This is a genomic window from Stagnimonas aquatica (assembly GCF_003730135.1).
Taxonomy (GTDB): Bacteria; Pseudomonadota; Gammaproteobacteria; order Nevskiales; family Nevskiaceae; genus Stagnimonas; species Stagnimonas aquatica.
Genome location: NZ_RJVO01000004.1, coordinates 341382 through 395621, shown reverse-complemented (window position 1 = coordinate 395621; position 54240 = coordinate 341382). Strand labels below are relative to the sequence as shown.

The following is a 54240-nucleotide window of genomic DNA, read 5'->3' as shown; positions in this document are numbered from 1 at the left end:
CAGGAGCGAACCGATGAACTGATCTGACGACCTACAATCCCAACACGCCGAGGGCTACCGCCCTCGGCGTCCACCCCTGGTCAATTTTCAATGAGCAGAGATGGTCAGTTTTCAACGCGCGCCAACATACATTGGCCTTCTCCCGGAATAGCTGCCGTCCGGGCCGCCCACGGCGGCAGAGTCCAGCTGAAGGGACTTCAGATGAGCGTCGACGACGCTCTTCAGCCAAAGCAGGCGACGGTTCGTCGGGATCGGCTGGGGAAAACGGAATGCGGCGCCGCAGCGCCGATGCCGATAGAGCGCAGTTCGAATCGTTCCCGGCGTCGACCGGTACAACCGGGCAATGTCTTCGACGTCCAGAAGGACGTCGGCCATTGGGCTACCGGCCTCGTCGGCGTGACAACGATTGATGTTGATTGACATGCCGCAGCAGGATGCGGGACCGAAAAGTGGTGCGCCGCAAGGTCGCGCCATTTCCAAAGTCCGATCCAAGCTCTTGTTGCAGCGACACTTGTTTGAGCGCGTGCGTGTACAAAAAGCCCAATCGACAACACGAAGAAGAACTGCAAGCGCGATTGATCGAAGAGGTTGGTCCGCTTCCCGCGCGCCGACGGGCGCATGCGCTTTGGCAGGCCGCCCGGCGAGCGGTTCAAGATCCGCTTCGGTCGCTGTTCGAGGAAATCGAACGCGAATTCCCATCCAAGGTCAGGACGGTCGAGGACTGGTGGATTTTTGCGGAGAGGTTGGCGGGGCCGGCGGAGGCGTTCGCGGACTCGCTGTCGTGGGGATATGGAGACTCCGCGGAAGCCACGGTACCGCCACGCCTTCAGCGAATCGCGGAGATCAATGGGTGGGACCCACACATCGCCGCCGAGGTCTGGGGAGTTGAGGGGAGCGCTATCCGCGAAGCGCTTTTCGAACTGGATATTCGGCTCAAGAGGCCGGCTTCACCCGAACCATCTCCGGAGCTGATCGAGGTCTGCCGGTTGTGCTGGCGAACGGCGACCCCGACACCCAGCGGCATCTTCTTGTGCTCGACACATGCGAAGTTTGGCAATGACTACAAAAACGCGATGGCCAGGCGTTTCTGGAGGGACAGTTCACAGCCTGAAAAACCGGGAATTTCGTTCGTCTTCTTCTGGGCTCGCGAGCTGAAGACCAAGCTGCCTCCGGACCTTCGGGTCACGTTCGAGACCCTTCATCCAATCGGGAAGGTGTGCCGAGGTGAGGACGTGCCGGACAGCGCCGTTGAGTTACGCCAGGTTCCATTGGAATCATGCTGGAAGCTGTTTAAGCGAACACGGCTGTTTCTAACGCGGGGCAAAAAGCGGGTCAATTTTGAAGATCCGCGATCGGTACTCGGAGCGCTCGACCCGGCAATCAGATCCCAGCGGCATTTGCAGGTACGCATCCATGAACTGCTCGTGCTGGATCATCAACTGCTTTTCGACAGGCTGATTTGCGCCGAGGCCCATCTGGAGGCGGACCATCGACGTCGGAATGGCGATGAGGGCGCGGCGAAAGGGAACGAGCGCTATGTCGTGCAGTACACTTACGGCTACGCGGGCTCTGATTATCTAATTAAACATAGTTAGATCAATCACTTATTAGCGATCTTGGCACATTTTACGCTTATCTTGTCTGCCCCCCTTTACCCCCTCAGTGGTGTCTGCTGCCACCGTGTCCGGGCCGCGAATGGCCGATGCCGCCGCCGTGCCGGATGCCGCTCGTGTGGCGCGGGCTGCCGGAGTGCAGGCGGACGTCATCATGCAGTCCGCCGAAACCGCCGTAATGACCGGCTCCCGGACCATACGACCCAGAGTGGATCGGAAAGAAATCGCGGTAAGGCGCGCTGACAAAACCCGGCTGCCCGTGGCCGTAGGCGCTGGCCAGGTGATAGCCGTCGTCGAAGTGGTAGTCGCCGAAACCGCCGTAGCTCCGACTCAAGCCATAACTGCCGTAACGCGCAGAGGCCGGGCCATAAGCCTGCGGATAACCGTATCCGCCGTAGTAGCCGCCATAGCCCAGGTAATCCAAGCGACTGATGCCGTTGTAGCAGCGGCCGTAGGCACCGCTGCTGAGCGCGTAGGGATCACAGTATCGGTAAGCCCCTGGCGCATTCGCTGTGGCGGTGCGGGGGGCGGTGACGCAAGCCGAAACTGGCAATAGCAGACCCACGACGACGAATGGCAGCACACGCGGTGATCTGTCCATGTCTCTCTCCTCAGTGACGCACGTTGGTGTGACCTATTCCGGCGGTGATGGTTCGGGCGGTGCCGCAGCTTTCGCAATCTCAGGCCAGGGCTTGGTGGCACCGTTGCCATCGACCAGCAGCAATTGACTGCCGACGATCTGCGGCTTGCCCTCGGCATCGGGCTGGACGGTGTCCACCTGCTGTATGCCCACCGCATCGGGATGCTCGCGCGCCAGGCGATGCAGCGTGGCTGCCGTCAGGTGCCCATCGAGAAAGTAGCCGAGGTAGGAGGCCGGATGGCATCCGGTGATCGTGTTCGGCACATGCCATTGCTGGCGGTAGGACCGGATGTCGTCGAGCTCGAAATCCTGAACGACGAAGCCTTCGGCACGCAGTCCCGCCATCCAGCCATTGGCGCATTTGCACTGGTGTCTCCACACCACTTCGACCAGCTGCTCCGGTGCGACCGGAAACAGGCTCGACCAACTCAGGATGAGCGCAGTCGCAATGCCGAACGGAATCGCCACGAGGAGTGCGAGCTTTGCCTCTCTCGGCACGCCCACGCGCGCCGTCGTGTTCTCTTGCACGATCTTTTTCGGGCGTCCATGCGGCCTGCGCGGTGGTTTGGCCATGTCTGGGCTTTAGCTGAAGCGCCCGCAGACCGTGGGCGCGGCTGCATTGGGAGCGGTATCGAACTGGCTGAACGCCTGGTCGAGGATGCGGCCATCAAAACCAGCGCCTTCAGGGAAATCGCCAGGCTGGATGTTGAGTCCCAGGAGCCAGGCCACGGTCGGCGTGATGTCGATGTTCTCCGCCTGTTCCGGCAGCCGGTCGAAATCGCTGGGCGTGGCGGTGGAGGCCGCGATCACTTGCCCCTTCTTCACCCAGGGCGAGCCGCCGCTGACCAGCATGACGTTGCGGAACGTCACCGGATGGCCGTGATTACCAGGGATGGGATTGCCGCTTGCGTCCGGCTCCGAGAACTTGAACCCGCGCGCGGCCACGAGCACGAGATCGCCCAGATTCGGATGCCTGGAAACGAGGCTGGCCGGCATGCTGCCTTCGGGGTCGGCAGCATCGTCCTGGGTGTACCAAGCCCCGGCAATCTGGGCGGCATTGGCTGGGCGCGTCGCGCCGGGGCAGAGGGTCGCGCAATCGGTGGTGCCGATGAGGCAGGCACGCGCCGCGCGCAGCGCCGCCTGGCGCTGGGCGAGCGGCAGGCTGCGATCCATCACGTAGAGGCTGTCGCTGCCGCCGTTCTGCACCGCGGTCATCGGCGTGAAGCAGCCGGCGAGTGCGTCGAGCGTGCCTTGGGTGGAGATGCCATTGGTGAAGGGATTGGTGGCGATGTCGGTGCCGTGGTCGCTGGTGACGATCATCACCGTGTTTTCCCAGCGCCCGGCGTCTTCGAGCGCAGTGCGCAGGCGACCAATCTGGGCGTCTGCGGTCAGCAGTGCCGCGCTGCGTGCGGCGGTGCCGAGCGCATGCGCGAAGCGATCCACATCACCGAGACTGACGAAGAAGAAATCCGCCTCCGGCAACTGCGTGAGCGCCTGCTGCATGGTGGGCGCGTCGGGCGTGTATTCAAAGCCGGGGCCGATGTAGGCGGGGCTACTGGTCGGATCCCAGTGGCTGTCGGGTGGGACGTTGAAGACCTTGGCATTGCGGTTGGCGCGCTGGGCGTCGAAAGCATCCCCCTGGAACACCTCGAACAGGTATTTTTTCGAGAGCGTCGCCCCGGTCTTGATGTCGGGATTGAGGCCATTGACGCGGCACTTCCGATCCACCCAGGTGAACAGCGTGTTGGCCGCAAGTTCTTCAGGCAGCGAGAGATCGCGCTCGACCGGATTGAGCGGGTCGAGAAAGTCGATGAAGTTGTTGGTGGCGATGCCGCTGCGCGCCGGGTTGACGCCCGTCATCATCGCCACATGGTTGGGAATGGTCTCGGCGGAAAAGATCGCGCGGCTCTCGGTGTAGAAGGTGCCCTCGGATTTCAGGGCATCGAGATTCGGCGTGGTGGCGGTGATCTCCTGGGGCATGAGGCTATCGACCACAGCGACGACCACGGTGAGCTTCTTCGTGCCCAGGACCGGCGGCGTGCCGGGTGCCGGTGCGGGTGCGGGTGCGGGTGGAACGCTGGCGACATCCGGGACAGCGCTGTTGCCGCAGCCGACGACGCACAGCAGGGCTGCGAAACCGGCGAGTGGCGTGAACAAGGGGCGCAGTAGCATGATGATTTCTCCGAATATGGTTGCGGGATCAACGCCGCAAGTCTCCGCCAGCGGGATCGTTGCGATGCCCGGTTCCAGCCTGATCGCCAGCCGGTATTGGCAGGGGCAGCAAACCGAAATCATCGGGAGAATCGCAGGGCGTCAACTCGCATTGCAGGGTGCTGTGACGGATGCCGAACTGCTCGCGCAGCTTCGCGCCAACGGCGAGGCGCACCGCTTCGGCATCAGCGCCGACGTTCAGCAGCAGATGCGCGCTCAGGCTAGTCTTGCCGCTGGTGATGGCCCAGACGTGCAGGTCGTGTGCTTCCTGCACGCCGGGCGTGCTGCGCAGGGCAGAACGGATGTCGTCGAGGTTCACCCCGTCCGGCACGCCTTCGAGCAACACGTTCACGCTGGCCTTGAGCAGCGTCCAGGTGCGAGGCAACACCCAGAGCGCGATGGCGACCGCGATCACCGTATCCACCCACAGCCAGCCGGTGAAACGAATCACCAGCGCCCCGACGATCACACCCAGCGAGCCGAGCAGATCGCTCCATACCTCCAGATACGCGCCCTTCACGTTGAGGCTCTCGTCCTTGCCACCCGTCAGCAGGCGCATGGAGATGAAATTGACAATCATCCCGACGACGGCAACCACCAGCATGGCGCTGGACTGGATCTGCTGCGGCTCGCTGAGCCGCGCGTAGGCCTCGTAGAGGATGTAGAAGGCCACCACGAACAGCATGGCGGCGTTGAACGCGGCGGCCAGAATCTCGAAGCGCGCATAGCCATAGGTGCGGCGCGCGTCGGCGGCACGCCGCCCGATGCGGATGGCGAACAGCGCGATGACGAGCGCGGTGGTGTCCGTGAGCATGTGGGCTGCGTCGGAGAGCAAGGCGAGGCTGCCGGTCAGCACGCCGCCAATCACCTCGACCACCATGAACCCGCCCGTCAGGGCCAGGGCCAGCCACATCGCCCGTTCGTTGCTGCCCTTGCCGTGATCGTGTGCTTCGCTCATGCCAATGCTCCTGTCGCGGCGGGGTTTCGTTGCGGCCCCGGATAGAAAAGACGGTTGTGCAGCGTTCAGTCGAACAGCTCCTGCAACCAGGATTTGCGCCGGTGCCCACCGTCATGTCCTGCGCGGCCGCGATGCCCCTCATCGACCGGATAGGAGTTTTTCATCGGGCCGGAAGCCAGCACCAGCGGCGGCTCCGATGGCGTGCCCTGGCTGCGCTCGATGATCTTGTCCAGCTCGCCGCGATCCAGCCAGACGCCACGGCAGGCGGGGCAGTAGTCGATTTCGATGTTCTGGCGCTCGCTCATCACCAGCGCCACCTGGCACGCCGGACAGATCAAGCCCGTGCCGCGCAGGGCTGGGATGTTCAAGGTTTCGCTCATGGCTTTCAGGTCTCCTGCAAAGCGGGTTTCGGTTACACCACAGGTTTTGCGGGCTTGCCCTGGTAGGCCAGAAGCCGCAGGGCATTGACGACCACCACCAGGGTCGAGCCTTCGTGAAACAGCACGGCGGTGCCGATGCTCAAGCCGAGGATGGTGGAAGGGATGAGCACGGCCACCACACCCAGGCTGACCCAGAGGTTCTGCTTGATGATCCGGCTGGTGGCGCGGGACAGACCCACTGCGAAAGGCAGATGCGCCAGATCGTCCGACATCAGGGCCACGTCGGCGGTTTCCAGCGCCACATCCGAGCCCGCAGCACCCATCGCGATGCCGACGGTGGCATTGGCCATCGCCGGTGCATCGTTGACGCCATCGCCCACCATCGCCACCTTGCCCTCGCTGGCGATGAGTGACTGGATGGTCTCGACCTTGTGCTCGGGCATCAGGTCGCCGCGCGCTTCCGTCAGGCCCACCGTCTTCGCCACGGCATTGGCAACCTGCTGGTTGTCGCCGGACAGCATGATCATTTTCTTGATGCCCAGTGCCTGCAATTCGCGCATCACCTGTGCCGCGACGGGTCGCGGCGTATCCATCACGCCGATCACGCCGAGGTAGCGGCTGCCGCGCCGCACGATCATGGTGGTGCGGCCGGTTTCGACCAGCGCCTTGTTGGCGGCGCTCACGTCGGCAGGCACCGGCGCATCGGCCATCTCGGTGAACAGCACCGGCTTGCCGATGAACACCAGATCGCCCGCCACCTGTGCCTTCACCCCACGGCCGGTAATGCTCTCGACCTCGGCAATCGCCAAGGTCTCGGCCTTGTCGCCGAGCCGCTCGCCAGCGCCGTTGACCACGGCCAGGGCCAGGGGATGGTCGCTCTGCTTCTCGACGGCGAGCGCGACATTGAGAAGCTCCTCCGGCGTGCTGCCTTCGGCGGCGATCACATCGGTGAGCTTGGGTTTGCCCTCCGTGAGCGTGCCGGTCTTGTCGAAGGCAATGGCCGTGAGTGTGCCGAGGTTTTCCAGAGGCCCGCCGCCCTTCACCAGCACGCCGCCGCGCGCCGCGCGCGCCACGCCGCTGAGCACAGCACTCGGCACCGAGATCGCCAGTGCGCAGGGGCTCGCCGCGACCAGCACGGCCATCGCGCGGTAGAAGCTCACCGCAAAGGGTTCGTCGATCACCAGCCAGGCCAGCATCAACAGGCCCACCAGCACCAGAATAAAGGGCACAAAAATGCGCTCGAAACGCTCGGTGAGCTGCTGGGTCGGGGAGCGTTGCGCCTCGGCCTCTGTCACCATCTTCACGACCCGCGCCATCGCCGACTGATCGGCGCGACGGGCGACACTCACCTCGATGGCACCCGCGCCGTTGATGGTGCCTGCGAACACGCGGTGCTGCGGCGCGAGCTTGTCGAACGCCGCGAGTGCGGCGGCCACGTCCTTCACGGGCTCCTTGTCCACCGGCACGCTCTCGCCCGTGACCGGTGCCTGGTTGACGGCGCTGTTGCCGAGCACGACGACGCCGTCGGCAGGCAGGCGTTCGTTCGGGCGCACGATGAGCACATCGCCCACCTGCAGCTGCGCGACGGCGACTTCTTCCGTCTGGTCGCCGCGACGCACGGTAGCGACTTCCGGTGCCAGCTTGGCGAGGGCTTCGATGGCGCGGCGGGCGCGGCCCATCGCAAAGTGTTCGAGCGAATGGCCCAGACTGAACAGGAACAGCAGCAGCGCGCCTTCGGCCCATTCGCCCAGGGCCGCTGCGCCTGCGGCAGCCACCAGCATCAGGGTGTCGATCTCGAATCGCTTGGCGCGCAGGTTCTCGATGGCCTCCTGCGCGGTGTAGTAGCTGCCAAAGATGTAGGCGACCACAAACGAGGCCGTCGGCAGCCAGCCAGGACCCACACCCTGCCGCGCCAGCAGCCAACCAGCGAGTGCGAAGGCACCCGCGAGCAGGGCGAAGATCAGCTCCGATTTCTCGCCGAAGAGGCCCGCATTCTCATGGCTGTGACCACCCTGCTCACCCTGATGTTCGGCATGGGCGTCGCCCCCTTCACCTTCGTGATGTGTGTGGTCGTCATGCGCCTTCCCGCTCACGACTGCGATCCACCAATGGCGATCACCTGCTCGACCGGACTGACATAGATGTAACCGGAGACGTTCGGCCCGACGCGCGCCACGGTGCTGATGATGGCGGTGACGGCATCGACCTCCTGATCCTCGACCACCAGAGACAGGCGGGCTTCGGAGATCACCAGTCCGCTGACGTCGGTTGAATAGGTCACTTCGTGTGCGGACAGTGGTTTCAGCATCCCCCGCACATCGTGCAGGGTGAGGTTGCGAAAGCCCGCATCGGCCAGTGCCTCGACGACACTGGCGGAGCGGACGTGATGGATGAATGCCTTGACGAGTTTCATGTGAAGAACTCCTTGCTGCGTGGTGATTGCAACGGATGTTGGGTTTAACGAGCGGTTTCCAAAAAGCGGCGGGGCATCTGGGATGGCTACCCCGCCGAGTCGGGATTTACCTCAGTGGTCGTCGCGCACGATCAGCCCCTTGGAGAACTGCCGATATAGCGCCGGCAGCACGATCAGGGTCAGCAAGGTGGACGACACCAAGCCACCCACCACCACCGTCGCCAGTGGCCGCTGAATCTCGGATCCGATGCCGTGCGAGAGCAGCATCGGGATCAGCCCCAGCGCGGCTATGAAGGCTGTCATCAGCACGGGCCTGAGCCTTGAGAAGGCACCTTCCTGCACCGCCTTCGCGGCATCACCCGTTTCATCGAGCCGCTGGTTGATGGCCGTCACCATCACCACACCGTTGAGCACGGCCACACCAAACAGGGCGATGAAGCCAATCGAGCCGGGTACCGACAGATACTGGCCAGTGAGGAAGAGCGCCACGATGCCGCCGATCAGCGACAGCGGCACATTCACCATGATGAGCAGCGCCTGGCCCACCGAGCTGAAGGCGAAGAACAGCAGCAGGAAGATCATCGCCAGCGACAGCGGCACTACGATCATCAGCTTCTGCTGCGCGCGCTTCTGGTTCTCGAACTGCCCGCCGAACACCACGGTATAGCCGGGCGGCAGCTTCACTTCGCTGGCGATGCGCTGATCCAGCTCCGCCACCACGCTGCCCATGTCGCGGCCTTCGACGTTGGCCTGGATCACCACACGCCGCTGCACGTCGTCGCGGCGAATCTGCGGCGGGCCGGACTCGATGCCCACCGTCGCTACATCTCCCAGCCGCACCTGCGTGCCATTCGCCCCTTGCAGCACCAGCGCCTTGATGGTCTCGGCACTGTTGCGGAAGGCTTCATCAAGCCGCACGTAGATGTCGTAACGCTCATTGCCGCGAATTACCTGGCCGGCGGTCTTGCCGCCGATGGCATCGGAGACCAGGTCCATCACGGCGGAGACCGGAATGCCGTAGCGCGCGAGCACCTCGCGGTTGGGCCGCACCACCAGCTGGGCCTGGCCCTCGATCTGCTCGATGGCCACATCCTTGGTGCCTTGCACCCGCTTGGCGAGCGCCTCGATCAGCGCGCCCTTTTCCGATAGCACGGTGAGGTCAGGCCCGAACAGCTTGATGGCGAGCTGCGCGCGCACGCCGGAGAGCAGCTCGTCCACGCGCGTGGCAATCGGTTGGCCGAAGCCCACCACGATGCCCGGAAACTCGGCCAGCTTCTCGCCGATGAGGGCTTCCATCTCGACACGGTTCTTGGCGGACTTCCATTCCTCCGCCGGGGTGACGCCGATATACCACTCCAGGTTCGAGACATCCTCCGGGTCGCCGCCCAGCTCGGGGCGGCCGATGCGGTCGAGCACGTAGGTGATTTCGGGAATCTCCATCAGCTTTCGTTCGATCTTGCCGGAGACCTCCAGCGCCGTCTGCATGTTCACGGAAGGGCTGAGCGTGACGCGCATGCCCAACGTGCCTTCTTCCAGAATCGGCACGAACTCCGAACCGAGGAAGGGCACCAGCGCGCAAGCCCCGATGAACAGGGCGGCAGCCGAGATCGACACGGACCGCACATGCTTCACCGCCCAGTCCAGCACGCGGCGATAGACCTTCTCCAGCGGCGGCATCACTGGGCTCTCGCGGTGCTTCACGCCCTTCTTGAACAGATAGGTCGAAAGCGCCGGGATCACCGTCAACGCCACCACCAGCGAGGCGATCATCGCCAGCACGATGGAGATGGCCATCGGCTGGAACATCTTGCCTTCCACGCCTTCGAGCGCGAACAGCGGCGTGAACACCACGATGATGATGAGCACCGCGAAGAACACCGGGCGGCCCACTTCGCGCGCGGCCTTCATGATGCGCACCGCCATGCCCTGCCGATCTGGCTCGGCGTGAGCCATGCCGTCTGCGTTCGCCAGCTTCGGATGGTCTTCGTGATCCGACAGGTGTTTGAAGATGTTCTCCATCATCACCACCGAGCCGTCCACCATCATGCCGATGGCAATGGCGAGGCCACCCAGCGACATCAGGTTGGCGGAGACATTCCAATACGACATTGCCGCCAGTGCGAGGCCAATCGAGATCGGGATCGACAGCAGCACCAACAGCGTCGCCCGCGCATTCATCAGGAACAGCGCGAGGATGATGATGATGAGGACGAAGGCTTCCATCAGCGCCTTCGTCACCGTGCCCACGGCCTTGCTGACGAGATCGGACTGGTCGTAGAACGGCACCAGCTTCACGCCCGGCGGCAGGGCCTTCTGAATCGCAGGCAGGCGCTCCTTGATGCCGTCGATGGTCGCCTTGGTGTTTGCACCGAAACGCTTCAGCACGACGCCCGTCACCACTTCGCCGAGGATTTTGGGTTTGCCGTCGGCATCGCGCACCGACATGCTGGTGGCACCTTGGCGAATCTCCGGCCCCAGGGCCACGTGCGCCACGTCGCTGACGCGCACCGACACGCCATCGGCGTTCTTCACGGGGATATTGGCGATGTCGCGCAGGCCTTCCTCGCCACTGCGCACGAAGCCGACACCGCGCAGCACCAGCTGCTCGGCGGCGCGGTCCACATACCAGCCGCCGGCGTTACGGTTGTTGTGCTCGATGGCCGTGGTGAGGTCTTCGATGTTGAGCTTCTGTGCCAGCAGTCGCTGCGGATCGACCTGCACCTGGTATTGGCGCACGTCGCCGCCGAAGGACAGCACCTGCGTCACGCCGGAGACGGGTGCGAGCAAGAGTTTCACCACCCAGTCGTTGAGACTGCGTAGCGTCATCGCATCGACCTTGCTTGGGTCATCGGCCTGCAAGGCGTATTGGAACACCTGGCCGAGGCCCGACGTATTCGGCCCCATTTCCGGCACGCCCACGCCGTCGGGAATCTGCTCCCGCGCCGCCTGCAAACGCTCGAACACCAGCTGGCGCGCGAAGTACAGATCGGTGCCGTCCTTGAAGACAACAGTGACGACGGAGAGGCCGGTCTTGGAGACGCTACGCACCTCGGCGATGTCGGGCAACGCATACATGACCGACTCCACTGGGAAGGTGATGAGCTGCTCCACTTCTTCGGCGGCGAGACCTGGCGCTTGGGTATTGATGATGACCTGGATGTTGGTGACATCCGGGAAGGCGTCGAGCTTGAGCTTGGGGATGAGCATGGCGCAGGCGGCCATCACTCCCAGCAGGCCCAGCACGACCAGCAGTCGGCTTCGCACCGACCAATTGACAATGGCATCAAACATGGCGGGCGCTCCTATTCTTCACCGAAGCTGGCCTTCGCCAGTTCGGAGTTGAGGTAGAACGCGCCCTGCGACACCACCTTGGCACCGGCTTGCAGACCCTCGACGATGGTTTGTTCACCGAGGTCGTCCTTGGGCGTCACCGGAACGCGCTGGTACTCCGTCGGGCTTTTCTGCACGAACACCGCCCAGCTGGAATCGCTGCCTTGATAGAGCGCGCTGTTCGGCACGGCCATCACGTTGTCGAGGCTGCCGACTTCAACCCGGCATTCCACGAACTCGCCGTTGTGGATGTGATCGCCTGCGGCGACGACCTCGATGCGGACCGGGATGGTGCGCGTGGTCTCGTTGATGAGGTGGTGCTTCTGGATGACCTTGCCATCAAGCCACTGGCCATCAACCTTCACGCGGGCCTTGCCGCCTTCGACGACCTTGCCGGCATCGCTGGCGGAGAGATTGGCCTCGATCCACACGGCGGACTCGTCGGCGATCTGGAAGAGCGCGCGGCCCGGCTCGATGCGCTCGCCTTCGACGAAGTCATCCTTCAGCACCGTGCCTGCACGCGGCGAGACCAGCGTGAACTGGCCCAGCGTGTCGCCCTTGCCTGCTTCGGCAGCAGAGAGGCCGTAGGCGATGAGCTTGGCACGCGCCTGTTCGGCGGCGACGCGGGCTTCCAAGAAGCGGCGACCACCGACGATGGCTTCGCCGAGTTCGCGCACGCGCGCCCACTCGCGGGCTTTCACCTGCGCCTCGCCCTGCGCTTCGGCGACTTCAACGCTGCTGAGTGTTACCAGCCCCTGCCCAGCCTTGACGGTATCGCCGAGCTTGGCGAGGCGACGCACCACCTGCGCAGCGACGCGCGGCGTGATCTGTGCAGAGCGGTAGTCGTTGGACTTCACCTCACCCGGCGCCGAAACAGTGCGGGCGAGCGTTTGCGGCGTGATGGTTTCGATCTTGATGCCTGCGGTCGCATCGGCACCCGGTTTGAGAGTGACGGTATCGCTGGCGGCAGGCGCTTCAGCGGCTTCGGCAGCGGGTGCAGCTTCTTCCTTCTTGCCACAGGCGGAAAGACTGACAGCCATCGCGGTAACGGCAGCGGCGAGGAGGGATTTGCGGAGAATGGGATTCATGGGGTGTTACCGGAATTGGGGGTGGTGGCAGGCGATGCGGAAGCGGTGGCGTCGAGTTCGCTCAAGCCCTCGCGCCATTGGCCGGAGGCTTCAAGCCATTCGGCCCAGGCTTGCCAGGTTTGGTAGCGCAGCTCTTCGCCTGCGGCGCGGCCATCGAGCAGCTGCTTGAGCTGCACGAGGTATTCGGCGGTGCTGAACTCGCGCGCTTTCCAGACGCGATCCAGCAGCTCGATGCCGTTGTCGAGCGCGGTGCCGGAGGCCTTGCTCAGGCGCTCCCAAGCTGCGTAAGAGGCGCGGAACTGGCTGGCGGTCGCCTTCATGCGGGCGATGGACTGCTGCGTGAGCGCAGCGGTTTCGAGACGCGCGGCGTCGGCACTGGCGCTGGCCGCTACTTGCTCGGCGCGGAAGTTGTTGCGGACGAACAGCGGGATGGAGAGCTGCAAGCCGACCAGCGTCTTGCCCGGTTCGCTGTCGCTGGTTTCGCGCCCGCCCCGGATGCCGACCGTGGGATCGGCGCGGCTGTTGCTGCGGGCGATGTCCACTTCGGCCAAGGCCGCTTCCTGTCGTGCTTGCGCCGCTTGCACCGAGGGCAGCGCCTTGCTCAACGCATCAAAGTCCGTCGGCAGATGTGCGACAGAGGGCAGCGCCGTGGGCAGGCTCGGCGGCTGCAAGCCAGAGTTGCCGGTGGCGGTGTCGAGCTTGCGTCGTGCCTCCAGCAGCTCCAGCTCGGCACGACCGGCGATGGCGATGCCTTCCGCCAGCGCGAGTTGCCCCAGGTTGCGGTCGAGAATGCCGTTGTCACCTGCCGCGTATTGCTGCTCGGCGATGGTGGAGAAGCGTTGCAGCAACTCCAGCCGCTGCTGCACGAGTGCGAGCAGGGCTTGCTTGGCCTGATAGTCGGCCAGCGCCGACAGCAGGCCGGTGGCGAGCTGCTGGCGCAGGGCGGCGCGTTCGGCGACTGCCTGCTGCAACTGCTTCTGGCCGCTTGCGGTGCGGGCACTGCGCTTGCCCGAGAAATCGAGCGACTGGCTCAGGCCGATGGAATACGCATCGCTTTGCGAGCGTTGGGCATCGGCATTGAGTTCGGGGTTGTAGATGGCCTGTGCCAAGCCGTCGGCTTTCGCCTGAGCCGCCGCGACACTGGCATCGGCAACCTTTAGCTCTGGGTGGGTGCGTAGCACCGCATCGACATAACTGGCGAGTGTCGGGCTGGATGGAATGGGGGTGGCGTTATCGGCGAATGCCGTTGCCGATACCAGGAGAAACGGCGCGGCCAAAAGGGCGCGCAGCCGCTTGAACGATTGAGACATGAAGAAACTCCGTCAGACTGCCCTCCACTTCGCCAATGGCGACAGCGGATGGGCGCAATGCCCAGCTTTCGCCGGGCGCGTCAGTTCACGCGACGGAGTGGAGTGGCGGGCCGCAGGGCGGCGGGCGCAGGTGCGGCGGTGACAGCAACGAGGTGCGTGGCGAAGCCGCGCGCATGAAGTCGGGCTGGCGGCGAAGAGACAGAAATCCCAGCGCAGCCAAAAACAGGAGAGCGAGGAAAGTGTTGTCGAGCTTCGGCAGCTTGCCGACCGAATTGGTGCCCAGGTCGATGTCGTAGTCCTGGTGCGCAGGACCAGCCTGGAGGCCGAGCGCATCTATGCGGTCATCGCCAAACAGGATGCTGGTCTGAGGGCTTTGTCCGTCCAGGCACATGTGCAAATGCGCACTGCCCACGCGCACCACCAGCATGGCGATGCACAGGCAGAGGGTCAGAAAGGCGCGGGACGAAAACATGAGATCAGCTTATCAGACGTGATTGGCCGATGCGGAAATCGACAGGGAATCCGAAGAGCTTCATTGGCTGCGCTCCACGACCGGTCTGGATTCGACCTTTTGATTCGCGGTGTGCCGGTTCCACAAGAAGCCCAGAATCAGGACTGCCGCACACAGCGCCTGCGCCATGACGCCCTGTGCCGTCGGGTAGAAACCCAGCAGGTCAACACGCGGCAGGTTGATGAGCTGCGAGGAGATCAGGTTGGCTTCCTGCAATCCGGCAACGCCCTTGCCGGTGAGCACCACGGCGAGCAGCGCCATCAGCAGCGCGCTCCAGGAGAAGAACTGCGCCAGCGGCAGCCGCTTGGAGTAGCGCAGCAGCAGCCAGGCAATCACGGCCAGCGATGCGGAAGCAGCAAGCGCACCGGCAATCACGGCATGGCCGTTGCCCTGACTCCACAGAGCGACATAGAACAGGATGGTCTCGAACACCTCGCGATACACCACGACGAAGCTCAGCACGAACAATCCCCACAGCGATTGCTTCGAGAGCGCTGCGCCGATCTTCTGCCGCACATACTGCTGCCAGGCACCGGCCTGACTCTTGCCGTGCATCCAGATGCCGATGAAGACCAGCACCGCTGCGGCGAACAATCCTGACGCGCCTTCGATGACCTCACGGCTAGCACCGCTGATGGTGACGAGATAGGTCGCCGCGCCCCAGGTCGCCACGCCGCCCAGCAGCGCCACCAGCGTGCCGCCATGTACATAGCGGATGGCTTCGGCACGGCCCGCCTTGCGCAGGAAGGCGAGGATGGCGACGACCACCAGCAGAGCCTCGACACCCTCGCGCAGCAGGATGGCGAAGGCCCCGGCAAACGCCGAACCGGCGCTGGAGGAGTTGGTATCGAGTGCAGTTTCGGCGAGCGCGAGATTGCTTTCGATCCCGGCCACCGCTTGCTCGATCTGCTTCGGCTCCACGCCGCTGGCGATCTGCCCGCGCAGGCCGGTCATGGCGGTTTCGATGGTGCGCATGAGGTCGGGTGCCTTGATCGCCAGCACCGGCTCCAGCGGCTCGAAGCCATCGAGATAGGCAGCGACCGCAAGACGGCCCGCAGATTCCCGATTGCCCTGCTGATAGGCCGCGACAGCCTCTGCCAAGTGGGCGCGCACGATCTGCAAGGACTGTGTGCGTGTCGGCAGCACCGCTTCTGGATGGCGGCGCAGATAGGCGGTCAGAGCGGATGCGGTGGCTTCATCGCTACTCGTGGCGAGCGAAGCAGGACGCTGCGACACCAGAGCTTCCAGATTCGGCAAGGCTTCACGGAACTGTGGCTTGCCTTCCCAGAGGGCTTTGCCTGCATCGACTTCACTGGCAGGGAATGCGAACTGCCCCACCGTGAAGGCCAGCGCCCAGCGATCCGCATCCGGCAAGGCCGCGAAGCTGGGCATCGAGGTGCCGTCCAGGCCCTGCGTCACGACCTGATACAGCCCGAAGATGCTGCGCTCGCGGGCGCGTGTCGCATCGGTGAAGTTGACGGGCTTCGGGGTCAGGTTTGCGGCCAGCGGGCCGTCGCCACGACCCATCGTGCCGTGGCAACCAGAGCACTGCGTGGCATACAGGGCGGTGCCCTTCGCAAGGTCAGGAGCTGCGCTTGGAGCCAGTGGCACCGGGTAGGCGCTCAGAAGCTCGGTGGCGAGCTGGCGTGCCAGCGTGGCCACGACTGCACCGTCGGCCTTGCTGGTGATTGCCGCCGTCAGCGCGCTGGCACCCTTCACCAAATCCGACTGCTGGGCCTTGGGCGGCAACGCGGCGATCTCGCGCTGCACGGTGCCGGCGAAATCCTGCATCTCAGCGTATTCGCCAGTGGCAACCACCGCACCCGCTTGCACGGCATTGGGGTAGTCCACGGCTACATAGTCGAGCAGCCGCCAGATGGTTTGTGCATCCGCAGGCCCCACGGCACGGAGTAACAACGGGAATAGCAGCAGCGTGATTGTCAGGGTGCGGGTAATCAGGGTCATGGGTGAATCGCAGCAGCGGATGTCCGAGGGTTATCTGAACGAAGTTCCATACGCGCCTGGCGAATGACCTGGGTGGCACCGAATAGACCCAACACGGCCATCAATGTCGCTACGCCGAGATCGGGCCAGGCGCTACCAGTACCGAACACACCGAGCGCTGCCAAAAGGATGGCGAGATTGCCGATGGCGTCATTTCGCGAGCACAGCCAGACCGAGCGCATGTTGGCGTCGCCGTCGCGGTAGGCATACAACAGCACGGCGACGCCAACGTTCGCTACCAGCGCCACGGTGCCGACGATGCCCATCGCCAGGGCTTCCGGCACCACGCCATGCACACCGTTCCATGTAGCCTGTGCCAAGACATAGAGGCCGTAGGCACCCATCGAAACCCCCTTGAGCATGGCGGTGCGGGCGCGGGCGGCAAGGCTCATCGACAGCACGAAGAGCGACAGGCCGTAATTGGCCGCATCGCCGAAGAAATCCACAGCATCTGCCAGCAGGGAGGCTGAGCCCGCACCCCAGCCCGCAACCATTTCGACCCCGAACATGGCCAGGTTCACCACGAGCGCGATCCACAGCGCCCGCCGATAGCTCGGCGGGATCGGCTTGGAGGCGGTGCAGTTCGCGTTGCAGCAGGTGGCGGACATCGACGTTTCCCGGATGGATGGCAGCAGTAGACACCCTGTAGTAGCTTCAGGGTCAAGCTCGTGGAGATTGAAATGCTCAAGACCTACCGAATCGGGGATCTCGCCACCTTGCTGGCGGTGCCGGTGGAGACCATCCGCTACTACGAGCGGGAAACGCTGCTGCCTAAGCCAGCCCGCAGCGATGGCAACTACCGGCTTTACACCAGCGTGGAGCGCGAGCGTCTGGAGTTCATCCTGAATTGCCGGGCGCTGGATATGACGCTTCAGGAGATTCGGAACCTGCTGCGCCTGCGGGACGCGCCTGAATTGGGCTGCGGCGGCGTCAACGATGTGCTGGATGAGCACATTGAGCATGTCGCGGAGCGAATCAAGGTGCTGAGGGGCCTACAGAGTCAGTTGAAGGCCTTGCGCCTGCGCTGCGAGACGCCGCAGGCGTCGAAGGACTGCGGCATTTTGCAGGGTCTTTCCGAGGGATCGAAAGGCCGTCCCAAGCCGGGACGCTCGACCGATACACATGGCCAACTGAAGGCAGGGGTTTGATCGGATTTCTGGTTGCCGGCTTCTCTATGCTTTCGCTTTCGTCGGTCGTCGTTTTGCCGTGAGGCTGTTGATTCGTTTGGCCAGCTTTTCTGTCCTGGGCAGTCCGACGTAGATGCGGTCACCCGTCAACAAAAGTCGAACCGTGCGACGTGGTCCTGGACCGTTCGTTGATAGCTCGAAAATCTGGCCCGACACATTTTTCCGTGAAACGATCCAGCCAAAGGCGAATGCGCTGCCATCGCCTGGCTCGTGGTGTTTCAGGATTGTCTGAAGCTTTCCAACAGCGACACCGACTGCACTGGCCTGACGATACAGCTCACGAACTGGATCTGGCTTTCTAGGCGTGCTGCTCGGCATTCGGGCGGTATTCACTGCTTGTCCCGGTCAAGCAATGTAAACGGGCCCATCTCGGCTAGCACATTGCCACCAAAATCATCGAGTCCGTCCATGCCGAGATGATCAAAATCCAGCATCGCCTGCCAGTTTGAAATTGCGTAGCGGGTCACCAACAGGCTGAGACGCTTCGCAAACGCAGTGTGCTCCGTGTCCTCGCCAGCATTTTTGTCGTTGTCATCAAGTTCTGGCTGATGGTGGGTCATGCAGACACTCACGACTGATTGAGATGGAACCTACTGGAGTAATGGAAGTTGCCAATCACCTGCGTCGGGTCCGCGATTACCGCACGGATCGCATCCGGGATCAGGGATCGAACATCGGAAGCCAAGTGGAGGCGCGGCCAGAGTTCCGCACCGCTGGCGTAGTAGCTGCCAAACTCTTCGGTGACCACGCTTCTCAACTGCTCCGCGCTGTGTGTGTAGCCCATTACCACGCCGATGGACTGTCCCTCACCAGTGGCGAAGTAGTTAAATGTGCAGGTAAAGAAGGTGGGGTAATCGAACCCCTCAGCCTCCGCGAGCGAAACGCAGCCTGCATCCTCCCGTCGGCGTCGCGCCGTGGCATCAATGATGTCGCAGAGTGGGTGGGCTTCCTCGATCTCGGCTTTGTCAGACGTGTTCGTCATTGCTTACGCCCTTCCTTTCCTTTGGCGATAGGTTTGTGCATGGGCGCCCAAAAACTCAGTCATCGCATGCCGGTGCCGAAGAACCTCTGGAGGGATTGCGAGTGAGAGTTCCATTGCAATTGCAACGGCATATTTGAGCTGCTTTTCGGTCGGCGGAACGATCTGGCAGTCCAGCAGCGTGCTGATCGCATCGGTGATGCGCCTGGCCAGATCGGCCCGTTCAGCACCTGGCTCTACCGCGATCGACATCAAATCGACCAGGCGCTCTTCGGCCACGGCATCCAAGGCCAGCGGTAGCACTAGATCGTGGTCGCCGTATACAAGTTGAAACACGCTTACCTCGCGTTCATGGGCTCAATCGATGAACGTCCGCATCCCTGGTAGCTCCTCAGCGCCTCGGACTGTCCGCTAGCGCGTGAAAAGCCATTGCATTCCAGATAGCGCCGGCCAGCGAATTATATGGATCACATGCCAACTTAGGAACTCTAAGTATCTGGGGCGACACCGAAAATCGAAGCTGTGGCGGTATCCAGCACGGCGGCAAGGTGTGGCAACCCACGAAAAAACTCAGAATCCGATCGCAAAACGCCTGAATGAGGCGATGGCGCGGATCGGTATTTCCCAGAAAGCGCTTGGGATTCGCTGTGGCATTGACGCTTCGGTGGCTAGCTCACGGGTAAACCATTACTGCACAGGGCGGCATGTGCCCAATTTTCTGCTGCTGGAGAAAATGGCTTCAGTCCTGAAAGTGCCGGTCGCGTTTTTCTACACACCAGATAACGAGTTGGCCCGATTGCTTGCCAGCTACCAACTGCTCCCTGTTCGCGCTCGAAAGGAGCTGGTGAGGGTATCCGAGCAGCTCGTCAGCAGCCTCAGCGACTAGCGATCAGTTAGACCGAACGATCTGGAGTCGGGGTACGCCGTCGATGATAAGTAACTGCCGGTAGCGGTCGATCGGGAACCGAAATGTGCCCCGGAAGTTGACGCCGGCATACCGGACAGGGCTGATGTGCCTCAGTATCTCTTTGCTGAGCACCACTCCCTTTTTCTCAAGAGATGCAACCGCCTCCTGTATGCGACTGGCCTGCCAGCCGATCACCAGATTGGACAGGAAGGTCAGGGCGCCAGAAATTGCGACGACCTCGTCGGGACGACGAGCCCGATCGTGGCGTACGGCACCCAGATGAATCGCATGCTGAAGGGTGTGGACATGCTCACCCCGGTTCAACAGTCTGGTGATCTCGCGCCGGAACTCAGGTTTGGTGAAGTAATCGCAGAGATAGATCGTGCGCAGTAGTCGTCCCAGCTGCTGTCCGGCGCGGTAGATCGGATCACCTTTAGCAGCAGACCCAAACCGTTGAAGCGCCGTCACTGCACTAAGCGTACCGTTACTCATCGAAGCCATTACGCGCACCAGATCGTCCCAGTGCTTCCGCACATGTTCGAGATTGAGGGTCGAGTCAACGACTTCCTTGATTCCCTCAGGAACAGACATGCCACGAGGCACCGTCAGACGGCGCTCACGCAAATTGCGAAGGCGGGGGCAAAGGTCGAATCCCAAACCGTGTGAAAAAGCCATTGCAACATCGGTGTAGCCGTGGGTGTCGACAGCTAGTCGATCAATGTTCAATTCGGTTTGGCGAATTACGCCTTCAATAGCCACACCAGGTTGGCGCTCGCCGAGCACGATCGGCTGGTGATAAATGATTGGCCAGCGGTCCGATACATGGGTGTACATACCCACGGAAGGCGTCTGGCGCCGAGGGTCGAGGCGCGCATTCCAGAGATGCTTGGATGTAGTCAGGCTCATCATGTCCGAGGACGCCGCCTTGCCATCACCCCACATTGCGACGATCGGCAGTTGATTGATGAACTCCAGCACCATCGCATTGCCTTTATTGATGGCGTTATCGAACTCCAGCCCCTTCATCGCGCCCGCAACATCCTCTGGACTCAGCTCCGACATCATCATCGCCACGCCGGACGCTGTCATATCGGTGCCCAAGCCCAATATGCCGGCATAACCCAACAGCAACTCACGATCATTCTTCGGCAACCGACCTTGTAGCGCCTTTGTGAAACGGGTTTTCACATCCATTTCCAGCATGAGGTCTGGAAGCTGGATGCTGCCGATCTCTTGGTCGATCATGGCGCGTGCATTGGCGACTTCGGGGGGCTCGCCCTCAGCTTCCAGACGATCGAGGCTGATATCGTTCTCATTGATTTCCAGCTCGCCACGACTGAGCGCGGCGGCGACAGCTTTGATTCCAAGCTCAGCCGCTTTTATGAGGGGAGCCAGGTAATCATCCACATTGGCAGGCAAGCGCAGAAGGCCATAGTGACGGCGCTTGTGCTTCTCCCACTCCGCAGTAGGGATCAATAAGTGTTCGCGATCGCGGAAAGTGTTGCTGTAGTCCAACCAGCAACTGCCACTGCGGAAGCTCTTTCTCAGATTAAGCAATGTCTCTGCTTCAAACGCACGAAATGCACGCTCTCTGTCCTTTTGCTCGTCAATCAGCGAGTTCCATTTCGTTCCATGGCTCTTCACATGATCCGGCAGGGCGGTATTGCTGTTTTCATAAAGCCCGCGAAGCGCGGTCAGTCCTGAAAGCCCCTTGTCATTTTCATTGCCCTTGATATCCAGCTTGGCGAGACGTTTCAGCAGCGGACGAATGGATTTGTTTTGATTTTGGTCGACCAATTCCGAGCGTACCGCCGCCAGCCTGCTGGGAAATACCGTTTCGCCGAATGTTTTCTGTAGCTCCAGAATCTTCGTGCGTAGTGCATCAGGCTCGACTTTCTCGTCATTGGCCATGTCGAAGATATTGGTCAAAGCCCCGCGATAACTAACGATGGTGGTGGCGTCGCCTTTTTTGACGTTCGCAAGCGCGCGGCTGCAAATATCCGACGTCATTTTTCCAGTGAGCTGGATAGCCATGTCAGAGGTCTGGCTCAGGCTCACCTTGAGGAATGAAACCAGTTGCAGGATTTGCGATACCGGCTTCAACCGCTTGAAGCTCCTCGGGCTGCGCTGTTGCATCAATCTGGCGTAGTCCTGAAGCCGCTGCGAGGAAACGCCTGGTAGCTCGATCGCAGCGATTCCAAGGCCGGTCAAGAAATCAATCTTCTCGAAGATAGCCGCCATATTTTTCGGCGAGCGCTTCTTAGGTGCGCTTTGCAACCACTCCAGCGTGGTCCGCCCATCCTTGCGGATGGCCATCAGGGCCTCCATCCATGCCTGGCGTTGCTCGGCTGTGGTGGCTTTGCAGATTGCGACGTAGACGTTTTCCTCGGTATCGATAGAAGCCCGAACACAGATACCGCGAACCGTGGACAGGCTGGGGATCAGGAGCTTCCGATCAACAAGCCATCGGCAAGCAATATCCATGAGCCGATTGGTATCACTGGTACCTTGGCTGGCCTCTCGCATTGCAGCCAGCAGCATCGCTTCTTGCCGTTTGGTATGTCCGGCAATGCCAAGGTGAGTCATTGCCCAGGCCTGATGCTTTAGGCGGGTGTTTTCACGTTTGTACAGCGCACGCAATGATGCGATGGAGGGCGCAACCAGGCCGAGTTGGTCCCCGACAAACTTCAGTAGGGGGCGAGGTAGCGTGTTGAACGAGTTGAGCCGCCCGCCAGATAGCCGAATGAAGCAGAGTTGTATGGCGACGGGGATTCTGAACTGCTTGTTGAAAGAACCCGCGATCGCCTGGATGTCTTTGGGCGACAGCGCAAAAAAATCTTCCAGCTCTGACTGGGTCAGTTCTTCGGGGAGTTCTTCAATCCCTAAAAATCGCTCTTTCCATTGCGACATTTGCTTCCCCTCGGCTGGAGGACGCCGAATGTAGCAGCGTTATTTTCGGAATAAAAACCGGCTTTATTCAGCTGCTTTGGATGAACACAAACGCCTCTTGGGTACAATCAAAAATCGCGACTGAAACCATAACTCATTGATTTTGTTGACAATGATCGAAAAACTTATCGTAAGTCATTGATTTATATAGATTTCCAGAGCGCCGGTTTTTCGTTCTTCAACCAGATGACCCCCATGCAACTGCTGCGGCAGCACGACTACCCGGAAGGCCAGTTCACCCTCGCCTTCGTCGGCCATCAGCCGGAGTCCGAGGGAGCGGTGATCGAACTGACCTACAACTACGGCGTGACCGGATACCAGCTCGGCACCGCCTTCGGCCACATCGCCATCGAAGTGGACGATGCCTACGCCGCCTGCGAGCGGGTACGCGCACTCGGGGGCAAGGTCAGCCGCGAGGCCGGGCCGATGAAGCACGGCAGCACCGTGATCGCCTTCGTCGAGGACCCGGACGGCTACAAGATCGAGTTCATCCAGAAGCGGACCGGCTGAGTCCGCGTCGCGACGACGGAGCGGGCTCAGCGCCCGAAGCGGCCGAAGGTGCGCGACAGGCGGTCGAACACGCCGGTGGCGTTCAGGCTCAGGCGCTCCTGACCGGAGCGGTCGAGCGCAAACACCTTGGCGCGCAGGCCGAGATTGCGGGTGATGGCGTCGCTGGCCTTGTCGCCGTTGTCGAGCACGTACTGCCGACGCTCGACCGACTCGATCATCGGGATCAGGGTTTCGGCCAGCAGCACATGGCCGTGCAATTGGCCATCGAGGTCCAGCGCGTAACGGACGATGGCGCGCAGCGCGAGCAAAAACTCCTTCAGCTCGGCGAAGTCGTCCAGACGCCAGATGGCGTGGATCAGCCGCTCGCGTTCCACCTCGGCATGCACCGTCAGCAGCTCACGCAGACTGACCTCGCTGGCGCCGATCAGGATGCGGTCGTCCAGGGCCAGCTCGTCGCGCACGCCGTTGAGGGCATCGGCAACGCGGTAGCGCGCCCCGGCCATGTCGAGGCCGCGCGGATCAGCGCCGCTGCTCTTCAGCGCCAGAGCCAGGAAGTCCCGGAAGCTGGCGGACTCGCGCAGCGTCTGCGCCAGCTGCTCGGCTGAGGGGAGGAATCGCTGTAGCGAGGGGGGGACGGACATTGCAACGTCAGCGGAAAACACAGACCGCGCCACGTTAGCACGCGAACCGTCCCCACGGGCGTCGAAAAAACCGCCCGGTCAGGGCGCCAGCGCCGGACTGGCCTCCGGGGCTGGACTCGGCGATGCGACGGCAGCGCCGAGCCGGTTGTCCCCGGCGGCGACCGGGAAGGCCGTGGCGAAGCTCTCGCTGCCGCCACGCTCGGTGATGCCGCTGACGTACCACCACTCCCCTTGCAGGCGCTCGGGCGTGACATCAAACAGCATGTAGCCCTTCTTGGAGAGATCGACGTACTTCATGTGCGGGTTCAGCACCCGGATCAGATCCTGCACCGGCGCCAGCTGTTCCAGGCCCGGCGAAGTCACCGAGGTGCAGACGTATTCCACGCCCAGCGAACCGCTGCCATTGAGCGGGTTGTAGGCCAGCGGGTTGTTCGGATCCGGGGTGAGATCCATCGCCCAGCTGGTGTGGATGTCGCCGGTGAGCACCACCGTGTTGGCGATGCCCTGATCCTTCAGATGGCTGAAGATCGCGCTGCGCTCGGCCTGGTAGCCGTCCCACTGGTCGCTGTTCAGGTACTGGCCGCCGCTGCCGACGATGGGCAGCAGCGACAGCCCGGGGATCACCGACAGATCCGGCAGGCCGACGATCTTCAACTGGCCGAACATCACCTGCTGACCCAGCACCTTCCAGACCGCGCTGGACTGCGACAACTGGTTCTTCAGCCAGTCCATCTGCTCGGGACCGATCAGCTTGCGGGCGGGATCGGCGACATTGTCCGGCGGCAGCGGCGGCGTGCCCAACTGCTCGTCGCGGTCGTAGAGACGGGTGTCGAGCAGCACCAGATCCATCAGTCCGCCGTAGCTGAATTTGCGCCAGATCTTGCCGGGGTTGCCGGCCTCGGGCAGGCGGATCGGCATCCACTCGTCATAGACCTGCTGGGACCAGCTCTTGCGGCTGGTCCAGGCGCCCTCCGCGCCTTCGGTGTGGTTATTGGCGCCGTCTCGCCAGGAATTGTCGGCCGACTCGTGGTCATCCCAGATCGAGATCATCGGGTGCTGCCGGTGCAGCTCCTGCAGATCGGCGTCGGTGCGCTTGTAGTAACTGTGCCGGGTCCGGTAGTCGGCGAGGCTGACCATCTCGTGACTGGGTTCGTAGGGACGCACGTCGCCGTATTCGCCATCGCCGTACTCGTAGACGTAGTCACCCAGGTGCAGCACGAAGTCGAGGTCGGCGCGCTTGGCGATCTGGCCATAGGCGTTGAAATAGCCGTGCGCGTAGCTGGAGCAGGACACCACCGCGAAACGCAGGCGTTCGGCGCTGCTCGGCGCGGTACGGGTGCGGCCGATTACCGAAGCGTGGCCCAGCGCGTGGAAGCGGTAGTAGTAGCTGCTGGCCGGCATCAGGCCACTGAAGTCGATCTTGATCGTCCAGTCGCGCGCGGCAGTGGCGGTCTGGCTCTGGCTGCCGACCAGCTGGCTGAGCGCGGCGTCGCGGTAGACCTGCACCACCACCGGGATGTCCTCGCTGGCCACTGGCGTGACGCGCGTCCAGAGGATCACCCGGTCGCTGAGCGGATCGCCGCTGGCGACGCCGTGCTTGAAGGGATTCTCGCCAACCGGCGTACCGCCGCCAGCCCCCTCCGGCGTGGTGCTGTCGCCACAACCGGGCAGCAGCGGAACCGCCAGCAATGTCGCCGTGGCGGCGCCGAGACGGCTGAGAAAGGCGCGGCGGCTGAGGCCGAGCGGACGCGACAACACACGCGCAGGCAGCCGCGTACGGCGGCGACGAGGGGCACCCATGAACATCCTCCAGGAAAGGCGGCCGCCACCTTAGGACAGTCTGGTGACAGCTTCGCGTCAGAACGGCGACAGCTTAGCCGCTCGGCGCTGGCCTGGTTCAGTGGCGCAGCGCCTTTTCCTGCATCACCGTCGCCGCGATCTCCTCGATGCTCATGTTCGCGGAATTGACGTAGGGCACGTTGTAGCGGCGGTACAACTGCTCGGCCTGGCGCAGCTCGAAGGCGCATTGCGCCAGCGAGGCGTAGCGGCTGCCGGGACGGCGCTCGTTGCGCACCTGCGCCAAACGCTCGGGGTCGGAGGTGAGGCCGAACAGCCGGTCCTCCAGACCCTGTAGCGCGGTCGGCAGGCGCGGCTTCTCCAGGTCTTCCTCCAGCAGCGGAAAATTGGTGGCGAAGATGCCGTGCTGCAGCGCCAGGTAGAGCGTGGTCGGGGTCTTGCCGCAACGGCTGGGGGCGATGAGGATCAGCTCGGCCTTGCTGAGGTCGCGCGTCGACTGGCCGTCGTCGTGTTCCATCGCATAGTTCATGGCGTCGATGCGGGCGTTGTAGCGGCTGCCGTCGGCCAGACCGTGCGCCCGTCCCTGCGCCTGGGTGGAAGGCACCCCCAGTTCCTGCTCCAGGGTGTGGATATAGGTGTCGAACAGGTCGATGAACAGACCCTTGCACTCGCGCAGCACCGCCCGCGCGGCGTCGTTGGTGGTGGTGGAGAACACCAGCGGCCGGGCACCGTCGCTGTCGCCGACATGGTTGATGTAGTCCACCGTCGCCCGCGCCTTCTCCGGGGTGGCGATGAACGGCAGGGTCACCTTGCGGAATTCCAGACCCTCGAACTGGGTCAGCAGCGAGTTGCCCAGGGTCTCGGCGGTGATGCCGGTGCCGTCAGATAGGAAAAACACATGCCTTTGCATAGTCTGGCTGGGGTACGGGTCGGGCGGGCAGTTCACGTATTCTAGGCGCCGCCGCTCGCGGCCCCAGGCCGCACCCACTATCTCAGGGATTTAATCCAGTGACCGCTTCCGCTACCCCTCACGTCCTCTGGTACTCGCAGCTTGGCATGCACGACGTTGAAATCGTCGGCGGCAAGAACGCCTCCCTGGGCGAGATGATCGGCAACCTCGCCGCCTCCGGTGTGAAGGTGCCGAACGGCTATGCGACCACCGCCGCCGCTTACCGCGAATTCCTCAGCTACGAGGGCCTGGACGACCGCATCAATGCCCTGCTCGACGCCCTCGACATCGAGGACGTGCAGGCCCTGGCGAAGACCGGCAAGGAAATCCGCGAGGCGGTGGTGAAGGCGCCCTTCCCCGCCCAGCTCGAAACCGAGATCCGCGAGGGCTACGCCAAGCTGGTTGCCGAGTCCGGCGGTGCCGAGGTCTCGGTGGCGGTGCGCTCCAGTGCCACCGCCGAGGACTTGCCCGACGCCAGCTTCGCCGGCCAGCAGGAAACCTTCCTCAACGTCCAGGGCATCGACAACGTCCTGCACGCGATCAAGGAGGTGTTCGCTTCGCTGTTCAACGACCGCGCCATCTCCTACCGCGTCCACCACCATTTCGACCACAAGTCGGTGGCACTGTCGGCCGGCGTGCAGCGCATGGTGCGCTCCGACCAGGGTGCCTCCGGCGTGATGTTCACCATGGATACCGAGTCCGGCTTCCGCGACGCGGTGTTCATCACCGCCAGCTACGGCCTGGGCGAGGCGGTGGTGCAAGGCGCGGTCAACCCCGACGAGTTCTACGCCTACAAACCCAACATCCGCGCCGGCCGGCCGGCCATCCTCAAGCGCGGCCTGGGTGAAAAGGCCAAGAAGATGATCTACACCGCCGACCGCAAGCTCGGCCGCACGGTGGAGTTCGTGCCGGTGGAGACCGCCGACCGTCAGCGCTTCTGCCTGACCGACGCCGACATCGAGGCGTTGGCCAAGCAGGCCCTGATCATCGAGGACCACTACGGCCGGCCGATGGACATCGAGTGGGGCAAGGACGGCATCGACGGCCAGCTCTACATCCTGCAGGCGCGGCCCGAGACCGTGCAGTCGCGCGCCTCCGCCAACACCCTGCGGCGCTACAAGCTCAAGGGCAAGAGCACGGTGCTCACCGAGGGCCGCGCGATCGGCCAGAAGATCGGTGCCGGCAAGGTGCGTAATCTCAAGAACCTCGAGGAAATGGCGCGCGTACAGCCGGGCGACGTGCTGGTCACCGACATGACCGACCCCGACTGGGAGCCGGTGATGAAGCGCGCCAGCGCCATCGTCACCAACCGTGGCGGCCGCACCTGCCACGCGGCGATCATCGCCCGCGAGCTGGGCATCCCCGCCGTGGTCGGCTGCGGCGACGCCACGGCCAAGCTCAAGGACGGCGACGAGGTGACGGTGAGCTGCGCCGAGGGCGACACCGGCTACATCTACCAGGGTCATATCGACTTCGTGGTCGACGAGGTGGCGCTGGACCAGATGCCGGAGATTCCGGTCAAGATCATGATGAACGTCGGCACGCCGGAGCAGGCCTTCGACTTCGCCGCCCTGCCGCACCGTGGCGTCGGCCTGGCCCGCCTGGAATTCATCATCAACCGCCAGATCGGCATCCACCCCAAGGCGCTGCTGGAGCTGGATCAGCAGGCGCCGGACCTCAAGCGCACGATCAACGCCATGATCGCCGCCTATGCCTCGCCGACCGACTACTACATCAAGCGTCTGGCCGAGGGCATCGCCACCATCGCCGCCGCCTTCGCGCCGCAGCCGGTGATCGTGCGCTGCTCCGACTTCAAGTCCAACGAATACGCCAACCTGGTCGGCGGCCGGAAGTACGAGCCGCACGAAGAGAATCCGATGATCGGCTTCCGTGGCGCCAGCCGCTACATCGCGCCGGACTTCCGCCCCTGCTTCGACCTCGAATGCAAGGCGCTCAAGTACGTGCGCGACGAGATGGGGCTGAGCAACCTCAAGATCATGATCCCCTTCGTGCGCACGGTGGACGAGGCGCGCAAGGTCGGCGAGATCCTCGCCGAGAACGGCCTCAAGCGCGGCGAGAACGGCCTGCAGCTGATCATGATGTGCGAGCTGCCGAGCAACGCCGTGCTGGCCGAGGAGTTCCTCGAATACTTCGACGGCTTCTCGATCGGCAGCAACGACATGACCCAGCTCACCCTGGGCCTCGACCGCGACTCCGGCCTGGTCGCCGATCTCTTCGACGAGCGCAACGCGGCGGTGAAGAAGATGCTGGCGATGGCCATCGCCGCCTGCCGCAAGCAGGGCAAGTACATCGGCATCTGCGGCCAGGGCCCCAGCGACCACCCCGACCTCGCCAAGTGGCTGCTCGACCAGGGCATCGAGTCGATGTCGCTGAACCCGGACACCGTGGTCGAGACCTGGCTGTTCCTGGCCGGACAGAAGGCCTGAGTCTCAGCCGCCCCCCGATCAGCGCGGGGGGCGGCTGAACCCGACCAAAATCCTAGGGTCTGCAAGGCGGCGGTCGCCTTGCGAGGGACTACCATAGCGCTCCGGCTTCGCCGCCAGGATCACGGTCCCTTACGCAGTCATGTCCAGCAACAGCGAATCGCTACGCCACGCCGCCCTCGACTACCACGAGTTTCCCAGCCCCGGAAAACTCTCCGTCACGCCGACCAAACCGATGTCCAACCAGCGCGATCTGGCGCTGGCCTACTCGCCCGGCGTTGCCGCCGCCTGTGAGGAAATCGTTGCCGATCCGGTCAACGCCTACCGCTACACCGCGCGCGGCAACCTGGTGGCGGTAATCACCAATGGCACCGCCGTGCTCGGCCTGGGCGCCATCGGCCCGCTGGCCGCCAAACCGGTGATGGAAGGCAAGGCGGTGCTGTTCAAGAAGTTCGCCGGCATCGACGTCTTCGACATCGAGATCAACGAGCGCGATCCCGACAAGCTGGTGGAGATCGTCGCCGCTCTGGAACCGACCTTCGGCGGCATCAACCTCGAAGACATCAAGGCGCCGGAGTGCTTCGCCATCGAGCGCGCGCTGCGGGCGCGGATGAAGATTCCGGTATTCCACGACGACCAGCACGGCACCGCCATCATCGTCGGCGCCGCCGTGCTCAACGGCCTCGCGGTCACCGGCAAGGCCATCGACGCGGTGAAGCTGGTGGTGAGCGGCGCCGGCGCCGCCGCGCTGGCCTGCGTCGAGCTGCTGGTGGACTTGGGCCTGCCGATCCACAACATCTGGCTCACCGACCTCGCCGGCGTGGTCTACCAGGGGCGCCAAGAGCTGATGGACCCCGACAAGGCACGCTACGCCCAGGCGACCGAGGCGCGCACGCTGAGCGAGGTGATCGAAGGCGCCGACCTCTTCCTGGGCCTGTCCGCCGGCGGCGTGCTGAAGCCGGAGATGGTGGCGAAGATGGCGGCCCGGCCGCTGGTGTTCGCGCTGGCCAACCCGACACCGGAGATCCTCCCCGAGTTGGCCAAGCAGGCCCGGCCCGATGCCATTGTCGCCACCGGCCGCACCGACTACCCCAATCAGGTCAACAACGTCCTTTGCTTTCCCTTCCTGTTCCGGGGCGCGCTGGACGCCGGTGCCACCACCATCACCCGTGGCATGGAGATCGCCGCAGTGCGCGCCATCGCCCAGCTCGCGCGCGAGGAGAGCGACGACATGGTCGCCAGCGCCTACGGCAGCGGCGAGCTGCGCTTCGGGCCGGATTACCTGATCCCCAAGCCCTTCGACCCGCGCCTGATCGTGCGTATTGCCCCGGCGGTGGCCAGGGCGGCGGCGGACGACGGTGTCGCGCTGCGGCCGATTGCCGACTACGAGGCCTACCGGCAGAAGCTGCAGCAGTTCGTCTATCACAGCGGCACGCTGATGAAGCCGGTGTTCGCCGCCGCGCGGCGCGTCGAAGTGAGCCAGCGCAGCCGGCTGATCTTCGCCGAGGGCGAGGACGAACGGGTACTGCGCGCGGCGCAGATCCTGGTGGACGAGAAGATCGCGCAGCCGGTACTGGTCGGCCGTCCCGAGGTCATCGCCCAGCGCCTGGAGCGCTACGGCCTGCGCCTCAAGCAGGGCGAGCACTACTCGGTGGTCAATACCGAAAACGACCCGCGCTACCGCGAATACTGGGAGGACTACCGCCAGCTGCGCGCCCGCGACGGCGTCACCGCCCAGTTCGCCAAGCTGGAGATGCGCCGCCGCACCACCCTGATCGGCGCCATGCTGCTGCGCAAGGGCGAGGGCGATGGCCTGATCTGCGGCACCGGCAGCACCACCGCGCGCCACCTCAAGTTCATCGACCAGGTGATCGGCCGCCGTGCCGGCACCCGCGCCTACGCGGCGATGAACGCCCTGATCCTGCCCGACCGCCAGCTGTTCCTGGTCGATACCCACGTCAACCTCGACCCCAGTGCCGAAGAGCTGGCGGAGATCACCCGCATGGCGGCGCAGACCATCCGCCGCTTCGGCATCGAGCCGAAGGCGGCGCTGCTTTCGCACTCCAACTTCGGCACCCACGACGACGCCTCGGCACGCAAGATGCGCGAGACCCTGGCGCTGCTGCGCGCGCAGGCGCCGGAGCTGGAAGTGGATGGCGAGATGCACGGCGATGCCGCGCTCGACGAATCCCTGCGTCTCGCCGCGCTGCCCGAATCGACGCTGCGCGGCCCGGCCAACCTGCTGGTGCTGCCCAACCTCGACGCCGCCAACATCGCCTACAACCTGCTCAAGACCGCCGCCGGCAACAACATCGCCATCGGGCCGATCCTGCTTGGTTGCGCGGCGCCGGTGAACATCCTCACCCCTTCGACCACCGTGCGCCGCATCGTCAACGTCGCCGCGCTCACCGCGCTGGAAGCGCAGGCGCTGCGCCGTCAGGCCTGAGCCATACAACCCTGGAGATGAGCATGTCCAATCCCACTCCCGCCGCCGGTGGCGGCGCCCGCATCCGTTTTCTCCGCAAGCTGCGGGCGATCCACGGCTGGATCGGCCTCTGGGGCGCGTTGATGGGTCTGGGCATGGGCATCAGCGGCATCCTGCTCAACCACCGCAACATCCTGCCGCTGCCGGTGACCTTGCTGGAGAAATCCAGCGTGCAACTGCCGGTGCCGGTGGAGGCGCGCGCCACGCCGCAGCAACTGGCGACCTGGTTGCAGAGTGAGCACGGCGTGCCGGCCCGCAACGAGCCCGGCATCAAGGTCGAGAAAGCCGGCAAGGTGCTGTTCGATGGCCGCGAGCTGGAAATCCCCGAGCGCTGGCTCCTCAGCTTCGCCGAGCCGCGCCGCAACTACAGCGCCGAGTACTACCCCGGCGCCGGGCTGGTGAAGCTCGACAAGCAGGACGCCGGCCTGCTCGGCACCCTCACCCGCCTGCACAAGGGCTCCGGCGCCAACGCCCTGTGGGTGCTGCTGATCGACACCATCGGCGGCGCGCTGATCCTGCTCAGCCTCTCCGGCCTGATGCTCTGGACGCGGCTGGAATGGCCGCGCACCAGTGGCCTGGTGGTGGGCCTGGGCGGCATCGGTCTGGCGGCGGTCTGGTTCCTGAAGTTCGGCCTGTGAGCCGCCCGGCGCTGGCCACTCTGCTGCTCGCGGTCGGGCTCGCGCTCGCCGGCGCAGCCCGCGCCGACCCGCCAGGCCGTTTCGATTACTACCTGCTGGCGCTGAGCTGGTCGCCGCAGTACTGCGCCAGCGAGGCGCGTCCCGGCGACAACCAGTGCCGCCGCCCTTATGGCTTCGTGGTGCATGGTCTCTGGCCGCAGCACGAGCGCGGCTGGCCCAAGGACTGCGGCCAGGGCGAGTGGCTCTCCGAAGAGCTGATCGCGCGGATGCTGCCGATCATGCCCAGCCGGCCGCTGATCCTGCACGAGTGGAAGAAGCACGGCGTGTGCAGCGGCCTGGGAGCGGAGGGCTATTTCGACGCCGTCGAGCGCGCCTACCGCAGCATTCGCATCCCGGCGCGCTACTCCGCGCCGCGCGACTATCTGAGCCTGGCGCCGGCGACGCTGGAAGCCGACTTCCGCGCGGTGAATCCCGCCCTCAAGCCGGAAATGCTGGCGCTGCAATGCAGCGGCAACTACCTGCGCGAGCTGCGCATCTGTATGGACCGCCAGCTGCAACCCCGGGCCTGCGGCGCCGAGGTGAGGGACCGCTGTGGCAAGCAGCTGGTGCTGCGGCCGAGCCGGCCCTGATCAGCGACTCTGTCGAAGCTCAGGCCGGCGCTAGGCGCCGACACCAGGGTCCGGTGCGCCGGGACGGCTTTCCCGCAGCCTCGGCTGCTGCGGCAGCAGCAGGTGAAACTGGCTGCCCCGCCCCTCACCGTCCGAGGTGGCGAACAGCTCGCCGCCGTGATGCACGGCGATCTTGCGGCAGATGGCCAGCCCGATGCCGCTGCCCTCGTATTCGTCCTGCGGATGCAGGCGCCGGAAGATCGCGAACACCGCCTCCAGCTGTGCCGGAGGAATGCCGATGCCGTTGTCGGCGATGACCACATGCCAGCGCTCGCCCTCGGCGGAACAGCGGATCTCGATGCGCGGCCGCGCGCCCTGGCCCTGGAACTTCAGCGCATTGCCGATCAGGTTCTGGAACAGCTGCCCCAGCAGCCTGTGCTCGGCCAGCACCACCGGCAATTCGCCGTGAACGATCTCGGCGCCGCTGCTGGCGATCTGCCCCGACAGCGGCTTGAGCGCTTCTTCAAGGGTTGCGGCCAGGGGCCTGGGTTCCAGCCGCGACTCGGCGCCGCGCCCCACCCGCGACAGTGCCAGCAGGTCTTCGATCAAGGCCTTCATCTGCCGCACGCCCTGGCCGATGAAGTCGAGGAATTCCAGGCCATCGCCTTCCAGCCGCTCGCGGTAGCGGCGCTCCAGCAACTGCACGAAGCCGGCGATGTTGCGCAGCGGCGCCTGCAGGTCGTGGCTGGCGATGTAGGCGAACTGCTCCAGCTCGGCGACCGCGCGGTTGAGGTCGGCCAGTGAGCGCCGCAACTCGCGCTCCGCGACTTCGCGCCCCGCCATCTCCAGTTGCAACTGATGATTGGTTTCCTCCAGCCGGGCATTGGCCTGGGCAAGCTGCTGGTTGGCGGCGGCCAGCTCCTCCGGGCTGCGCATTGCCAGCAGACGTGGCACCAATGGCAGGATCGCCGCCGCCGTGGCGATCGACACCAGCGCCGTGAGCAGCTTCAGCCAGCCCTGCGCCCAGTAGATCGGCGACCACAGGGTGATGATGCCCAGCACATAGCTGGTGCCACAGAGCAGGATGAAGGCCGCGAACAGGGAGATCGCCCAGCCGAACGACAGCGTGCCCTGGCGCCGGCGCAGGAAGTAGACCAGGGTCATCGGGATCATGAAGTAGGCCAGCGCCGTCAGCGCGTCGGCGGCGACGTGCAGCCAGAGCAGATCCCCCTGTCCCGCGAAGCTGAGCGCGTGCGGCAGCAGGCTCCCGTCCGAGCCCTCGACGGACGCGGTCACGCCAGGCGCACGGGGCGCGGCCATTGCACCGGCACCAGGTGCGCTTCCAGCGGCGCCACCAGGCGCTCGCCCTGCATCCAGCGCAGACCGATCACCCGCAGGGCCGAGAGGGTTTCGGCCGAGTCGACCCCGGTGGCGATCACCGCGATGCCCAGCCCGCGCGCGGCCCCAAGCAGGGCATTGAGATAGCGCCGGCTACTTCCCTGCAACTGGTCGTCCATCAGATTGCGCAACAGGCCTCGACTGAGTTTCAGGCCGGCCAGCGGAATCTGGCTGAGCTGGCTCAGGCTGGTGTCGCCGCCATCGCCGTCCAGCACCAGGCCGTAGCCCAGGGCGTGCAGCGCCAGCAGCGTCTCCCGGTGCGGCAGTGGATTGCGCAGCGCCAGCTCCTCCACTTCCAGCTGCAACTGGCTGGGCGGCAGTCCGTAGACCGCCAGCACCGCTTGGAGACGCGCCGGAAAATCGCGCTGTCGCAGGCAGGCCGCCGGCAGATTGAGCGCCAGCCGTTCGGCCTGAAAGCCGGCGGCCGCCCACTCGCGCCAGCTGCGGCCCAGGTAGTGCGCGCAGGCCAGCACCAGCTCGACCGCCTGGGCGCCGTCGGCCGGCGCGGCGGCTCCGACCGGCCATGGCGGCAACAGCTCCAGGCCGGCGCAAAGGCCGGTTTCGGTATCGACCCAGGGCTGCCAGCGGCCATCAAGCACCGTGGGCGCGTCGGCGGTGAGCGCCGGTGCGGTGGCGCTCGCCGGCTCACTGGCCTCAAGGCCGGCCAGCCCGCTGCGGCCGGCTGGCAGGCTGGCCGCCAGCCCGCGTGCCCGCTCCAGCAGCTCTTCGGCGCTCTCGGTGCCCCCGGCAAACACCGCCAGCCCGATCCGCAGCCGCAGCTGTACCGCGCAATGGCCGATCTGTTGCAGCGCCTCTACCCGCTGGATCAGTTGCTGCGCGGCGACGATCAGCGCCCCCGGCTCGGGCAGCGGGTAGACCAGCAAGGCGAACTGTTCCTGATCCAGGCGTGCCAGGGTGTCGGAACCGCGCAGGCTCTCGGCCATCAGTTCGGCCAAGCGACGGGTCAGTTCGTCGCCGACCACGGCGCCGTACTGACCACGGGCAGCATCGAGACCGTCAAGCAACAGACAGGCGAAGCCGAACTCGCCATCGCGCTGACGGGCCTCGGCCAGTTGCAGACGGGCACGGTCGAGCAGCAGCGGGCGGTTGGGCAGCAGGGTCAGGGGATCGCGGCTGGCCTGGAAGAAACTGCCGTCGAGCTGCTGTTCCAGCTCCACGGTCTGGCGGTTGCGCTGCACCGCGCGGCGGATCAGCTTGAGCAGGCGCTCGCCGTCGATCTCGCCCTTGAGCAGGTAGTCCTGGGCGCCCAGCTGCAGCGCCTGGGTGGCGGAGCGCTCGTCGTCCAGGCCGGTGAGCACGACGATGGCGGCGCTGTTGTCGACCTCGCGCAGGGCGCGGACGTTATCGACGCCCTGGCCGTCCGGCAGACCGAGGTCGAGCAGCACACAGCTGAAGCTGACGCGCTGCAACTCGGCGACCGCCAGCGACAGCCGCTTGACCGTCTGCACCACCACCTCGCCGGACAGCGTGGCCGGGCGCAGCGCCTCGATCAGCAGGCGGCTGTCGAAGGGGGAGTCCTCGACCAGCAGCACCGACAGGGCGCTGGGAACCTGCGCGTGGCTCATGGCGCTACCCCTGCGGCTGCGGCGCGGGCGGCAGCTGCACCCAGTGCAGCCAGAAGTCGCGGATCAGGCCGGCCAGCACCGCGAAATCGTCCAGCGCCACCGGCTTGGTGAGAAAGCAGTTGGCATGGGCGTCGTAGCAACCGGCGACATCGCTTTCCGCCTTGGAGGTGGACAGGATCAGCACCGGGATGCGCTTGAGCTGGGGGTCGGACTTGATCTCGGCCAGCACCTCGCGGCCGTGCTTACGCGGCAGGTTGAGGTCGAGCAGGATCAGATCCGGGCGCTTGATGCCCGCGTACTCGCCCTCTTTGCGCACCATCTTCATCGCCTGCTCTCCGTCGCGCGCCACGAGCAGCTCGTGGGCCATGTTGGCCTCCTTGAGCACCTCCTGGGCCAAACGCAGATCAGCGAGGTTGTCCTCCACCAGGAGAATGACCGGGCGGTAGCCCGAAGCGGATTGATCGGTCGGCATGCGGGCTCCCGGAGAGAAATGACGCGCCGCGACAGCTGGGCGATGGCGGCCAGCGGGTGTCGCAAGGATCATAGGTTCTGTCAGTTTGTGCCGCCATCGGTCAGGCCACCGCAGACACCGCTAGACTAGCGCTCCTGTCGCGCCGCCCCGATTTCCCTGCTCCGTGGCGCCCGCCAACCTTGCCGATGTCCACCGATCTGCGCCGCGCGGCGCTCCATGTCACCAGCGCCGGCGCCGCCTTCGCCCTGATGGGCGCCTTCGCCAAAACCGCCGCCCAGCTGGGGCTCTCCAACGTCCTGCTGGTGTTCGCCCGCAACCTCATCTCGGTGCTGGTGCTGGCGCCCCTGCTGCTACGCGCCGGCTCCGACGCCTTCCGCACCCAGCGCTTCGGCGGTCATCTGTGGCGCGCCGGCTTCGGCCTGCTGGGCATGTACACGCTCTATTACGCGATCAGCCACCTGACCCTCGCCGAAGCGCTGCTGCTCAACTACAGCTCGCCGCTGTTCATCCCCTTCATCGCCTGGCTGGTGCTGCGCGAGCGCCCGCCGGCGCTGCTGATCCCGGCCTCGCTGCTGGGCCTCGCCGGGGTTGCCCTGATCGTCAAACCTGCCGCGCTGGGTCTCTCTCTGGCCTCGCTGGTCGGCGCCGCCAGCGGCGTGTTCGCCGCCTGCGCGATGGTCAGCCTGCGCCGCATCAGCGACACCGAACCACCGATGCGGGTGGTGTTCTACTTCGGCGCGGTGGGCCTGGTGATCTCCGCCATCCCGCTGTACTGGCATTGGCAGCCCCTGGGCTGGCGCGAGCTGGGAGTGCTGCTCGGCACCGGCCTGTTCGCCACCCTCGGTCAGCTGCAACTGACCCGCGCCTACGCCTGCGCGCCCGCCGCGCGGGTGGGCGCCATGGGCTACAGCGCGGTGCTGTTCGCCGGCCTCCTCGGCTGGCTGATCTGGGGTGAAACGCCGGACGGCTGGAGCCTGCTCGGCGCGGTGCTGGTGATCGGCACCTGTGTACTCGCCGGCTGGCAGCCGGCGCCGAGGGCACCGGCCAACCGTGCGCCGATCTCGCCGGAGGACGCGGGCAGCTGAGCGCTGCTAGCGCGCCCGAAGCCTCATCCCGCAAGCAGCGGCCGGCCTAGCCCGGGCAGCGAGCGCAGAGCTTTGCCGGCAGAATGTCGCCCCATTCAGCAAGCGCTGTGTCGTTCATGAGCTTCCGCGAATCCCTGACCGAGCTGCCGCCCCTGCGCCCCGCCGCCCGCGATCTGCCTGCCGATCTGCGGCCCGGGGTGGACGCCACGCCAGTGCCGGCGCCGCAACTGATCGCCTGGAGCCCGGCGGCGGCCGCGCTCCTCGATCTCGCCGGCCCACCGTCCGAGGCGCTGTTGCCGGTGTTCGCGGGCAACGGCACCTGGCCTGGCGCCGAGCCGCTCGCCACTGCCTACGGCGGCCACCAGTTCGGGGTCTGGGCCGGCCGGCTCGGAGACGGTCGGGCGCTGCTGCTCGGCGAACACCGGAACCCGCGCGGCGAGTTCTGGGAAGTGCAGCTGAAGGGCGCCGGACCGACGCCCTACTCACGGCACGCCGACGGCAGAGCGGTACTGCGTTCGAGCTTGCGCGAGTTTCTGTGCTCCGAGGCCATGGCGGGTCTGGGCATCCCGACCACCCGCGCCCTCGCGCTGGTCGCCAGCCCGCTGCCGGTGCGCCGCGAGAGCATGGAAAGCGCCGCCGTCGTGACCCGACTGGCGCCCAGCTTCCTGCGCTTCGGGCACTTCGAATGGCTCGCCCATCTAGATCGTCACGACGACCTGCGCGCGCTGGCGGATGCGGTCATCGACCGGCACTTCCCTGCGCTGTCCGCCGGACCGGACCGCCACGCCCGCTGGCTCACCGAAGTGGTCGAGCGCACCGCCCGGCTGATGGCGCAATGGCAGTGCGTGGGCTTCTGCCATGGCGTGATGAACACCGACAACTTCTCGATTCTTGGCCTGACCCTCGACTACGGTCCCTTCGGCGTTCTCGACGCCTTCGACGCCGGGCATGTCTGCAACCACTCCGACGAAGCTGGACGCTATGCCTACGACCGCCAGCCCGGGGTCGGACAATGGAACTGCGCCCAGCTGCTCAACGCCTGTCTGCCGCTGCTCGGCGAGCAGAACCAGGCGGCGGTGGAGCGGGCCACCGGCATCCTCGACCGCTACGGTCCGGCCTATGCCCGCGCGGCGGTGGACGGCTGGCGCGCAAAACTGGGCCTGCGGGAAGCCCGGGACGAGGATCCGGCCCTGATCAACCGCTTCCTGACCCTGCTGCACCGCAGCCGCGCCGACTTCACGCTCAGTTTCCGGCGCCTGGCGGAGGTTCGTGCCGGCGACAGCAGCCCCGACCCCGGCCGCGACCAGATCGCCGACCCACTCGGCTACGACGCCTGGATCAGCGACTACCGGGCACGGCTGCTTGGCGAAGCCTCCGACGACGCCGAGCGCGCCGCGCGGATGCAGGCGGTGAACCCGCTCTACGTGCTGCGCAATCACCTGGCGCAGACCGCCATCGAACGCGCCGAGGCCGGCGACTTCGGCTACAGCCAGCGTTTGCTGACCGTGCTGGGCCGGCCGTTCGAAGCGCAGGCCGGCGCCGAGGATCTGGCCGCCGAGCCTCCGGCGGAACTGCGGCAGATCGCGGTCAGCTGCTCCTCCTGATTTCCGCCCTTTGCTCAGACCCGCAGGCGCGCCGGTAGCGCGGCCCCGGTCTGCGGCGGCGGCCCGTCCAGCGAATCTTCCAGCCGGGTCCAGCTGATGACGCCACGGCCGCGTTCCTTGCCGCCGTAGAGCTGGGCGTCGGCGGCGGCCATGGCGTCCTGCAAGCCGAAGCGCGGGTTGGGCCAGCAGCGCACGCCGCCACCGGTAACGCTCAGCCGCTCCACCTGGGCCGCCGGACCCTGGCGCAGCGCCAGCTGCTGGCGCAGGGCCTGCTCCAGCTGTTCGATCCACTGCGGATCGGCGTCGTACCAGAGCGCCACGAACTCGTCGCCGCCGAAGCGGCTGGAGATGTCCATCGGCCGGCGGGTGAGGCCGCGCAATGCCTCCGCCACCTCGCGCAGGCAGTCGTCGCCGGTCAGGTGGCCGTGCTGATCGTTGATGCGCTTGAGGAAGTCGAGGTCGAGGATCAGCAGCGACACCGACTTGTGCTCGCGCGCCGCCAGCGCCCAGGCCATCTGTGCGCGCTGGCCGAAGGCGCGACGGTTGCGCAGGCCGGTGAGGGCGTCGTACTCGGCCAGCTGGCGCAGCTCCAGACGCAGCAGGAACTGCCGGCGGTCCTGGTACTCCGCCAGATAGCGGCCGACCACGCCGATGCAATTGGCCAGCAGGAGGTAATAGGCCTCGTAGAGCAGCTGCGGCGGTGCCGGCGAACCGTCCAGCATGGGCGGCAGGCAGAACGCCAGCCAGACCAGCGCGCCGCAGAGCACCGCCCGCCCCCAGAGCAGCCCGGACAGGAAGTACAGGTAGGCGGTCACCACCAGCAGCGCCTGCATCGGGTAGTCCGGCCGCAGCTGGCGGGCGTAGCCGATGCTCCAGGCCACCGACAGGCCGAGCACCACGGCGGAAACAAAGGCGATGCGCTGGTGGCGAGCTGCCGCCTGCGGCGGGTAGCTGGCCAGCAGCGGCAGCAGCAGCGCCGGTACCGACAGCAGGCACAGTACCTGGTAGACCGGGGCCGGTGACAGCTGCAGGCTGAAGTGGTCGAGGGCGATGAAGGCGAAGATGGCAGCGATGCCCAGCACCTGCGCGGCACGCAGGCCATTGGCGTTGAGGCGGACCAGGCTGCGCTGGTAGTCGCGCTCGAGATCGTCGACGAAGCGCAGCAGCACGAAACCCCGGCGCTGCTGCTCGGCGTGGCGTCCGGGCGCGGCCTCGGGCTCATCGGCCAAGGCCGACGGCTGCCTCCAGATTCGCGACCACCACGACTTCATAAGCCCCCCTCGGCTCCTGCAATTGGCAGCCTCCGCGCTCTGAGCGGCGAGGATGGCTAGCGTCGTCCCTTGACGCTCTTGTATCGCGCCCATCCCTGCGCCGGCAAGCGGCCCGGCCGCCGGGATGACCGCCGGCCACAGCGCTGAAACCTGCTTCAGCCTGGCTGTAGGCCTTTTGGATGAAGAGCCGCCGCAGGCCGATTCGTATACTGCGCGCCTCCGAGGAGACGCCCAGAAATGCACGCCAAAGTAGAACCGCAGCCCGAGGCGGCTGCCAGCACCACGCCCCTGCGCTTTGTCACCGCCGCCAGCCTGTTCGACGGCCACGACGCCGCCATCAACGTGATGCGCCGGCTGATCCAGTCCAAGGGCGCGGAAGTGATCCACCTGGGTCACAACCGCAGCGTCGAGGACATCGTCCGCGCCGCGCTGCAGGAAGACGCTGACGGCATCGCCTTGTCCAGCTACCAGGGCGGCCACAACGAGTTCTTCAAGTACATGGTGGACATGCTGGCCGAGCGCGGCGCAGGCCATATCCGCGTCTACGGCGGCGGCGGCGGCACCATCACCCCGGAAGAGATCGCGGTGCTGCACAGCCAGGGCGTGGAGCGCATCTACCACCCCAACGACGGCGCCAAGCTCGGCCTCACCGGCATGATCGACGATCTGATCGAGCGCGCCCACCGCCAGCGCCTCGACACCCGGGTGCCGGGCAAGATCAGCATCGACGACGAGATCAGCGTCGGCCAGATGCTGTCCACCATCGAAGAAGGCCTGCTGGCGGAAAGCGCACTCGCGCAGCTGCGCAAGCAATGGGAGCTGGCCGGCAAGGGCACGCCGGTGGTGGGCTTTACCGGTACCGGCGGTGCCGGCAAGTCCAGCGTGGTGGACGAGCTGCTGCTGCGCTTCCTGGAAGCCTTCCCCGAGATCCGCATCGCGGTACTGGCGGTGGATCCGACCCGCCGCCGCAGCGGCGGCGCCCTGCTCGGCGACCGTATCCGCATGAACTCGCTGCGCAATAAGCGCGTCTTCATGCGCTCGATGGCGACCCGTCGCCAGCACGCGGCGACCAACACCGTGCTCAAGGACTGCGTGAGCTTCCTGCGCGGGCAGGACTACGACCTGGTGATCGTCGAGACCGCCGGCATCGGCCAGTCCGACTCCGAGATCGTCGATCTGGTGGACTTCCCGGTCTACGTGATGACCAGCGAGTACGGCGCCGCCAGCCAGCTCGAAAAGATCGACATGATCGACTACGCCGAGTTGGTCGTGCTCAACAAGTTTGACAAGCGCGGCGCCGAGGATGCGCTGCGCGACGTGCGCAAGCAGTGGAAGCGCAACCGCGTGAAGTTCGAGCTGAAGGACGAGGAGGTGCCGGTCTATCCGACCATCGCCAGCCAGTTCAATGATCCGGGCGTGACCTGGATGTTCAGCAACCTCTGCCGCCTGCTGCGCCAGAAGCTGGGCCTGCCGGACGCACAGTGGACGCCGGAGCTCGACACCACGCTCAAGGAGCCGCGCGCCACGGTGCTGATCCCCGGCAACCGCAACCGCTATCTCGCCGAGATCGCCGAGCAGGGCCGGCAGATCAACCAGGACGCCGAGTCACAGGACGAGGCCGCCAACAAGGCGCAGTCCATGTGGGAGGCGCTGAGCGAGCTGGCCGACCCCAAGCTGCCCAAGCCGCTTGATCTCTACGCGCAAGATGACCTCGTAGGGTGGGCTTCAGCCCACGCGCCTGAGGACGGTGGGCTGAAGCCCACCCTACAGTCCGCCCAGCCCGACCGCTCCCTGCTCACCCTGCGCCAGCGCTACCAGAGCGCGCTGCAGCAGCTGAGCAAGGAGTCGATCGAACTGCTGCGCGAATGGCCGGCGCGGCTCAAGGGCGTCACCGACGAGCAGTACGTCTACGAGGTGCGCGGCAAGGCCGTGAAGGGCGACAACTACGTCGAGTCGCTGTCGCACTCGAAGATTCCCAAGGTCGCCGCGCCGCACTTCCAGAGCTGGGGCGAGCTGCTGCGCTTCCTCCTGAAGGAAAACCTGCCCGGCGGCTACCCCTACACCGCCGGCATCTACCCCTACCGGCGTGTCGGTGAAGACCCGATCCGCATGTTCGCCGGCGAAGGCACGCCGGAGCGCACCAACCGTCGCTTCCATTACCTCTCCCAGGCCGGCGCCGCGACCCGCCTTTCCACCGCCTTCGACTCGGTGACGCTCTACGGCGAAGACCCGGAAACCCGCCCGGACATCTACGGCAAGATCGGCAACTCGGGGGTGAGCATCGCCACCCTCGACGACATGAAGAAGCTCTACTCGGGCTTCGACCTCTGCGCGCCGAGCACCAGCGTCAGCATGACCATCAACGGCCCAGCGCCGATGATCCTGGCGATGTTCATGAACTGCGCCATCGACCAGCAGGTGGAGAAGTACCTGAAGGCCGACGCCGCCCGCTGGGCCGAGGCCGAGAAGAAGATCGCCGCCCTGTTCCAGGGCAAGACCCGCCCGGTCTACTCCGGCGAGCTGCCGCCGACCAACAACGGTCTGGGCCTGGGTCTGCTGGGCGTCACCGGCGACCAGCTGCTGGACGCCGAGACCTATGCGCGGATCAAGGCCGAGACCATGTCGGTCGTGCGCGGCACCGTGCAGGCCGACATCCTCAAGGAAGACCAGGCGCAGAACACCTGCATTTTCTCGACCGAATTCGCGCTGCGGATGATGGGCGACATCCAGCAGTCCTTCGTCGAGCGCAAGGTCCGCAACTTCTACTCGGTGTCGATCTCCGGCTATCACATCGCCGAAGCCGGCGCGAACCCGATCAGCCAGCTCGCCTTCACGCTGGCGAACGGCTTCACCTTCGTCGAGTACTACCTCGCGCGCGGCATGAAGATCGACGACTTCGCGCCCAACCTGAGCTTCTTCTTCAGTAACGGCATGGACCCGGAGTACTCGGTCATCGGCCGGGTCGCTCGCCGTATCTGGGCGCGGGCGATGAAGGAACGCTACGGCGGCTCGGCGCGTAGCCAGATGATGAAGTACCACATCCAGACCTCCGGACGTTCGCTGCACGCGCAGGAGATCCAGTTCAACGACATCCGCACCACTTTGCAGGCGCTCTACGCGCTGTTCGACAACTGCAACAGCCTGCACACCAACGCCTTCGACGAGGCGATCACCACACCGACCGAAGACTCGGTGCGCCGCGCCGTGGCGATCCAGCTCATCATCAACCGCGAGCTGGGTCTGAACTTCTGTGAAAACCCCTGGCAGGGCAGCTTCATCATCGACCAGCTCACCGATCTGGTGGAGGAAGCGGTCTACAAGGAGTTCGAGGCGATCAGCGAGCGCGGCGGCGTGCTCGGCGCCATGGACACCATGTACCAGCGCGGCAAGATCCAGGAAGAATCGCTGTATTACGAACACAAGAAGTACGACGGCTCGCTGCCGCTGATCGGCGTCAACACCTTCCTGCCCAAGGGCCACGGCGGCGAGATCGCCACCACCATCGAGCTGATCCGCTCGACCGAGGAAGAAAAGGCGCAGCAGATCGACAACGTCGCCGCCTACCGCGCCAACCGCAACGGCATCGCGCCGGACAGCCTCAAGCAGCTGCAGAAGACCGCCCGCGAGCGTCGCAACATCTTCGAGTCGCTGCTGGAAGCCGTGAAGACCAACAGCCTCGGTCAGATCAGCCATGCGCTCTACGAAGTGGGCGGCGAGTACCGGCGCAACATGTGAACCTTCTTCTCAGGCCGTCCTGCGTGGAGGCATGCCCGATACCACGAGACGCTCATCGGCTCCTGATGACTGAGCGTCTCGCCGATCTGGCGCGACGACGTTCGCATTGAACGCGCCACTCGACTTCGACCTTGGCGCCGCGCCGGAGACGCGTACGGGGTCTCGGAGATGACGTGCAGGATTCAGCCACACATGCTCGCTACCCGGGATGGCATGCCGATGAAGCCCGGCCTGCCGGCTTATCATGCGCACCCTGCCCCGCCTCGCGACCCCATGACCCGCTTCCGCTACGACGCCGCCACCGAAGGACTGGAAGAGGAAGACCTCGGCCCCAGCAAGACCTCGGTGAAGGTCGAGATGCTCGACCTGCAGGAACTGGGGCTGGCCCTGCTCGAACTACCCGCCGACCGCTTTGCCCGCATCGAGATGGACGAGCGCCTGCGCGAAGCGTTTCAGGAGTTGCAGCGGATCACCAACCTCAGCGCCCGCAAGCGCCAGGCCTCCTACATCGGCAAGCTGCTGCGCGACGAGGACAGCGCCGCCTTCCGCAAGCTGCTCGCCGATTACCAGCACGGCAAGGAGCAGGCCGCACGCGGCTTCCCGGAAATCGCCCGCTGGCGCGACCGTCTGCTGAGCGACGACGGCGCGATCACCGAGTGGTTCAGCCGCTATCCCACCGGCGACACCCGCCCGCTGCGCACCCTGGTGCGCAATGCCCGCAAGGAGGAAGCCGCAGCCCTGGCCGAAGCCGAATTCAGCGGCAAGCCGGCAGCCAAGGGACGCTACTACCGCGAGTTGTTCCAGCACCTGCGCACGGTGGTGGACGCGGCGGCGCTGCCGCCGGACTGAAGCGCTCAGCCACTCGCAGCCAGCAGGCCCAGCGGCAGCAGCAGGAATAGCAGTTCGCCGAGCGCCAGCCCCAGCACCGTGCGGTCGCGAATCCGGTAGCACCACAGGCTGTAGGCGCGGAACGGCACGATGCCGCCGTAGAGCAGCACGCCCAACCACAACCCCAGGTTGTGCAGGTCCGGCCGCCAGGCCAGGGCCGCGAAGATCGCCGCGAGGCCCAGCTCCAGCCCGCCGTAGATGCTCAGGTACTCGCCGCGCCCGGCCGGCGACAGCTGCTCGTAGCCGAGCGCACGCGAGGTCTGCTGCGGGCGCGCCGCGCACCAGATGGCGAACAGCAGGTAGAGGCCGGCGTTGATCCAGAGGTAGGCGGCGGTCATGGCGTAGGCGGCTCCGTGGGGACGCGCAGCCTAGCAAGACCAAGCGGCGTTCACCGCCAGTTCAAGCCGCTGGCGAACACTGCCTGCGCGGGACAGCCAGTCCCGCGCCGCACCGGAGTAAGGCCATGCCCCCTGTCTACCGACTTTCCCTGATCAGTCTGCTGCTGAGCCTGGGCCTGAGCGCCTGCCATCAGCCCGAGTCAGCCGCCAAGACCGAGGCCGATGTCGCCGAGGCCACCGCGCAGGGCCGCGCGCGGGTCGATGCCGCCGCCGCCACCACGGTCCGCGACCACATCGACAACCTCACCAAGGCACAGGGCGGTCCGCTGCCGACCGCTGCCGCCCGGCAAGACCTGAACAACGTCCACCACCTGGCCAGCGAACTCGCCGAGGCGAATTTCCGGGTCGCCAAGGAACGCTGCGACGCCGAGACCGGCGATGCCCGCAGCGATTGCCTGAAGCTCGCCAAGCTGCACTACGACGCCGCGATCGGCGAAGCTAACAGTCGCCTCAAGGCCGGTGAGGCGGCCTTGCAGAGTGGTCCGCCGCAGTAGCCGCTGCGGGTAGCGGGCCGTCTCGGCTACCCGCGCTGGCGGCGCAGCAGGCTCACCGCCGCCAGCGTCAGGGCGCCGGCCAGCAGGCCCACCAGCGCGTTCAGCAGAGTCGCCGCCAGCCAGCCCGGCGCCGGCAGCGCGCCAAGCAGATGGTGCAGCCAGGGCAGGCCATGCACCAGGATGCCGCCGCCGACCAGGAACATCGCCGCCGTGCCGAGCACCGACAGCAGTTTCATCAGCTTGGGCGCCAGCCGCAGCAGGCCGTGCCCCAGAGACCGCGCGAGCGCATTGGCGCGGCGGCTCAGGTGCAGGCCGGCGTCATCGAGCTTGACGATGCCGGCGACCAGGCCATACACGCCCACGGTCATGATCGCGGAAATGCCGGCCAGCACCGCCAGTTGCTGCCAGAAGCCGGCGCCGGCCACGGTGCCCAACGAGATGACCACGATCTCGGCAGAGAGGATGAAGTCGGTACGCACCGCGCCCTTGATCTTGTCGCGCTCATAGGCGACCAGATCCACCGCCGGGTCGGCCACCGCCTGCACCAGTTCCTGATGGTTCTGCGCCTCCTCGGCACGGCTGTGCAGGAACTTGTGCGCCAGCTTTTCAAAACCCTCGTAGCAGAGAAAGGCCCCGCCGAGCATCAGCAGCGGCGTGATCAGCCAGGGCAGCAGGGCGCTGATCGCCAGCGCCGCCGGCACCAGGATCAGCTTGTTGAGCGCCGAACCCTTGGCCACCGCCCAGACCACCGGCAGCTCGCGGTCGGCACTGACGCCGGACACCTGCTGGGCATTGAGCGCGAGATCGTCGCCGAGCACCCCGGCGGTCTTCTTGGTGGCGAGCTTGGTCATCGCGGCTACGTCGTCGAGGACGCTGGCGATGTCGTCTAGCAGGAGCAACAGGCTGCTGGCCATGGTCGTGTCCGGAGTATCGTGGGCTACGACTTCAAGCCAGCACCTCGAAGCCCAGCCCGGCATGCAGTTGCAGGCGCTCGATGAGTGCATCGCCCAGCGCCGTGGCCGGCGTCCAGAAACCACCGGCGAGTGCCGACTTGGGACGGTCCAGCGCCAGACAGGCGGCGGCCTCGCCGAGCATCTTGCCGGTGGAGCCGTAGCCGGGATCGCGGTCGCCGGTCACTTTCACCTTCAGGGTCTGGCCGGCGGCGGTGCGGCCGTAGAACCGGAAGTCGTAACTGCCCTTCTCCTGCTGTTCCGGCGTCGGGCCCTCGCCCGGCTTGGGCACCACGTAGCTTTCCAGCAGCCAGCGGCTGGGCGGAATGGCGGCGGCAGCGACGAAGCCGCCCAGGCCCAGCGCAACGCCAGTGGCGGTGAGGCGACCCTTGAAGCCAGCACCGGTCATCATCGCCTCGTCGTACTGGAAGTCCCGGCCATAGGCCTCGCCCTTGAGCGCGTTGGAGCGCTGCACCACGCGGGTGTTGATGCCGGCCATCACGAACGGCGCCAGCCAGCTTCCGACCTCGGCGTCGTACTGCGCGAACATCACCTCCGGCTGGCGCGGCTTGCCATTGCTTCCGCCCGGCACGATGGAATACGGGTCGGCCATGACCTTGCGCAGCGCCGGGTCCTCGCCGATCTCGCGCATCACGTTCATCAGGCTGGCGACGGTGCCGCCGGAGAAACCGCCGCGCAGCTTGCGGATACGCAGCTTCACCCGCGTGCAGGGCGCGCCAAAGCGGCGCTGCGCCTCGGCTTGCAGGTAGTGCACGCCGAGGTCGGAGGGGATGGAGTCGAAGCCGCAGCAGTGGACGATGCGCGCGCCGCTCTTGCGCGCGGCGGGCTCATGGGCCTCGATCATCCGGCGTATCCACTGCACCTCGCCGGTGAGATCACAGTAGTCGGTGCCGGTCTCGGCGCAGATCTTCACCAACGGCGAGCCATAGAGCGCGTAGGGGCCGACAGTAAAGACCACCACCCGCGTGCTATCACACAGCGCCTTCAGCGCCACCTCGTCGCTGGCCTCGGCGAGCAGGATCGGCAGTTCTGCCGCGCCCTCGCCCAGGCTGCTGCGCAGCTCCTGAAGCTTGGCGCTGGAGCGGCCGGCAATGGCCCACTGCACCGCGCCGCCGACGCCGTGACGGCCATAGAGGTACCGACTGAGGATCTGGCCGACGAAGCTGGTGGCGCCATAGACCACGAAGTGAAAGCGGGGGCTGCTCATTGAGGGGCTCGCTCGATTGCGGATTGCGGATTGCGGATTGCGGATTGCGGATTGCGGATTGCGGGCAAGCATAGCGGCGGCCGGCGCCGACGCGGGGCTCAGCCGACCCTAGCCTGCCGCCACACGGCCGGCGTATTGCCGGTCCAGCGCCGGAAGGCACGCTGAAAGGCGCTCTGCTCGGAAAATCCGCAGGCCTGGGCGATCTCGGCCAGGTCGGCCTGGCCGTGTCTAAGCCACCGGCAGGCGGCGTCGCGGCGCACCTCGTCCTGCAAGGCACGCAGGTTCAGGTTTTGCGCCTGCAAGCGTTCGCGCAAGCCGCGCGCGCTCAGCCCCACGGCATCTGCCAGCGCCGCCGCCTCCGGTAGCTCGCCCGGCAGCGCGGCGAAGCAGGCGGCCCGCAGGCGCAGTTCCAGCCGCCAGCTCAACGGCCCTTCAGCGAGCCGACGCCGGGCCTCGGCGAGCACCCAGTCGGCGGCGGAGGGGTCGGCCAGCTTCAGCTCGCGGCGCAGCCATTCGGCCGGGAAGTGCAGCGCGGTCTCGGGCTGGTCGAACAGCGGCTCGGTACCCAGCAGCTCGCGGTAGGCAGCCAACGGCGCCCGCGCCGCGTGCGCGAAGCCCAGACGCAGACCGCTGGCCGGTACCCCGGCGAGGGCCGGCGCCAGCAGCACCCAGCCGGCCAGGGCCAGCTCCATCACTGCGGGTGGAATCGGGTGCAAGGGCAGCCAGCGCAGGCTGGCCGATTCGCCCTCGACGCTCAGTTCGATACGGCTGCCGTCCCAGACCAGGGGCTCCAACTCGATCAGCCGCGCCAGACCGGTGCCCAGATCGGTGCTGGCCAAGAGGCTCAGACCCAGCCAGGGATAGGCCTTGAGGCTCAGTTGCCGCGCCTGCTGCAAGGCCAGCAGCGGGTCGGTCTGCGCCGCCAGCGCCTGCTCCAGCAGCGCATAGGCCTGGTACAGCGGCACCCGGTAGTGCTCGTCGCCGCGCAGACGCTGCGGGTCTATGCCCACCTGCGTCAGCCAGGGCGCGGGCAGCGCCGCCGGCAGCAGCTCGCTCAGGTAGCGGGCGCTGATGCCGGCGGGCGCCGCCATCAAGGCCGGCAGCGGTGGCAAATGCACTGACTGGACTGCCATGCGGGAGTGGCGGCTGGGATCAAGATCGTGGAAAGGCCACAGGCTATCGTCTGCGCCACGCGAACAACACTCCGGAGCCGCCGGCATGATCGGAATTCCCCTGGGCCTCATCACCGCCAACGCTGTCGAATGGGGCATGCACAAGTACGTGCTGCACGAGGCCGGGCGCAACAAGAAGAGCTTCTGGGCCTTCCACTTCCACGAGCATCACCGGGTGGTGCGCCAGCACGCCTTCCACGACCCCAACTACCGGCGCTTTCCGCTCGGCTGGCACGCGCAAGGCAAGGAAGCCTGGTCGTTGATCGCCGCTGCCGTCGCGGTGGCGCCGCTGTTCCCGGTAGCGCCCTTCTACGTTGCCACGCTCTGGTACTGCGCCGGCAACTACTACCACCTGCACAAGAAGGCGCACGACGATCCGGCCTGGGCGCGCGAGCACCTGCCCTGGCACTACGACCACCACCTGGGCCGCAACGCCGACGCCAACTGGTGCGTCACCAGGCCTTGGTTCGACTACCTGATGGGCACCCGCGAGTTCATGCCGGATGCGCCACGCGAGCGCAATGTGCTGGGCCTGCAATCCCTGCCCGGCTGGCTGGCGCAGCGACTACCGGACCCGATGAAGTACGGACGAGTCGTTGGCAAGCGGACCGCGAAAGCCTGAGCCGTAGTCCGGATTCCATCCGGGTCACCTTCGCTGGTGTATCGTTGCCACATGAATAGCCTTCGTCCTGACTATCGTTCCCTGCCCATCTCCGAGCGCATCGAGTTGGTGGAAGACATCTGGGACAGCATCGCAGAGGAAACGGCGCTCCCCATCGCCTTGTCTGACTCACAGCGTGCCGAACTCCATCGGCGGTTTGCCGCTCACCAGGCGGACCCTACCAGCAGCATTCCCTGGGAGCAGGTTCGCGCCAAGCTCTTCAAGGGCACTCCCTGATGCACCTATGGGTCAGGCCAGAGGCTGAAGCCGAGCTTCTGGAAGCCCAAGCCTGGTACGAACAACGGGCCGCCGGCCTGGGTTTCGAGTTCGCCCGCGCCGTGGATGCGGCGGTTGCCAGGGCACTGCGAATGCCCCTGGCATTTCCGCGCGTCGAAGCCGAATTTCGGCAGGTCGTCGTTCGCAAGTTCCCTTACTCAGTCGTCTATCACCCATCCGAGTCCGAGCTTGTCGTGGTTTCCTTTTTCCATCATCGACGCAAGCCAGGTTCTTGGCTGCAGAACCAGACTGGCCAAAAGGGCACCTGACTATCCGCCGCTCAGGTGAAACGGAAGGCGGAATAGGCCTTGCCATTCCGCCCGACTCAGGCTTGACCACTGAGCTCCGGGGCTACCTCAATCAGGCATCGAGACTGACCGACAGCGCGATCAGCCCAATCGCCAACCAATAGGTGCTGAGAATCAGCGGCTGCGCCCCACGATAGGCGCCGTTGAACTGGCGCACCGCCAGTGCCGAGTCGGAAACCATGAAGATGAACGCGCCGAGCATCGCCAGCGTGGTGCCGAGGTTGGGGTTGGCCTGCCAGCGGGCGCTGGCGGCCAGCACCATGCCCATCAAGGCCAGGCCGTAGACCAGCACGGGCCCTTTCAGCGATCCGGTCTTGGGCAGCAGCCAGGCGAAGAAGCCCAGGCCGTAGACCACGCCGGCCCAGCACCAGAGCGGCACGCCGTAGCTGCTCAGGCCCTCGGCATAGGCCCAGACGAACAGGAAGTGGGCGATCAGGAAGCTGCCGAGACCGCCGAGAAACCAGGCGTTGCCGGCGAACATCAGGCAGATGTCGCCCAGCATCGACAGCACCAGACCGATGGCGACCGCCGTGCGGTAGTCGCCCTCCGGGCCGCACAGCGCGATGCCGAGGATCAACAGCGTGGTCAGCGGCTTGAGGACGTAGAAGGCCCGGTGGCGCTGGGCGCCGGCGCTCTCGGCGACGATGGCGAGCAGGGCGGAGACGGCGGCGGTGATGGTCAATGCGACGAGCATGGGCGAGGGGCTGGTTAGAGGAATTTGGGGAGGCCCAGCTTCAGGCCCCTGCCCGGCAGGGCCATGAGTGTGGAGGTGCCGTGGGCGATCAGCTCTCCGGCGTCATCGTAGACGCTGGCCTCGGTGTAGCTGATCTGCCGACCGGGACGCAGGCAGCGACCCTCGGCACGCAGGTGGCCGCGACTTACCGCCTTCAGGTAGTTGAGCTTGAGATCGACATTGACCAGGCCGCAATCGTCCGGCAGGCGCAGGAAGCCGGCCCAGAAAGTGGCGGTGTCGATCAGCGTGGCCAGCACGCCGCCGTGAATGATCCCGAACGGTTGCAGATGCCGCTCGCCCAGTTCCAGCTCGATGCGGCAGCTGTCGAAGTCCATCGCCGCCAGACGCATGCCGATCAGATTCGGATAAGGCGCGTTGCGCACGCTCTCCTGCACGGCGGCGATGTAGTCCGGGTTCGGCGTCGGCAGCTCACTGGGCCTGGTCATGGTGGCCTCGGGAATAAAGTTCAGGGGGCAGCGGCTGGCCGGTCATCTGCAAGGCCACAGCCTCGGCGACGCGGATGCCGTCGATGCCGGCGGAAAGAATGCCACCGGCATAGCCGGCGCCTTCGCCGGCCGGGTAGAGGCCGCGGGTGTTGAGGCTCTGGTAGTCGGGGCCACGGGTGATGCGCAGCGGCGCCGAGGTGCGAGTCTCGACGCCAGTGAGCACCGCGTCGGCCATCGAAAAGCCGCGAATCTGCTTCTCGAACGCCGGGATCGCCTCGCGGATCGCGGCGATGGCGTAGTCCGGCAGCGAGGGCGCGAGATCGGTCCAGGTCACGCCCGGCTTGTAGCTGGGCTCGACGCTGCCCGGCCCGGTGGACGGCGTGGCGGCGAGGAAATCGCCCACCCGCTGCGCCGGCGCCCGGTAGCTGCTGCCGCCGAGCACATAGGCGCGCGATTCCAGCTCTTCCTGCAAGGCGATGCCGGCCAGCGGCCCGGCGGTGACCCCACCCGGATAGTCCGCCGGCGTGATGCCAACAACTATTCCGGCATTGGCATTGCGCTCGTTGCGCGAGTACTGGCTCATGCCGTTGGTGACGACGCGCTGCGGCTCGGAGGTGGCCGCCACCACGGTGCCGCCCGGGCACATGCAGAAGCTGTACACCGCACGGCCGTTGCTGGCGTGGTGCACCAGCTTGTAGTCGGCCGCCCCCAGCAGCGGATGCCCGGCGTAGGGGCCAAGCCGGGCGCGGTCGATCAGGCTTTGCGGATGCTCAATGCGGAAGCCCACCGAGAACGGCTTGGCTTCGAGGTAGACGCCGCGCCGGTGCAGCAGGCGGAAAGTGTCGCGGGCGCTGTGGCCCACCGCCAGCACCACATGCTCGGCCTCGATCTGCTGCCCGTCGGCGAGCATCAGGCCACGCAACTGGCCGTCCTCGATCAGCAGATCGGTGACATGGCTCTGGAAGCGGATCTCGCCGCCCAGGGCGATGATCTCGGCGCGCATCTTCATCACCATGCTGGTGAGTCGGAAGGTGCCGATGTGCGGCTTGCTGACGTAGAGGATTTCCTCCGGCGCGCCGGCCTTGACGAACTCGCTGAGCACCTTGCGACCGAGGTAGCGCGGGTCCTTGACCTGGCTGTAGAGCTTGCCGTCGCTGAAGGTGCCCGCCCCGCCCTCGCCGAACTGCACGTTGCTCTCCGGGTTGAGCACGCTCTTGCGCCACAGGCCCCAGGTGTCCTTGGTGCGCTCGCGGATGCCCTTGCCACGCTCCAGCACGATGGGCCGGAAACCGGCCTGCGCCAGGATCAGCGCCGCGAAGATGCCGCAGGGGCCGAAGCCGATCACCACCGGCCGCTGGCCAGCGCCGGCCGGCGCCCGAGCGACCGGGTGGTAGCCGGTATCCGGCGAGGGACTGAGGTGACGGTCGCCGGCATGGCGCGCCAAGAGCGCCGCCTCGTCGGTCACCGTGCAATCGACGGTGTAGACGAAGCTGAGCTGGCTGTTTTTCTTGCGCGCGTCGTAGCTGCGCTTGTAGACGGAAAACTCCAGCGTCTCGGAAGGTCGCAGGCCCAGGCGCAGGCGGATGGCGGCTTCCAGGGCTTCGGGCGGGTGTTCGAGCGGCAGGCTCAGTTCGGTGATGCGCAGCATTCGCGGGGTTGGCCGGTGATGATCCGGCAGCGGCGGGCGGACGCGCATTTTCCACCATTCGGCCCGGCTCGTCCGATAAGACGGTGAAGCCGCCAGCGGGCCCACCTAGCCTGCGCGGACCTAATGCTGGAGAGGCACTGCATGGAACGGCAATGGAATCGCCTGCTGGCCCTGATCGTCCGTGATGGCCTGCTGATCGGCCTCGCCGTTCTGCTCTGGCGCGGGACCCTGGAAGCCGGCCCGGCACAGACCGTCGGCGGTTACGCCCTGCACCTGGGGACTGCGCTGATGACCGTGCTCTGCGGCTACCTGCTGCACGAATGGGGGCACCTGATCGGCGCCCTGCTGGTGCGCGCGAATGTGGTGCTGCCGAGGATGTTCGAGTCGCCTTTCCTGTTCCGCTTCGACCTGCACCGCAACAGCCGCCGGCAGTTCACCTGGATGGCCTCGGGCGGCTTCGTCTCCAGCCTGCTGCTGGTGGCGTTTCTGATCTGGGCGCTGCCGGCGGGCCTGCTGGCCAGCCAGGTGGCGCTGGGCCTGACCGGCCTCGGCGTGCTCGCTACGCTGGTGATCGAAGTGCCGGAATTCTGGGGCGTGGTCATCAAAGGCGGACCACTACCCACCGGTGCGGCCTTCGTCACCACCGCCAGTGGCGCGGTCGAATCCGCCCAGGTCCGACGCTGAGCCTGGCGACTGCCGCCCTTCGAGTCCTCAGTACCCGCGCAGCACCAACTCGGCAACGATGTCGCGATACAGGCCCAGGCGGCTGAACCGGAACTGGCTGTTGTCCTCTCCCTGGCAGCTCAGGCGACCTTCGTCCAACCCCGGCACCTTGGAATCGGCATAGGCCATGTGATTGAGGCCGGGATGCGGTCTGGAAGGATCGCTGGATCGGCCACTGACCCAGCGGGCAAGCACTGGCGTAACTCCGCCGGTCGCGCCCGGTCCGTAGTGGCTGAACTTCTGGGAATCGACCGAAATATTGCCGTCGTTGGGCCCCTCGCGATCCAGCACGATCCGCCAGTTGAGTTCGTTGCGGGCGTAGCAGGGGTGGGAGATGTCGTCGATCTGGGAGCTGAAGCTCTGGTAGTACACCGGCTGTTCGGGGTCCACCGGCAAGGGATAGAGCTGGTTGAAGCTGGGCGCACAGGCCTTGCCGGCACCCGGATCGCAGTCCATGTCGGTGGTCAGCAACATGTACTTGCGCGACAGCGCCACCGCCGACTCGCTGCCGTTGACAATAAGCGCGCCGTTCTGCCGGTAGGAGTCCGCCGCCAGCACCAAGTCGACCAGCGGCGAGCGGCAGCCCGGGCTCAGGCAGGAGCCCGTCATCTC

At 65.6% G+C, this 54240-nt stretch carries 51 protein-coding genes (1 of these 51 cut by a window edge); 17 read left to right on the top strand and 34 right to left on the bottom strand.

The genetic code is table 11. The features are described 5' to 3' along the window. Positions 1-111 precede the first annotated feature (111 nt). A complete protein-coding gene (locus tag ED208_RS17130) occupies positions 112-423 on the bottom strand; it encodes a helix-turn-helix transcriptional regulator (protein WP_148044744.1) in 312 nt (103 codons plus the stop codon). Positions 424-527: 104 nt separating this feature from the next. Here ED208_RS17130 and ED208_RS17125 point away from each other — a divergent pair, with 104 nt between their 5' ends. Beyond that, positions 528-1595 carry a hypothetical protein gene (locus ED208_RS17125; RefSeq protein ID WP_148044743.1) on the top strand — a complete coding sequence of 356 codons (1068 nt, stop codon included), beginning with the start codon at positions 528-530 and terminating at the stop codon, positions 1593-1595. A gap of 64 nt (positions 1596-1659) precedes the next feature. On the opposite strand, the gene ED208_RS11325 is transcribed toward ED208_RS17125, so the two are convergent. The 13 genes from ED208_RS11325 to ED208_RS11265 form a co-directional block, all read right to left on the bottom strand. After that, the gene (locus tag ED208_RS11325; RefSeq protein ID WP_148044742.1) at positions 1660-2214 is read right to left on the bottom strand and encodes a hypothetical protein; all 555 of its coding nucleotides are present in this window, start codon (positions 2212-2214) and stop codon (positions 1660-1662) included. A 33-nt stretch (positions 2215-2247) separates the two neighbouring features. Then, positions 2248-2826 (bottom strand): DUF411 domain-containing protein, encoded by a 579-nt coding sequence (locus ED208_RS11320; RefSeq protein WP_123212002.1) that lies wholly within the window; start codon positions 2824-2826, stop codon positions 2248-2250. 9 nt (positions 2827-2835) lie between these two features. Next, positions 2836-4425, bottom strand: a complete 1590-nt coding sequence (locus ED208_RS11315) for an alkaline phosphatase family protein (RefSeq protein ID WP_158608527.1) — start codon at positions 4423-4425, stop codon at positions 2836-2838. A 28-nt stretch (positions 4426-4453) separates the two neighbouring features. Beyond that, the gene (locus ED208_RS11310) at positions 4454-5422 is read right to left on the bottom strand and encodes a cation diffusion facilitator family transporter (protein ID WP_123212000.1); all 969 of its coding nucleotides are present in this window, start codon (positions 5420-5422) and stop codon (positions 4454-4456) included. Between the two features lie 65 nt (positions 5423-5487). Then, positions 5488-5802, bottom strand: a complete 315-nt coding sequence (locus ED208_RS11305) for a TFIIB-type zinc ribbon-containing protein (RefSeq protein ID WP_123211999.1) — start codon at positions 5800-5802, stop codon at positions 5488-5490. Between the two features lie 32 nt (positions 5803-5834). Then, the gene (locus ED208_RS11300; protein WP_123211998.1) at positions 5835-7904 is read right to left on the bottom strand and encodes a heavy metal translocating P-type ATPase; all 2070 of its coding nucleotides are present in this window, start codon (positions 7902-7904) and stop codon (positions 5835-5837) included. Then, the gene (locus tag ED208_RS11295; protein WP_123211997.1) at positions 7892-8215 is read right to left on the bottom strand and encodes a P-II family nitrogen regulator; all 324 of its coding nucleotides are present in this window, start codon (positions 8213-8215) and stop codon (positions 7892-7894) included. Before ED208_RS11295 ends, ED208_RS11300 begins: the two co-directional genes overlap by 13 nt. Positions 8216-8326: 111 nt before the next feature. Continuing rightward, positions 8327-11506 carry an efflux RND transporter permease subunit gene (locus ED208_RS11290; RefSeq protein ID WP_123211996.1) on the bottom strand — a complete coding sequence of 1060 codons (3180 nt, stop codon included), beginning with the start codon at positions 11504-11506 and terminating at the stop codon, positions 8327-8329. A gap of 11 nt (positions 11507-11517) precedes the next feature. Continuing rightward, entirely contained in the window at positions 11518-12633 is a 1116-nt protein-coding gene (locus ED208_RS11285; protein ID WP_123211995.1) for an efflux RND transporter periplasmic adaptor subunit, read from the bottom strand. Next, the gene (locus ED208_RS11280; protein ID WP_123211994.1) at positions 12630-13943 is read right to left on the bottom strand and encodes a TolC family protein; all 1314 of its coding nucleotides are present in this window, start codon (positions 13941-13943) and stop codon (positions 12630-12632) included. The genes ED208_RS11285 and ED208_RS11280 overlap by 4 nt, the downstream gene beginning before the upstream one ends. A gap of 85 nt (positions 13944-14028) precedes the next feature. Further along, positions 14029-14415: a hypothetical protein gene (locus ED208_RS11275; RefSeq protein ID WP_123211993.1), complete on the bottom strand. Its 387-nt coding sequence runs from the start codon at positions 14413-14415 to the stop codon at positions 14029-14031. Positions 14416-14475: 60 nt separating this feature from the next. Further along, on the bottom strand, positions 14476-16419 hold the full coding sequence (locus ED208_RS11270) for a cytochrome c/FTR1 family iron permease (protein WP_123211992.1): 1944 nt from the start codon (positions 16417-16419) through the stop codon (positions 14476-14478). After that, positions 16416-17066: a cation efflux transmembrane domain-containing protein gene (locus ED208_RS11265; RefSeq protein ID WP_123211991.1), complete on the bottom strand. Its 651-nt coding sequence runs from the start codon at positions 17064-17066 to the stop codon at positions 16416-16418. Before ED208_RS11265 ends, ED208_RS11270 begins: the two co-directional genes overlap by 4 nt. Positions 17067-17138: 72 nt before the next feature. Here ED208_RS11265 and cadR point away from each other — a divergent pair, with 72 nt between their 5' ends. After that, positions 17139-17606, top strand: coding sequence for a Cd(II)/Pb(II)-responsive transcriptional regulator (gene cadR / locus ED208_RS11260; protein ID WP_123211990.1), 468 nt, complete (start codon positions 17139-17141; stop codon positions 17604-17606). 24 nt (positions 17607-17630) lie between these two features. On the opposite strand, the gene ED208_RS17120 is transcribed toward cadR, so the two are convergent. From ED208_RS17120 to ED208_RS11245, 4 genes are read right to left on the bottom strand one after another with little or no spacing between them, the layout of a single operon-like run. Then, a complete protein-coding gene (locus ED208_RS17120) occupies positions 17631-17978 on the bottom strand; it encodes a hypothetical protein (RefSeq protein ID WP_148044741.1) in 348 nt (115 codons plus the stop codon). Next, on the bottom strand, positions 17975-18205 hold the full coding sequence (locus ED208_RS11255) for a hypothetical protein (RefSeq protein WP_123211989.1): 231 nt from the start codon (positions 18203-18205) through the stop codon (positions 17975-17977). Before ED208_RS11255 ends, ED208_RS17120 begins: the two co-directional genes overlap by 4 nt. Before the next feature lie 8 nt (positions 18206-18213). Next, entirely contained in the window at positions 18214-18627 is a 414-nt protein-coding gene (locus ED208_RS11250) for a hypothetical protein (RefSeq protein WP_123211988.1), read from the bottom strand. A gap of 3 nt (positions 18628-18630) precedes the next feature. Next, positions 18631-18960 carry a hypothetical protein gene (locus ED208_RS11245; protein WP_158608526.1) on the bottom strand — a complete coding sequence of 110 codons (330 nt, stop codon included), beginning with the start codon at positions 18958-18960 and terminating at the stop codon, positions 18631-18633. A 214-nt stretch (positions 18961-19174) separates the two neighbouring features. Between ED208_RS11245 and ED208_RS17115 the strand changes: the two genes are divergently transcribed. Further along, complete coding sequence (locus tag ED208_RS17115) at positions 19175-19510, top strand: helix-turn-helix domain-containing protein (RefSeq protein WP_148044740.1); 336 nt, start codon at positions 19175-19177, stop codon at positions 19508-19510. A 3-nt stretch (positions 19511-19513) separates the two neighbouring features. Here ED208_RS17115 and ED208_RS11240 read toward each other — a convergent pair whose 3' ends face one another. Next, positions 19514-22441 (bottom strand): Tn3 family transposase, encoded by a 2928-nt coding sequence (locus ED208_RS11240; protein WP_123211986.1) that lies wholly within the window; start codon positions 22439-22441, stop codon positions 19514-19516. Positions 22442-22618: 177 nt separating this feature from the next. On the opposite strand from ED208_RS11240, the gene gloA reads away from it, so the two are divergent. Next, on the top strand, positions 22619-22990 hold the full coding sequence (gene gloA / locus ED208_RS11235) for a lactoylglutathione lyase (protein WP_123211985.1): 372 nt from the start codon (positions 22619-22621) through the stop codon (positions 22988-22990). 26 nt (positions 22991-23016) lie between these two features. On the opposite strand, the gene ED208_RS11230 is transcribed toward gloA, so the two are convergent. The 3 genes from ED208_RS11230 to ppsR form a co-directional block, all read right to left on the bottom strand. Beyond that, on the bottom strand, positions 23017-23631 hold the full coding sequence (locus ED208_RS11230; RefSeq protein ID WP_123211984.1) for a hypothetical protein: 615 nt from the start codon (positions 23629-23631) through the stop codon (positions 23017-23019). 78 nt (positions 23632-23709) lie between these two features. Further along, positions 23710-25389 carry an alkaline phosphatase D family protein gene (locus tag ED208_RS11225; protein ID WP_436286624.1) on the bottom strand — a complete coding sequence of 560 codons (1680 nt, stop codon included), beginning with the start codon at positions 25387-25389 and terminating at the stop codon, positions 23710-23712. Between the two features lie 139 nt (positions 25390-25528). Continuing rightward, on the bottom strand, positions 25529-26338 hold the full coding sequence (ppsR, locus tag ED208_RS11220; RefSeq protein ID WP_123211982.1) for a posphoenolpyruvate synthetase regulatory kinase/phosphorylase PpsR: 810 nt from the start codon (positions 26336-26338) through the stop codon (positions 25529-25531). Between the two features lie 146 nt (positions 26339-26484). Here ppsR and ppsA point away from each other — a divergent pair, with 146 nt between their 5' ends. The 4 genes from ppsA (at position 26485) to ED208_RS11200 (ending at position 32573) form a co-directional block, all read left to right on the top strand. Then, complete coding sequence (gene ppsA / locus ED208_RS11215) at positions 26485-28824, top strand: phosphoenolpyruvate synthase (RefSeq protein WP_123211981.1); 2340 nt, start codon at positions 26485-26487, stop codon at positions 28822-28824. 139 nt (positions 28825-28963) lie between these two features. Continuing rightward, entirely contained in the window at positions 28964-31267 is a 2304-nt protein-coding gene (locus ED208_RS11210; RefSeq protein WP_123211980.1) for an NADP-dependent malic enzyme, read from the top strand. Positions 31268-31290: 23 nt separating this feature from the next. Next, the gene (locus tag ED208_RS11205; RefSeq protein WP_158608525.1) at positions 31291-31944 is read left to right on the top strand and encodes a PepSY-associated TM helix domain-containing protein; all 654 of its coding nucleotides are present in this window, start codon (positions 31291-31293) and stop codon (positions 31942-31944) included. Further along, on the top strand, positions 31941-32573 hold the full coding sequence (locus tag ED208_RS11200) for a ribonuclease T2 family protein (protein WP_158608524.1): 633 nt from the start codon (positions 31941-31943) through the stop codon (positions 32571-32573). The genes ED208_RS11205 and ED208_RS11200 overlap by 4 nt, the downstream gene beginning before the upstream one ends. A gap of 30 nt (positions 32574-32603) precedes the next feature. Here ED208_RS11200 and ED208_RS11195 read toward each other — a convergent pair whose 3' ends face one another. The 3 genes from ED208_RS11195 to ED208_RS11185 are packed head-to-tail and all read right to left on the bottom strand — an operon-like array spanning position 32604 to position 36008. Next, complete coding sequence (locus ED208_RS11195) at positions 32604-33848, bottom strand: sensor histidine kinase (protein ID WP_158608523.1); 1245 nt, start codon at positions 33846-33848, stop codon at positions 32604-32606. Further along, a complete protein-coding gene (locus tag ED208_RS11190) occupies positions 33845-35536 on the bottom strand; it encodes an EAL domain-containing protein (protein ID WP_123211976.1) in 1692 nt (563 codons plus the stop codon). The genes ED208_RS11195 and ED208_RS11190 overlap by 4 nt, the downstream gene beginning before the upstream one ends. Positions 35537-35540: 4 nt before the next feature. Beyond that, positions 35541-36008 carry a response regulator gene (locus tag ED208_RS11185; RefSeq protein WP_123211975.1) on the bottom strand — a complete coding sequence of 156 codons (468 nt, stop codon included), beginning with the start codon at positions 36006-36008 and terminating at the stop codon, positions 35541-35543. Positions 36009-36193: 185 nt separating this feature from the next. On the opposite strand from ED208_RS11185, the gene ED208_RS11180 reads away from it, so the two are divergent. After that, the gene (locus ED208_RS11180; RefSeq protein WP_123211974.1) at positions 36194-37093 is read left to right on the top strand and encodes a DMT family transporter; all 900 of its coding nucleotides are present in this window, start codon (positions 36194-36196) and stop codon (positions 37091-37093) included. Positions 37094-37209: 116 nt separating this feature from the next. Continuing rightward, positions 37210-38697, top strand: coding sequence for a protein adenylyltransferase SelO (locus tag ED208_RS11175; protein ID WP_123211973.1), 1488 nt, complete (start codon positions 37210-37212; stop codon positions 38695-38697). A 14-nt stretch (positions 38698-38711) separates the two neighbouring features. Here ED208_RS11175 and ED208_RS11170 read toward each other — a convergent pair whose 3' ends face one another. Then, positions 38712-39926, bottom strand: a complete 1215-nt coding sequence (locus tag ED208_RS11170; protein WP_158608522.1) for a GGDEF domain-containing protein — start codon at positions 39924-39926, stop codon at positions 38712-38714. A gap of 279 nt (positions 39927-40205) precedes the next feature. Between ED208_RS11170 and ED208_RS11165 the strand changes: the two genes are divergently transcribed. Together ED208_RS11165 and yjgA are read left to right on the top strand one after the other, a co-directional pair. Continuing rightward, positions 40206-43703 (top strand): methylmalonyl-CoA mutase family protein, encoded by a 3498-nt coding sequence (locus tag ED208_RS11165; protein WP_123211971.1) that lies wholly within the window; start codon positions 40206-40208, stop codon positions 43701-43703. Between the two features lie 273 nt (positions 43704-43976). Further along, positions 43977-44552 carry a ribosome biogenesis factor YjgA gene (yjgA, locus tag ED208_RS11160; RefSeq protein ID WP_158608521.1) on the top strand — a complete coding sequence of 192 codons (576 nt, stop codon included), beginning with the start codon at positions 43977-43979 and terminating at the stop codon, positions 44550-44552. A gap of 5 nt (positions 44553-44557) precedes the next feature. Here the strand turns inward: yjgA and ED208_RS11155 are convergent, their stop codons facing one another. After that, complete coding sequence (locus ED208_RS11155; protein ID WP_123211969.1) at positions 44558-44929, bottom strand: DUF4345 domain-containing protein; 372 nt, start codon at positions 44927-44929, stop codon at positions 44558-44560. A gap of 125 nt (positions 44930-45054) precedes the next feature. On the opposite strand from ED208_RS11155, the gene ED208_RS11150 reads away from it, so the two are divergent. Continuing rightward, entirely contained in the window at positions 45055-45483 is a 429-nt protein-coding gene (locus tag ED208_RS11150) for a hypothetical protein (protein WP_123211968.1), read from the top strand. 26 nt (positions 45484-45509) lie between these two features. Here the strand turns inward: ED208_RS11150 and ED208_RS11145 are convergent, their stop codons facing one another. The 3 genes from ED208_RS11145 to ED208_RS11135 form a co-directional block, all read right to left on the bottom strand. After that, entirely contained in the window at positions 45510-46397 is an 888-nt protein-coding gene (locus ED208_RS11145; protein ID WP_123211967.1) for a DUF808 domain-containing protein, read from the bottom strand. Between the two features lie 31 nt (positions 46398-46428). Continuing rightward, positions 46429-47661: a saccharopine dehydrogenase family protein gene (locus ED208_RS11140; protein WP_123211966.1), complete on the bottom strand. Its 1233-nt coding sequence runs from the start codon at positions 47659-47661 to the stop codon at positions 46429-46431. 98 nt (positions 47662-47759) lie between these two features. Beyond that, positions 47760-48794 carry an AraC family transcriptional regulator gene (locus ED208_RS11135; protein ID WP_158608520.1) on the bottom strand — a complete coding sequence of 345 codons (1035 nt, stop codon included), beginning with the start codon at positions 48792-48794 and terminating at the stop codon, positions 47760-47762. An 85-nt stretch (positions 48795-48879) separates the two neighbouring features. Between ED208_RS11135 and ED208_RS11130 the strand changes: the two genes are divergently transcribed. The 3 genes from ED208_RS11130 to ED208_RS11120 are packed head-to-tail and all read left to right on the top strand — an operon-like array spanning position 48880 to position 50039. Further along, positions 48880-49455 carry a hypothetical protein gene (locus ED208_RS11130; RefSeq protein ID WP_123212025.1) on the top strand — a complete coding sequence of 192 codons (576 nt, stop codon included), beginning with the start codon at positions 48880-48882 and terminating at the stop codon, positions 49453-49455. A 51-nt stretch (positions 49456-49506) separates the two neighbouring features. Next, positions 49507-49731 (top strand): addiction module protein, encoded by a 225-nt coding sequence (locus ED208_RS11125; RefSeq protein ID WP_123211964.1) that lies wholly within the window; start codon positions 49507-49509, stop codon positions 49729-49731. Continuing rightward, entirely contained in the window at positions 49731-50039 is a 309-nt protein-coding gene (locus ED208_RS11120) for a type II toxin-antitoxin system RelE/ParE family toxin (protein WP_123211963.1), read from the top strand. The genes ED208_RS11125 and ED208_RS11120 overlap by 1 nt, the downstream gene beginning before the upstream one ends. Before the next feature lie 91 nt (positions 50040-50130). Here the strand turns inward: ED208_RS11120 and ED208_RS11115 are convergent, their stop codons facing one another. From ED208_RS11115 to ED208_RS11105, 3 genes are read right to left on the bottom strand one after another with little or no spacing between them, the layout of a single operon-like run. Beyond that, positions 50131-50772 (bottom strand): lysoplasmalogenase, encoded by a 642-nt coding sequence (locus tag ED208_RS11115; protein ID WP_123211962.1) that lies wholly within the window; start codon positions 50770-50772, stop codon positions 50131-50133. 14 nt (positions 50773-50786) lie between these two features. Then, positions 50787-51257, bottom strand: coding sequence for a PaaI family thioesterase (locus tag ED208_RS11110; protein WP_199720594.1), 471 nt, complete (start codon positions 51255-51257; stop codon positions 50787-50789). Then, positions 51241-52905 carry an NAD(P)/FAD-dependent oxidoreductase gene (locus ED208_RS11105; RefSeq protein ID WP_123211961.1) on the bottom strand — a complete coding sequence of 555 codons (1665 nt, stop codon included), beginning with the start codon at positions 52903-52905 and terminating at the stop codon, positions 51241-51243. Before ED208_RS11105 ends, ED208_RS11110 begins: the two co-directional genes overlap by 17 nt. 141 nt (positions 52906-53046) lie before the next feature. On the opposite strand from ED208_RS11105, the gene ED208_RS11100 reads away from it, so the two are divergent. Beyond that, on the top strand, positions 53047-53589 hold the full coding sequence (locus tag ED208_RS11100; protein WP_123211960.1) for a hypothetical protein: 543 nt from the start codon (positions 53047-53049) through the stop codon (positions 53587-53589). A 27-nt stretch (positions 53590-53616) separates the two neighbouring features. Here ED208_RS11100 and ED208_RS11095 read toward each other — a convergent pair whose 3' ends face one another. Then, positions 53617-54240, bottom strand: partial view of a lipase family protein gene (locus tag ED208_RS11095; protein WP_123211959.1) — the final stretch only. The gene runs 690 nt beyond the window's last position; the window shows 624 of its 1314 coding nt (coding positions 691-1314); its start codon lies off the right edge, out of view; its stop codon occupies positions 53617-53619.

What these genes read in the sequence shown, in the direction of transcription:
- ED208_RS17130 (WP_148044744.1), bottom strand. Translation starts at nt 423, where the DNA reads ATGTCAATCAACATCAATCGTTGTCACGCCGACGAGGCCGGTAGCCCA.
- ED208_RS11325 (WP_148044742.1), bottom strand. Translation starts at nt 2,214, where the DNA reads ATGGACAGATCACCGCGTGTGCTGCCATTCGTCGTCGTGGGTCTGCTA.
- ED208_RS11320 (WP_123212002.1), bottom strand. Translation starts at nt 2,826, where the DNA reads ATGGCCAAACCACCGCGCAGGCCGCATGGACGCCCGAAAAAGATCGTG.
- ED208_RS11315 (WP_158608527.1), bottom strand. Translation starts at nt 4,425, where the DNA reads ATGCTACTGCGCCCCTTGTTCACGCCACTCGCCGGTTTCGCAGCCCTG.
- ED208_RS11310 (WP_123212000.1), bottom strand. Translation starts at nt 5,422, where the DNA reads ATGAGCGAAGCACACGATCACGGCAAGGGCAGCAACGAACGGGCGATG.
- ED208_RS11305 (WP_123211999.1), bottom strand. Translation starts at nt 5,802, where the DNA reads ATGAGCGAAACCTTGAACATCCCAGCCCTGCGCGGCACGGGCTTGATC.
- ED208_RS11295 (WP_123211997.1), bottom strand. Translation starts at nt 8,215, where the DNA reads ATGAAACTCGTCAAGGCATTCATCCATCACGTCCGCTCCGCCAGTGTC.
- ED208_RS11290 (WP_123211996.1), bottom strand. Translation starts at nt 11,506, where the DNA reads ATGTTTGATGCCATTGTCAATTGGTCGGTGCGAAGCCGACTGCTGGTC.
- ED208_RS11285 (WP_123211995.1), bottom strand. Translation starts at nt 12,633, where the DNA reads ATGAATCCCATTCTCCGCAAATCCCTCCTCGCCGCTGCCGTTACCGCG.
- ED208_RS11280 (WP_123211994.1), bottom strand. Translation starts at nt 13,943, where the DNA reads ATGTCTCAATCGTTCAAGCGGCTGCGCGCCCTTTTGGCCGCGCCGTTT.
- ED208_RS11275 (WP_123211993.1), bottom strand. Translation starts at nt 14,415, where the DNA reads ATGTTTTCGTCCCGCGCCTTTCTGACCCTCTGCCTGTGCATCGCCATG.
- ED208_RS11270 (WP_123211992.1), bottom strand. Translation starts at nt 16,419, where the DNA reads ATGACCCTGATTACCCGCACCCTGACAATCACGCTGCTGCTATTCCCG.
- ED208_RS11265 (WP_123211991.1), bottom strand. Translation starts at nt 17,066, where the DNA reads ATGTCCGCCACCTGCTGCAACGCGAACTGCACCGCCTCCAAGCCGATC.
- cadR (WP_123211990.1), top strand. Translation starts at nt 17,139, where the DNA reads ATGCTCAAGACCTACCGAATCGGGGATCTCGCCACCTTGCTGGCGGTG.
- ED208_RS11255 (WP_123211989.1), bottom strand. Translation starts at nt 18,205, where the DNA reads ATGACCCACCATCAGCCAGAACTTGATGACAACGACAAAAATGCTGGC.
- ED208_RS11250 (WP_123211988.1), bottom strand. Translation starts at nt 18,627, where the DNA reads ATGACGAACACGTCTGACAAAGCCGAGATCGAGGAAGCCCACCCACTC.
- ED208_RS11240 (WP_123211986.1), bottom strand. Translation starts at nt 22,441, where the DNA reads ATGTCGCAATGGAAAGAGCGATTTTTAGGGATTGAAGAACTCCCCGAA.
- ED208_RS11230 (WP_123211984.1), bottom strand. Translation starts at nt 23,631, where the DNA reads ATGTCCGTCCCCCCCTCGCTACAGCGATTCCTCCCCTCAGCCGAGCAG.
- ppsR (WP_123211982.1), bottom strand. Translation starts at nt 26,338, where the DNA reads ATGCAAAGGCATGTGTTTTTCCTATCTGACGGCACCGGCATCACCGCC.
- ppsA (WP_123211981.1), top strand. Translation starts at nt 26,485, where the DNA reads ATGCACGACGTTGAAATCGTCGGCGGCAAGAACGCCTCCCTGGGCGAG.
- ED208_RS11210 (WP_123211980.1), top strand. Translation starts at nt 28,964, where the DNA reads ATGTCCAGCAACAGCGAATCGCTACGCCACGCCGCCCTCGACTACCAC.
- ED208_RS11205 (WP_158608525.1), top strand. Translation starts at nt 31,291, where the DNA reads ATGTCCAATCCCACTCCCGCCGCCGGTGGCGGCGCCCGCATCCGTTTT.
- ED208_RS11190 (WP_123211976.1), bottom strand. Translation starts at nt 35,536, where the DNA reads ATGAGCCACGCGCAGGTTCCCAGCGCCCTGTCGGTGCTGCTGGTCGAG.
- ED208_RS11185 (WP_123211975.1), bottom strand. Translation starts at nt 36,008, where the DNA reads ATGCCGACCGATCAATCCGCTTCGGGCTACCGCCCGGTCATTCTCCTG.
- ED208_RS11180 (WP_123211974.1), top strand. Translation starts at nt 36,194, where the DNA reads ATGTCCACCGATCTGCGCCGCGCGGCGCTCCATGTCACCAGCGCCGGC.
- ED208_RS11175 (WP_123211973.1), top strand. Translation starts at nt 37,210, where the DNA reads ATGAGCTTCCGCGAATCCCTGACCGAGCTGCCGCCCCTGCGCCCCGCC.
- ED208_RS11165 (WP_123211971.1), top strand. Translation starts at nt 40,206, where the DNA reads ATGCACGCCAAAGTAGAACCGCAGCCCGAGGCGGCTGCCAGCACCACG.
- yjgA (WP_158608521.1), top strand. Translation starts at nt 43,977, where the DNA reads ATGACCCGCTTCCGCTACGACGCCGCCACCGAAGGACTGGAAGAGGAA.
- ED208_RS11155 (WP_123211969.1), bottom strand. Translation starts at nt 44,929, where the DNA reads ATGACCGCCGCCTACCTCTGGATCAACGCCGGCCTCTACCTGCTGTTC.
- ED208_RS11150 (WP_123211968.1), top strand. Translation starts at nt 45,055, where the DNA reads ATGCCCCCTGTCTACCGACTTTCCCTGATCAGTCTGCTGCTGAGCCTG.
- ED208_RS11145 (WP_123211967.1), bottom strand. Translation starts at nt 46,397, where the DNA reads ATGGCCAGCAGCCTGTTGCTCCTGCTAGACGACATCGCCAGCGTCCTC.
- ED208_RS11140 (WP_123211966.1), bottom strand. Translation starts at nt 47,661, where the DNA reads ATGAGCAGCCCCCGCTTTCACTTCGTGGTCTATGGCGCCACCAGCTTC.
- ED208_RS11135 (WP_158608520.1), bottom strand. Translation starts at nt 48,794, where the DNA reads ATGGCAGTCCAGTCAGTGCATTTGCCACCGCTGCCGGCCTTGATGGCG.
- ED208_RS11130 (WP_123212025.1), top strand. Translation starts at nt 48,880, where the DNA reads ATGATCGGAATTCCCCTGGGCCTCATCACCGCCAACGCTGTCGAATGG.
- ED208_RS11125 (WP_123211964.1), top strand. Translation starts at nt 49,507, where the DNA reads ATGAATAGCCTTCGTCCTGACTATCGTTCCCTGCCCATCTCCGAGCGC.
- ED208_RS11120 (WP_123211963.1), top strand. Translation starts at nt 49,731, where the DNA reads ATGCACCTATGGGTCAGGCCAGAGGCTGAAGCCGAGCTTCTGGAAGCC.
- ED208_RS11115 (WP_123211962.1), bottom strand. Translation starts at nt 50,772, where the DNA reads ATGCTCGTCGCATTGACCATCACCGCCGCCGTCTCCGCCCTGCTCGCC.
- ED208_RS11110 (WP_199720594.1), bottom strand. Translation starts at nt 51,257, where the DNA reads ATGACCAGGCCCAGTGAGCTGCCGACGCCGAACCCGGACTACATCGCC.
- ED208_RS11105 (WP_123211961.1), bottom strand. Translation starts at nt 52,905, where the DNA reads ATGCTGCGCATCACCGAACTGAGCCTGCCGCTCGAACACCCGCCCGAA.
- ED208_RS11100 (WP_123211960.1), top strand. Translation starts at nt 53,047, where the DNA reads ATGGAACGGCAATGGAATCGCCTGCTGGCCCTGATCGTCCGTGATGGC.